The sequence below is a fragment of the Mesobacillus jeotgali genome, assembly GCF_014856545.2.
Classification (GTDB): domain Bacteria; phylum Bacillota; class Bacilli; order Bacillales; family Cytobacillaceae; genus Mesobacillus.
Genome location: NZ_CP109811.1, coordinates 4453634 through 4511304 on the forward strand (window position 1 = coordinate 4453634; position 57671 = coordinate 4511304).

45 protein-coding genes, 4 pseudogenes and 2 riboswitches (2 of these 51 running past the window's edge) are annotated in these 57671 nt (G+C 38.5%); of the genes and pseudogenes, 6 read left to right on the forward strand and 43 right to left on the reverse strand.

What is annotated here, in order from left to right; genetic code table 11:
• From FOF60_RS22640 to FOF60_RS22680, 9 genes are all read right to left on the reverse strand, one after another.
• On the reverse strand, positions 1-816 hold the 5' portion of the coding sequence (locus FOF60_RS22640) for a hypothetical protein (RefSeq protein WP_192470950.1). The gene continues 48 nt to the left of window position 1, outside the view; 816 of the gene's 864 nt are visible here — the first part of the coding sequence; the start codon lies at positions 814-816; its stop codon lies beyond the left edge, outside the window.
• A 34-nt stretch (positions 817-850) separates the two neighbouring features.
• The gene (locus FOF60_RS22645) at positions 851-1705 is read right to left on the reverse strand and encodes an HNH endonuclease (RefSeq protein ID WP_192470949.1); all 855 of its coding nucleotides are present in this window, start codon (positions 1703-1705) and stop codon (positions 851-853) included.
• A gap of 66 nt (positions 1706-1771) precedes the next feature.
• Positions 1772-1862: riboswitch (cyclic di-GMP riboswitch) on the reverse strand.
• 556 nt (positions 1863-2418) lie between these two features.
• Entirely contained in the window at positions 2419-3162 is a 744-nt protein-coding gene (locus FOF60_RS22650) for a hypothetical protein (protein ID WP_192470948.1), read from the reverse strand.
• A 229-nt stretch (positions 3163-3391) separates the two neighbouring features.
• Positions 3392-4267 (reverse strand): hypothetical protein, encoded by an 876-nt coding sequence (locus FOF60_RS22655; RefSeq protein WP_192470947.1) that lies wholly within the window; start codon positions 4265-4267, stop codon positions 3392-3394.
• Between the two features lie 618 nt (positions 4268-4885).
• Complete coding sequence (locus FOF60_RS22660; RefSeq protein ID WP_192471065.1) at positions 4886-5275, reverse strand: hypothetical protein; 390 nt, start codon at positions 5273-5275, stop codon at positions 4886-4888.
• On the reverse strand, positions 5272-7056 hold the full coding sequence (locus FOF60_RS22665) for a dynamin family protein (RefSeq protein ID WP_192470946.1): 1785 nt from the start codon (positions 7054-7056) through the stop codon (positions 5272-5274). The genes FOF60_RS22660 and FOF60_RS22665 overlap by 4 nt, the downstream gene beginning before the upstream one ends.
• On the reverse strand, positions 7053-8999 hold the full coding sequence (locus FOF60_RS22670; protein ID WP_192470945.1) for a dynamin family protein: 1947 nt from the start codon (positions 8997-8999) through the stop codon (positions 7053-7055). The genes FOF60_RS22665 and FOF60_RS22670 overlap by 4 nt, the downstream gene beginning before the upstream one ends.
• Positions 9000-9011: 12 nt before the next feature.
• The gene (locus FOF60_RS22675) at positions 9012-12257 is read right to left on the reverse strand and encodes a TcaA NTF2-like domain-containing protein (protein ID WP_192470944.1); all 3246 of its coding nucleotides are present in this window, start codon (positions 12255-12257) and stop codon (positions 9012-9014) included.
• 107 nt (positions 12258-12364) lie between these two features.
• Positions 12365-12688 carry a hypothetical protein gene (locus FOF60_RS22680; RefSeq protein ID WP_192470943.1) on the reverse strand — a complete coding sequence of 108 codons (324 nt, stop codon included), beginning with the start codon at positions 12686-12688 and terminating at the stop codon, positions 12365-12367.
• A 900-nt stretch (positions 12689-13588) separates the two neighbouring features.
• On the opposite strand from FOF60_RS22680, the gene FOF60_RS22685 reads away from it, so the two are divergent.
• A complete protein-coding gene (locus FOF60_RS22685; protein ID WP_192470941.1) occupies positions 13589-14524 on the forward strand; it encodes a polyisoprenyl-teichoic acid--peptidoglycan teichoic acid transferase TagU in 936 nt (311 codons plus the stop codon).
• A gap of 92 nt (positions 14525-14616) precedes the next feature.
• A riboswitch (cyclic di-GMP riboswitch) is annotated at positions 14617-14700 on the forward strand.
• A gap of 22 nt (positions 14701-14722) precedes the next feature.
• Positions 14723-14863, forward strand: a complete 141-nt coding sequence (locus FOF60_RS22690; protein ID WP_192470940.1) for a hypothetical protein — start codon at positions 14723-14725, stop codon at positions 14861-14863.
• Positions 14864-15237: 374 nt separating this feature from the next.
• Here the strand turns inward: FOF60_RS22690 and FOF60_RS22695 are convergent, their stop codons facing one another.
• The 3 genes and pseudogenes from FOF60_RS22695 to FOF60_RS22705 form a co-directional block, all read right to left on the reverse strand.
• Positions 15238-15915, reverse strand: a complete 678-nt coding sequence (locus tag FOF60_RS22695; RefSeq protein ID WP_192471055.1) for an N-acetylmannosamine-6-phosphate 2-epimerase — start codon at positions 15913-15915, stop codon at positions 15238-15240.
• A 71-nt stretch (positions 15916-15986) separates the two neighbouring features.
• Positions 15987-17870, reverse strand: a pseudogene (locus tag FOF60_RS22700) (fructose-specific PTS transporter subunit EIIC).
• Between the two features lie 127 nt (positions 17871-17997).
• On the reverse strand, positions 17998-19941 hold the full coding sequence (locus tag FOF60_RS22705; protein WP_192470937.1) for a BglG family transcription antiterminator: 1944 nt from the start codon (positions 19939-19941) through the stop codon (positions 17998-18000).
• A 131-nt stretch (positions 19942-20072) separates the two neighbouring features.
• On the opposite strand from FOF60_RS22705, the gene FOF60_RS22710 reads away from it, so the two are divergent.
• Entirely contained in the window at positions 20073-20609 is a 537-nt protein-coding gene (locus tag FOF60_RS22710; RefSeq protein WP_192470936.1) for a GNAT family N-acetyltransferase, read from the forward strand.
• Positions 20610-20697: 88 nt separating this feature from the next.
• Here FOF60_RS22710 and FOF60_RS22715 read toward each other — a convergent pair whose 3' ends face one another.
• From FOF60_RS22715 to FOF60_RS22760, 10 genes are all read right to left on the reverse strand, one after another.
• The gene (locus FOF60_RS22715) at positions 20698-21231 is read right to left on the reverse strand and encodes an NUDIX hydrolase (RefSeq protein WP_192470935.1); all 534 of its coding nucleotides are present in this window, start codon (positions 21229-21231) and stop codon (positions 20698-20700) included.
• A 108-nt stretch (positions 21232-21339) separates the two neighbouring features.
• Positions 21340-22284: a mannose-6-phosphate isomerase, class I gene (manA, locus tag FOF60_RS22720; protein WP_192470934.1), complete on the reverse strand. Its 945-nt coding sequence runs from the start codon at positions 22282-22284 to the stop codon at positions 21340-21342.
• Between the two features lie 77 nt (positions 22285-22361).
• Positions 22362-23228, reverse strand: coding sequence for an ROK family protein (locus FOF60_RS22725; RefSeq protein ID WP_192470933.1), 867 nt, complete (start codon positions 23226-23228; stop codon positions 22362-22364).
• Between the two features lie 110 nt (positions 23229-23338).
• Entirely contained in the window at positions 23339-24964 is a 1626-nt protein-coding gene (locus FOF60_RS22730) for a glycoside hydrolase family 13 protein (protein ID WP_192470932.1), read from the reverse strand.
• Positions 24965-25059: 95 nt separating this feature from the next.
• Positions 25060-27135, reverse strand: coding sequence for an amylo-alpha-1,6-glucosidase (locus FOF60_RS22735; protein ID WP_192470931.1), 2076 nt, complete (start codon positions 27133-27135; stop codon positions 25060-25062).
• A 45-nt stretch (positions 27136-27180) separates the two neighbouring features.
• Complete coding sequence (locus FOF60_RS22740; protein WP_192470930.1) at positions 27181-28005, reverse strand: carbohydrate ABC transporter permease; 825 nt, start codon at positions 28003-28005, stop codon at positions 27181-27183.
• Between the two features lie 5 nt (positions 28006-28010).
• Positions 28011-28964 (reverse strand): carbohydrate ABC transporter permease, encoded by a 954-nt coding sequence (locus FOF60_RS22745; protein ID WP_192470929.1) that lies wholly within the window; start codon positions 28962-28964, stop codon positions 28011-28013.
• A gap of 147 nt (positions 28965-29111) precedes the next feature.
• Positions 29112-30338 carry an ABC transporter substrate-binding protein gene (locus tag FOF60_RS22750; protein ID WP_192470928.1) on the reverse strand — a complete coding sequence of 409 codons (1227 nt, stop codon included), beginning with the start codon at positions 30336-30338 and terminating at the stop codon, positions 29112-29114.
• 191 nt (positions 30339-30529) lie between these two features.
• Complete coding sequence (locus tag FOF60_RS22755) at positions 30530-32047, reverse strand: response regulator (RefSeq protein WP_192470927.1); 1518 nt, start codon at positions 32045-32047, stop codon at positions 30530-30532.
• A gap of 15 nt (positions 32048-32062) precedes the next feature.
• A complete protein-coding gene (locus FOF60_RS22760) occupies positions 32063-32812 on the reverse strand; it encodes a sensor histidine kinase (protein WP_192470926.1) in 750 nt (249 codons plus the stop codon).
• Between the two features lie 134 nt (positions 32813-32946).
• Here FOF60_RS22760 and FOF60_RS22765 point away from each other — a divergent pair.
• A pseudogene (locus FOF60_RS22765) lies at positions 32947-33435 on the forward strand (helix-turn-helix domain-containing protein); the annotation flags it as partial.
• Between the two features lie 112 nt (positions 33436-33547).
• Here the strand turns inward: FOF60_RS22765 and FOF60_RS22770 are convergent.
• The 4 genes from FOF60_RS22770 to FOF60_RS22785 are packed head-to-tail and all read right to left on the reverse strand — an operon-like array spanning position 33548 to position 36504.
• Complete coding sequence (locus tag FOF60_RS22770) at positions 33548-33784, reverse strand: DUF5348 domain-containing protein (RefSeq protein WP_192473829.1); 237 nt, start codon at positions 33782-33784, stop codon at positions 33548-33550.
• A complete protein-coding gene (locus FOF60_RS22775; RefSeq protein WP_192473828.1) occupies positions 33781-34581 on the reverse strand; it encodes an ExeA family protein in 801 nt (266 codons plus the stop codon). The genes FOF60_RS22770 and FOF60_RS22775 overlap by 4 nt, the downstream gene beginning before the upstream one ends.
• Complete coding sequence (locus FOF60_RS22780) at positions 34574-35929, reverse strand: DDE-type integrase/transposase/recombinase (protein WP_192473827.1); 1356 nt, start codon at positions 35927-35929, stop codon at positions 34574-34576. Before FOF60_RS22780 ends, FOF60_RS22775 begins: the two co-directional genes overlap by 8 nt.
• A gap of 44 nt (positions 35930-35973) precedes the next feature.
• A complete protein-coding gene (locus tag FOF60_RS22785) occupies positions 35974-36504 on the reverse strand; it encodes a DUF6431 domain-containing protein (protein ID WP_225650527.1) in 531 nt (176 codons plus the stop codon).
• Positions 36505-36714: 210 nt separating this feature from the next.
• On the opposite strand from FOF60_RS22785, the pseudogene FOF60_RS22790 reads away from it, so the two are divergent.
• Positions 36715-37774: pseudogene (locus FOF60_RS22790) on the forward strand (Mu transposase domain-containing protein); the annotation flags it as partial.
• On the forward strand, positions 37774-38538 hold the full coding sequence (istB, locus tag FOF60_RS22795) for an IS21-like element IS643 family helper ATPase IstB (RefSeq protein WP_192473832.1): 765 nt from the start codon (positions 37774-37776) through the stop codon (positions 38536-38538). The pseudogene FOF60_RS22790 and the gene istB, both read left to right, overlap by 1 nt.
• Before the next feature lie 39 nt (positions 38539-38577).
• Here the strand turns inward: istB and FOF60_RS22800 are convergent, their stop codons facing one another.
• From FOF60_RS22800 to fcl, 17 genes and pseudogenes are all read right to left on the reverse strand, one after another.
• Positions 38578-39609: a cache domain-containing protein gene (locus tag FOF60_RS22800; RefSeq protein WP_192471066.1), complete on the reverse strand. Its 1032-nt coding sequence runs from the start codon at positions 39607-39609 to the stop codon at positions 38578-38580.
• Positions 39610-40207: 598 nt separating this feature from the next.
• Positions 40208-41947, reverse strand: coding sequence for a phospho-sugar mutase (locus tag FOF60_RS22805; RefSeq protein ID WP_192471067.1), 1740 nt, complete (start codon positions 41945-41947; stop codon positions 40208-40210).
• Between the two features lie 67 nt (positions 41948-42014).
• Positions 42015-43334 carry a UDP-glucose dehydrogenase family protein gene (locus tag FOF60_RS22810; RefSeq protein ID WP_192471068.1) on the reverse strand — a complete coding sequence of 440 codons (1320 nt, stop codon included), beginning with the start codon at positions 43332-43334 and terminating at the stop codon, positions 42015-42017.
• A gap of 97 nt (positions 43335-43431) precedes the next feature.
• The gene (locus FOF60_RS22815; protein WP_192471069.1) at positions 43432-44526 is read right to left on the reverse strand and encodes a glycosyltransferase; all 1095 of its coding nucleotides are present in this window, start codon (positions 44524-44526) and stop codon (positions 43432-43434) included.
• A 53-nt stretch (positions 44527-44579) separates the two neighbouring features.
• Positions 44580-45967 (reverse strand): annotated as a pseudogene (locus FOF60_RS22820) (sugar phosphate nucleotidyltransferase).
• Between the two features lie 70 nt (positions 45968-46037).
• A complete protein-coding gene (locus tag FOF60_RS22825) occupies positions 46038-46595 on the reverse strand; it encodes an acyltransferase (RefSeq protein WP_192471070.1) in 558 nt (185 codons plus the stop codon).
• A gap of 90 nt (positions 46596-46685) precedes the next feature.
• Entirely contained in the window at positions 46686-48620 is a 1935-nt protein-coding gene (locus FOF60_RS22830) for a DUF2264 domain-containing protein (protein WP_192471071.1), read from the reverse strand.
• An 11-nt stretch (positions 48621-48631) separates the two neighbouring features.
• The gene (locus tag FOF60_RS22835; protein WP_192471072.1) at positions 48632-50017 is read right to left on the reverse strand and encodes a lipopolysaccharide biosynthesis protein; all 1386 of its coding nucleotides are present in this window, start codon (positions 50015-50017) and stop codon (positions 48632-48634) included.
• A 57-nt stretch (positions 50018-50074) separates the two neighbouring features.
• A complete protein-coding gene (locus FOF60_RS22840) occupies positions 50075-50986 on the reverse strand; it encodes a glycosyltransferase family 2 protein (RefSeq protein ID WP_192471073.1) in 912 nt (303 codons plus the stop codon).
• A gap of 1 nt (position 50987) precedes the next feature.
• Positions 50988-51653, reverse strand: a complete 666-nt coding sequence (locus FOF60_RS22845; protein WP_225650007.1) for an O-antigen ligase family protein — start codon at positions 51651-51653, stop codon at positions 50988-50990.
• Positions 51623-52231: a hypothetical protein gene (locus FOF60_RS22850; RefSeq protein WP_192471075.1), complete on the reverse strand. Its 609-nt coding sequence runs from the start codon at positions 52229-52231 to the stop codon at positions 51623-51625. Before FOF60_RS22850 ends, FOF60_RS22845 begins: the two co-directional genes overlap by 31 nt.
• Positions 52232-52390: 159 nt before the next feature.
• A complete protein-coding gene (locus FOF60_RS22855) occupies positions 52391-52936 on the reverse strand; it encodes a glycosyltransferase family 4 protein (protein WP_264647617.1) in 546 nt (181 codons plus the stop codon).
• A 35-nt stretch (positions 52937-52971) separates the two neighbouring features.
• Positions 52972-53688 carry a hypothetical protein gene (locus FOF60_RS22860; protein WP_192471077.1) on the reverse strand — a complete coding sequence of 239 codons (717 nt, stop codon included), beginning with the start codon at positions 53686-53688 and terminating at the stop codon, positions 52972-52974.
• Between the two features lie 4 nt (positions 53689-53692).
• The gene (locus FOF60_RS22865) at positions 53693-54919 is read right to left on the reverse strand and encodes a glycosyltransferase (RefSeq protein ID WP_192471078.1); all 1227 of its coding nucleotides are present in this window, start codon (positions 54917-54919) and stop codon (positions 53693-53695) included.
• A gap of 11 nt (positions 54920-54930) precedes the next feature.
• Positions 54931-56217 (reverse strand): glycosyltransferase family 4 protein, encoded by a 1287-nt coding sequence (locus FOF60_RS22870; RefSeq protein WP_192471079.1) that lies wholly within the window; start codon positions 56215-56217, stop codon positions 54931-54933.
• Between the two features lie 177 nt (positions 56218-56394).
• Positions 56395-57474 (reverse strand): GDP-mannose 4,6-dehydratase, encoded by a 1080-nt coding sequence (gene gmd, locus FOF60_RS22875; RefSeq protein WP_192471080.1) that lies wholly within the window; start codon positions 57472-57474, stop codon positions 56395-56397.
• A gap of 19 nt (positions 57475-57493) precedes the next feature.
• Positions 57494-57671, reverse strand: partial view of a GDP-L-fucose synthase gene (fcl, locus tag FOF60_RS22880; protein ID WP_192471227.1) — the 3' portion only. Its footprint extends 764 nt past the window's final position; 178 of the gene's 942 nt are visible here — the last part of the coding sequence; the start codon falls outside the window, past its right edge — the gene reads right to left on this strand; its stop codon occupies positions 57494-57496.

Sequence of the window (57671 nt, forward strand, 5' to 3'; positions counted from 1 at the left end):
CTGAGTCGTGATGACAGCTTCGTCCTGAAGAAAATGTGTTGTAAGCGTTCTTTCCAGCATCCTGATGATTTCTATCACTTGTTCTGCACCCTGGACGTCACATTCATCGTTAAAATCTAAAGCCAATAATTCTTCCGTTTGCTTCATTTTTTCTTTAAGAGGACGATACAAACGCTCAATGAGCGAACGTTCTTCGTAGATACTTTTTTCGACAAAGGCCAAATTTGTTTTCAATACTCTTAGTCTTCCACACTCTAAATCAAGCTTCGCCTTTATTTTTTTTGCTTCCTGCAAATAAGCATCTGCCTGCTTCACACGCGTTCTTTGCTGGATTAGATCCATGCCAACAACCCCACTGACAAGTCCTGCACCCAATGTACCGATGACTGCCGCCGCTGCAGGCATGAAAGGATTGCTATCCTCAGAATGAGAGGAATAAAAAGCCTTCCTTTGCAAATAATAGTCAGATATATATTTCTCCACCGTTGCTCCGTATTGACTTTTTATCTCTTCATACAGTTTCTTTTTATAGTCATAATGATCGTCAATTAATGTCTCTACACAAAGGATTTCCTCGTGGACATCATCGAATAACTCATCATACTTCCTTCGAGCCTTATACAGAATTTCTCCTGCCTCACTATTTTTTTCATAAGATGTCTTATAATCGTCGTTGCCTTTAATCACCATTTCTTTAAAGCCGTCCGTCATCAATTCGGTAAACTCTTTTCTTCCATCGCTTAAAATCTGTCCTAATTCTTTTCCTGAATCCGCAAATATTTTCCCTACTTCTGCTATATTCCTAAAGAAACTCATCTCACTGCCCCTTTGGCTTCATTCACTTTCTTACTTATCTATACTCGCTTCCGCCACCCCAAAGCTCACGGCCTCCGGTATGCCCTACGCTTGCGTGTGTTTCCCGGTCAACTAATTGCAGGACTCCCGGCTCTTCATTGTGATGCCACGTGTATCCCTCTGGATTATCTCCATTGGACAAAGCTTCGATGTCTGCTTCGGTTAATCCTAGTTCTTCAGCTAATTCTGGATCTTCTTGAATATCTTCATATAACTCATAGTTTGCATATGTAAAATGGATATAATCGCTTCTCAAATACATATCTTCATCAATTTCCATTTCGTAACTACAGTCAAATACAGGGAAGGAATCCGTTACGGTCTCACCGTTTGGAAGCTCGATCGTTTTGGTTTCAAATGGTACTTCTGCATCTGGTAAATTAGATCCATTCTCCTCTGCATCAGCGACATCGACTCCATCCACAACATCGACAACCCCTACAGCCAAGGCTCCAATAGCAACCGTTTTAGCGATGGAAATCGCACCTTTTTTTACACGGTTATGATCTCCATCGACAAAACCGCCAATGACTTCACCGCCATTGTGAACTGTATGTTTAGCAGTTTGATAGACTCCCTTCGCGGTCCTGCCGACAGCACTTCCGATTTCATTCAAACCCTGATCACGCTGGGTTGGATTGTCATTAATGATTCCCGCCACAGTCCCCACAGCTCCATCCGCAGCTTGTCCAACCGTAGTACCAGCGAACTCAGATGCCTTCCTAACCCCTTTTCCAATGTCCTCGATCACATCAGATCCAGCTAACTCCCCAATCACTTGAATTGGTCCTCCGACTACAATCCCAGCTGTTTTTCCTGCATATTTACCAAACGTCTTAAGAAAGCTCATGCCATCTACCCCTCCCGGAAAATAAAAAAACTATGACAAAAAGCCATAGCAAGAGGAACTCTACTCTATGGAAACCTGACGATCCTAGCACACCTCAGCATGCCTTAGACTCACGGCTTTGCGTCCTCCCCTTTCGAGAAGTTTGCCCTTTTCATAGGATTATATTTGGAATTATTTACACATTTATTATATAGTTCTTTAGAACTATAGTAAAGTAAAAATTCCACCTTTTTATGCAATTGCAGAACATGGGGACGATTCTCAAGCCGCAATTAAGAATCCCTCATTTACAAAAACGATACACGAAAACGGAAAACGTCAGTCCGTTCAGAAATCTGGACATATAAAAGAAACACAAGGTACGTCCCCATTCTTTGATAAAACAGTATGTACTTAAGGACCAATTCATTCACTCTCGTTTTCCCTTACAGTCAATGGAAATTGGTGAAAGTGTAAACGGTCTAAAATCGAAGACCCCTTTTGCCCATCATTCATCATTCATCATTCAACCCATGTTAAACGGACAGTTGTCAGTCAGCTTCCGGATAATCATTACCATCAAGTTTTTTCGGACACTATATTCAGCAACAATTTAAAAATGCACAAGAGCATACTTACTAACACTATTTCGGCTCCTGAATGAGACATGAGAGCCGTTCCTTTGTATCCGAACAATCTCATGTCTTACTCAGCGATACACCAATTATTTTCACTTATGTATGGGACATGTGATCCTCCCTAGCCTCTAAAACTTGTGTTAGCGACTCTATAATCTCTTTTAGAATCTTTCTTATAAATTGGACTTTTACTAACTTTTCCTCGATTATTTTCAGCCTAGTTTCTACTCTAATTTTTTCTTTATATTTAGGATAATCCTTTGCAAGTGCCAGAGGAGCGAAAGCCAAGAATAGTACTGCTGTAGATGTCGCACCCTTTGTAATTTTTTCTTTCAACACATTAAGTTTTTGCTTCAGCTTTTGTTGTTCTCTATTAATAGACCCTATTTCTTGTTCAATTAATAAAGTAGCTGCATTGCATTCTTTAAGTGAAGAGATAATCCAATCAGTTGAATCGTCTGTTTTATGAAGTAAGTCCCAACACATGGAAATATATAAATGATTAATACACAGAAAATAGTGATCTTCATAGTTTTTATGCGACTTGGCCTGTAATATTCCCAAAGCATCAATAAATTTATCTTTGGCAGACCAAACTAGTTCTTGTTGCTCATTCACTGTTCTATATGATTTGGAAGCGTCTAAAAGATACGTTTTCGCGCTAAAAATAGGTCCTTTTTTCATCGTTTCTAAATCCATTTTAATTGTTTCTAATACTTTTTCTTGCTCTTCATAAAATATAATCATTTGAGACAATACTTCATTAATATTTCGGTTAGAATTTACCATTCCAAAAAATCTCGTCGTTATTGCAAAAGCTGTTAAACCTATTGGTTCCATCTCCTCATCCTTCCAGATTAATTGTATCAAGCTAGAGTCATAAAATAGAAAATTTATATGAATCTAGCTATCGGACTTCTGTAATTATACTTATTCTCTTTATTTCTGTTTTTCCTAATGTTTTTCAATTATTTTATGTTGCCATTCCTTCATAGGAATCGTAACCACTCATCCAACATTTCGCATTCTGGATGCTACGTGAGAACAATCTAAGGTTAGGTCAACATGTTTAGTCTTCGTTTATAAATTCGCTAACAATACTTGATATATCTCCAGTGGAGATAATAGGTAGGACTATGTCGGAAATATTCTCGATTTTTTCTAAAAATTCTTCTAAACCGCTTGTTGTATATAATGTATATCTTTTAGATTCATATTGTTTAATATAATAATTAATTGTAAATTTTGTTATTAACGAATAATCTAATGATTGGATTGTCAGTTCAATATATCCTTTTGTGTATTGCTTTCCGTAAGTGAAATTTCTATAAATGTAATTTTCATTACCTAAAATACTGTATGATTTAATATTATTAGGGATGTTATTTAGAATAAAACTCATTTTATTTCTGGCTATATCGTTCAAACGCTTAAAAAGTTTGATTTGTGCTTGATCTAAAGGTTTTTTATTTAATTTTATATACCGCTTATTTTCACTTATATCAACTAGTTGGTAAGTTGGACCGCGTAATGTTTCTGTAGAAATTATATAAAAGTCTTTATAGGTATCAATTACATCATCAATAGTTGTTAAAGTATTTTTTTCAATAACCTTTATTTCTTTTAGCCAGTCATTCATTTCCTCAAGCGATTTTTTAATTTCAGATCGAGGATTATTAGTAATTATTGCGCACTCAAAATGTATTTTTGCCCATTTAAGAAATTCTACAGCATTCGAACGAAGTATAATTGTTTTCTCGTTATTCTCAAACAGCGCCTCATCAGCATATATATATAAGGTGAGAAGTTTTCTTCGAGTAATGTTGTTACTAGCTGATAAGTTTTTATTTATAGTTCTTTTTTCAATTTCTTCAATCTTATATCTTAGCTGATCTATCTCGTGTTTTATCTTTTGAATTTCTAGTAAATTATCTAGTTTCTGCATTCTTTTCCCTCCGACAATGACTATGATTCCAAAAACTTATATAGTTATTATCGTCTTACACTACTTGAGTGTTTAGTTTAAGGGTATTGATTGATTTTCATTATAGAAACTGCTTTGCTGGAACAGATTTTCCTAGAAAACTTCAAAAAAGGGAATATTGATAAAAAAAATAATAGCAAATGCCAATGGGCATTTGCTATTATTTTTCGAAACATTATTATGTTAGTTCATTCAACCAGAGTACATACCTAATAGTTTATTTAAATCTGAATGGCGAGATTACCCATATGCTCAATGGGTTAATTCGTTCTTTAGACATGATAAGTAAACCACTTTTCCATCGAAATCGAAAATAGTAAGATGAGGCTCAGCCTAAACCTAATATATGTGGACCTACCGATTAGACATGAGAACCCTCCCTGTGTTGCTCCCACCAACAATATTCGGACAAATAACTTAGCAATAATATAAGAAAACAAACTACTCCATTAAAATTAAACCATCCGAAACTTCCTGGTTAATACTTCTGTCAAATAAATTTCTATAACATTTGCGGCCCGAGAACCGTCCCCATGTCTCCTTTCGGCCCCCGAAGAGACGCGAGAACTGTCCATGTCTCTAAAGATTATTAAATGGATTTCCATCTGGATTGCTCCGTACATACCCGCCACCTGCCTCTAAAGGCCGGTTTAAGTTGGTGTTGCCGTCGCCGTCCCGGTAGTAGCCTTCAACATAGGTTCCGTCTTGTCGGAAATAGCCGTCAACATGGTGGGGCTGGACGAAATGAATATTGCCTAAATCAAGGTGGAAAGGCTGAAACTTACATTTATAGGCATGTTTAAGCGGGTCTTGATAATCCAGAAATTCATTAGAGTAATCGTATCTGTCGTAATTCACTTGAATCAACTCTTGATGGTTGTCGAAGTTCATTATTTCATTGCGATTCCCGAAGTCCTGGTCAAATGTATCGGCAACGGGCACTAGTTCATTATTCATCCAATCGTTCATCCAACTGCAACTCCTTCTAAAATTTCATCTTTAATAAAATCATTAAATCCATTTAATTTTTCTTGGTAGGTCCGGATGCTTGCTGCCTCGTTTTGTTTGGCCTTGATTTCGCCTTTCAGGATGACTTCATAGGAACGAAGCAGTCTGGTGAATTCGTCAAAGGACTCTTCTTCTATATCCTTCATTGCCTGATTGATATACTGTTCCAGATGATCCTCCAAGTTATCGACCAGCTGGCCAATTTGCTTATTGGAGTTGGAGATCAATTCAGGTTTGATATTTTCCAGCTGTTTTTCTGCAAGTTTCTGTGACAAGAATGGAAGACCCGCCATCCCGACAAGCGGCAGAAAGAAGGGACCGCCTAAAAGCATTACCAGAGTACTTGCTCCGCCTAATAAAACACCCGCCTTAACATTGGCATTACCAGTGTTTGCCCTCAACATAGGTACGGCATCCGTAAAGGCGAGGTCTTCTCCCTTTACCGCCTGGATGGCAACGGATTGCTTAAATGCCGAAGAAAGTCCTTTTGAAACTTCTGCTTGAGTTTTGCGCAAGAGCTCATGTATATAGTCACTGTATTGATTGGTCCATTGATTGAAATGAGATTTCACTGCAATTGGAATCTGTGCTTCCACTAGATTTTTAACGTCCGCTCCGTAAAATAGACGAATCCTGTTTTCAATGTCCTCTTTTACAATGCCGCCAAAATGCTGTACCGATTTCCGCACCATATACTTAATCTCATTCTTGCGTTCCAGTAGATAGTTCTGGAGTTGACCCTTCCAAATGTCCTGTTTCTCAAACCATTGGGTTACAGCATCCACCTGCGCAGCAAGACTCTCCACTGACTGCGATGACAGTTGCCCAGCTGTTTCAATCTCGCTGAGAACCCCCTCTGCTATAGCATGGAGCCGCCAATTGAACCGTTCCAGCTTTTCCATGCTGCGTGTTCCACTCTCGATTCTGCGGGCAATCTCCGCCTCGATTTCAGGAATTCCCGAGTACTGTAACAGTTCAGCATCTCCAGTAACTTTTCCTTCCAGAGCTTCCTTGGCGGACATGGGGAATAATGCTGGTTTTTCTCCACTGAGTGTGTTTTGGATCCTTCGTTCAACAAAATCAATGGTTTCATCTAACTCTTCTTCATCGATACGATCCATGAAGTTAGCTGCGAAGAGGATTTTGTCCAGCCCATTTTTCAGAAGAAACTCCTGGATGAACGTCACTTCTGTCTGCTTCATTGCAGCGGTGATCGAAGTCATAAAAATGACAACATCCGCCCTCGGCAGAAATTGGAACGTTACATCGGAGCGCTGCTGGTTCAGGTCATTCACCCCCGGCGTGTCAATCAGGACCACTCGATCCTTTAGCAGCGGAGCAGTCATAAAGAGCTTCAAGTATTTGATGTCATCGACGTTAAAATCCGCTGAGGCCGTATATTGGTCAAGCTGCTCCTTGGAAAGAGTCCTCATTTCCACTTGTCCATCATTCTTCAGGATTTGAAGCGCTGGCTTCTCAGAATGGAAGACAGCGTTAATGGTGGCAGTGGTTGGTGTCACATCTCTAGGCATGATATCCTGACCAAGCAAAGCATTAACAAATGTCGACTTGCCATGTTTAAATTCTCCAACAACCATGACTGTATAATAATCTTGGGCCAAGTCTTCTTCCAGCTCAAGCAGCATCTTCATCTGTGAACTTTCTGGTATGTTTTCGACAAGCGACTCTCTTAGAGCAGCAGCTTTCTTTTGGATTATCTCTTTCTTCTCTGTATAACTCATCTCTTCACACCCACCTTTTGCTTCATGGGATTCATTAAGTCCTTATTCAGGATTGACAGGTCGTGCTGAATTTTTTTCAGTGCATTCGAACGGCGGTTAAGCTGTTCAATCTTGATTTCAATTTCTTTTTCCTCAAGCATTGTATTCTCCAGTAGCTGGTTTAGCTGTTTCTCTACCTGCAGGACGTTATCATTGACGATCTCTTCGTATTGCTTGGTGATGGCCTTGACCATTCCATCCCATTCATTTTTCAAACTTAGCTTTCGCTGTGCTTCCGTAGTTTCGAACTGAGAGACGAGCTTCCGGCGAAATTTCGTCTTTTCGTCTTCACCAGTCAACCAGGACCATCCTGCCCTGACAAGGAAGGAAGCCACTCCTATCACAGCAGTAGCTACATAGCCGGCCCCTATCGCTACTTTTCCGATAAAGCTGTTGCTTCTGCCCCACGCGCTGTCCAATTCTTCAAAAATGTCATCAAAAATAGAATGCTCATATTCTTTTTCATATGGGACAACTGAATGTGTTAAATGATGGTCTGTATGGTAAGAACCTATATTTTGCAATTCTCCCTCTAGTTTAAACCACTCATTATTCAACTGGCGGCTCATATCATCAATGACACGCTTTGCTGTATCTGTCATTTTTTCTTTCTTTTTCTCATGTAAGTCACGTTCTAACGGAGCAATAGCTCCCTCTACCGCACTGCTGATGTCATTGACACTGAGATGGCGGTTTCGATCAAAGGTATCCAAACCCTTATTGGAGATTTTACCAAGCTGACCATCATACCATCTGGCCATCTTCGATTCTTCTTTGTCTAGCTCGATGACGATTTTCTTTAGCGACTCTTTCCCTGCCCGGCGAACAAGATCCAGGCGCGGCCGAAAAGCAGCCACCTTTTCCTGAAGTCCCTCTTTTTGCTGATGCAGGGTATTGAATTCAAAATCAATTTGTTTTGCCATAACTTCCGTAATCAGCTTATCCATCTTTTGCAGTGGTTTCCGAAGCTTCACTGCACCTCTGTCAAATTGAAGGAAATCAGCAAGTGCAGATTCCAGATCAGGATATCCTGACTCCTCCAGAGGCTTGACCTTGACTGCCTTTCCGCGTCTGCCTTTTAGCTCTTCACCTGCTGCGTGACGGCGCGTATTCAAAGCGTCGATCGCGGACACCATGAAAATTTTAGGATCATGCAAGATTGTCTTGAGATTTTTATAGGCGTACTGGTAAACCTTTTCGATTTCCTGCTTATTTTCCAACAGGTCCTTTTGATTTACCACAATGAAAATCTTCTGTATATCGCTTGCCAGGATTCTGTCCTTAAGGAAACTAATCTCTGATTCTGATAAAATCTTGATTGCCGAAAGGAGCAATATTGCTGCATCAGACCGTGGGATAATGCTGTTGGTCAGCTGTTCACGAGCAGGGTCTAGATCATTTGTCCCTGGTGTATCGATGATTCTCACTCCGTCCTTACAAAAGGTCAATGGATGTCCAAGTTCTGCGAACTCGATGGTTTGAAATAGCTCAACCTGCCGCTCATATTCCTGTTCTGACAGAAGATCTCCCGGGATCGGCTCTTTCGGTGCCACCAGCTTCTTAAAAAATTCCTCTGAAACTTCTTTAACACCCTTCTTCCTAAAGTGAAGCTTGATGAATGGCTCCTTGCTATAAGAAATTACATTCAGCAGCGTTGTCGTCGGGCGGGCCGATGACGGGAGGATTTTTTTTCCTAGAAGAGCATTGATGAAAGTCGATTTGCCCCGGGAAAACTCCCCCACCACCACGATTTGGAATTGTTCTTCCATGACCTGCCTTTTCGCTTCTGACAGCTTTTTCAGGTCCGACTGGTTTCCCAGATCCTGCAGCACGACATAAAGTTTATTCAGTTGTTCGATTAACTGCTTCTTTTTGCCTGTATAAAAATCTAGTGAAAAACTCACGAAGCGCCACTCCTAGTTCTCAATTTCTTCAATAATCGTAATCTCTGGTTCCCCTGATACATACATGTCACTTTCAAGAGTCACCCTAACTTTATACTGTGCCCGCAATTTCTTAATGTCCCCTGTTCCGTCCTGATAAGCGTACTGATCTTCTATATACGCTGACACAAGATAATGATTTTCATCCTGCTGGTTGATGGAATCCACTGTAAATTCAATATTGGTCATCATCATGTTTTTACTGTTGGCTCTTTCAATATAGGCCTTGGCACTCTCATACCCCGCATCACCCACATTATAATAGGCTTCGACATAGCTAAAACCTGCTCCATTGAAGGCCTCCCGGAAATCAGAATAGTAGTTTCTGATAAATTGGTCTACTGCATAAGTGTCTACTAAATGAGCTGTTGGCACCGTCACTTTTGTCTTGTTTGTTTTGCCAATTATGATTTCCTGGATGGCAGGACCGGCCTCTTGATGCAGCTTGAGGATGTAATCTTTCGTGCGGTCATAACTCCATTTGTTGCCTTTTTCATCAGTAAAAATGAAAATCTCTTGCGTAGTCGCTTTATACTGGTTTGTTCCCAATTGCTCAATTCCGTTAACTTCTACACTCTTTTCTTCAAAAGAATAGCCCTTCCCTGCTACCTTCGCGACATATTCCGTCAGCTCATCATAAGCCATGCTTCCTGGCTCTAGGTATGAAAGAATGTAGCTTGAATCACCTGTATTCAACGCTTCCATATAGGCATAGCGGAAATCAGCCACAAACTGCTCGAGCTCACCCTCTGCCACCGGGATGTCCACTTCTGTTTCAGCGCTAAGCGTGTAAGAAAACCCTGAGGTTATCAGTTCGTCATCATAACCATTTGGGTAAGTCTGTATGAGGTATTCTGTTTCATATTGTTTTTCGAAACCGCCTATAAGGTATTTTTCAATAACAGCAGCCTTCATTTGATTACCTGATAGATAATCAATGCCGGCAACCTCCAGGCTGACTACCTCCCCACCCTGAATTTCCTCTGAATAGGGGGAGAAATCATACCAGCCACTATCACTGAACCACTGGCTTTGATAATTGGAGGTAACTACCATCTGCTCAATCATCGAATTTAGAAATGAAGATATCTCTATTTGTCCAAACTTCTCTTCCAGAAGCCGCTTATCTTCCTCGCTATCAATCACTTCAGTATCTTCGTAACCCTCTTCATAGCTGTCGGCATAGTTATCTTCCGCATCCATCTCCTCATCGTACGAGTCATTTTCCCCATAGACAGGAGACCCTTTATCATAATCCAAGGAAATCATCCCTATAAGCGGCAAAGCAATGATGGCAGCTACCGCAGACCGCTTTAGCCACTTATTCCTGCTAGCGATAATTTGATGGATTTCCTCCTGTACCTCATGTTTCAATTCTGCTGGCACCTGCAGCAATTCTGAGGAGCTCATTTCTGGAGGCAGGAGGATTGGAAGTGACAATTTGAAATTTCGCTCTTGATCCTTTGTGTACGTTTTGTACTGATCCCATTGCAGGAAAAACTCTTCAGTTGGGAGTTCTTCACTCATAGTTTCAAAATGATTAAGGATGAATGCTGCTTCTTCGTATGGAAGGTTATTTTCAGACATTTGCCCCGCAATGTGTAACGGATTAGCTACCCCCTCGACAAAAGCTTTCAGCCATTTCAATAATTGCCGAACTTTCCCAATATCCTCTTTATAGAGTTTGGCATACGATTTATTGGCACTTTCAAGCTGGGTATTCCAATCCTTAAGTAGACGATTCTGTTTATTCACACAAGGGCTAATATCTTCCGTTGCCAACTTGCTGATTTTTTGCTCATACCACTTCAATTTCGCTACTATGCTGTTGTACTGATCAGTGAGTTGTTTACGTCTTCCTGCCATTTTTGCACGATCCAAATTAAATTTCTCCATTATTCTCTCGTGCTTCTCTAACTTCTTCTTCTTAAAGAGGGGGCCATCAACCTTCAAATGATTCCACTGATTGACCAGCAAGTCCCGATCATGATTTAATTCAATCAAATCGTCATGAAATTTTTGACGCGCGTCATTAAATAACTGATATTGCGGCTGAAGCTCAATTTCCCATATCGGCTGAGGGTTCTTTTTCACATTATTTTTTCTTTCAACACGTTCCTTATAGAATTGCAGAAATCCTTGAAGAAAATCGTCCACATTTTCAACCGAATACATTTTCCGATCGAGGAAAGTATTCCACTGGTCCACAACCCTTTCTGTCTCTTTCGTGCTGCTGTCCAGTTTCTCTTTTATTGAATGTAAGGCCGGAAAGTCTTTTGACATAAAATCAGGTACTTCCTGGCTCATCAAAGAAAGAGGAAGTCCAAGTTTTTCTATAAGCAGCAGCTTATCCAGTTGTTCAAGAAGCGGTTTGACCCTTTGAAATGTGCGCTCAAGTTTCTTCTCTTTCTGTTCCGCAAAACTGCTGAATAAATGATCGACTTCACCCCAGTTGCTCCATTCCATTAATTCAGAATTCTTTTCAAGCTTCCCTTTCAACGCTTCTTTCGCCGAAACGGCTATGAGCTTGTTGATTACAGGGGAAAGTCTACGAACTTGAAAATCAAGAAAATCCTCTAGTTCATCGTCATCAGAGTAATCCATTTCATCAATTCGATTGACAATTCCAATTGGATTGATTCCCAACTCGATGAACTTTTTAATCCATTCTACATCCGTACTGGTGCCAACATTAAGATAGTGGAACAGCCAGATGGCTATGTCAGTACGTTTTAAGAATCTTTCTGTCGCCTGTGTATGATTTTTGTTGTTCGCATTCAACCCTGGTGTATCGATGATGGTGAATGATTGGAGAAATTTGATAGGGAGCTGAAGCTCTACATGAGAAAGCTTATGACGAATTTTTTTCAGCTTTCCGTCACGCTCCGCCGTTAGCTGCTCCAGCCAGGCATCATCATAGACCTTTTCCTCACCATTAAGGAAATGAGCAATCACCTTCCTTTTTTGACCATATGTAAGCTTGGTTACCATTGCTGTTTCCGGAGTTACATCAGAGGAAAGTACCTTTTGCCCCAAAAGCGCATTGATGAAAGTCGATTTCCCTGCGTTAAACTCACCTGCCACCATAACAGTCATTTCATCATTGATATCCTTACGGAGCTCCTTAAGCTGCTCCATAATAGACTCATACCGACTTCCTCCCTCACTGAGTCCAATCCAGCGATCAAGCCCCTTCTTTAAATGCTCGTTCCATTCCAAACTGTTTTCCCCCTCTGGAATATAGGAATGTTCTAGTGTTCCAGTTGGCACGCAAGAATCATTCTCCATTCAGGCTATAGCCCATACAATTAACAATTTATGTAAAATTATATTTCAAATGTATGTTGATGTTTTAGACGTTTTTCTTGAATACTGTCTAACATGTTCAAAAAAGAAACATAAGGTAGAAATCCCCATGCTTCCACTTCCTGTCCTATATCAGGCTGTTTCAGATTGTCTATGTTGATGACTCTTTTACAAATCTCATAGCCTTCGTCAATATGGGAGTTACCGAGTGATATCCTGGCTCCGAAGCTTATATCGGCAGAAGCATACTGTTCTACATTGGCATAAACTTCGCCACTAATTTGATCACAATTCTCGTACGAGCCTTTTATCAAAAGGACGGCAATAGCCTCTTTGGTGATCAACTTTCCAACAGCATACTATGAAGTTGGGATAATCCTCAGATTTAGAATTAGGCTGAAAGTCTTATCTAGCTATACCTATTATCGGCTATTTCCCTATTTATTAAATAGTTTTTCACATTAATAGAGTAGAATCTCCAGGGGAATTATCAGCATCTACTTAATGGGGGCACGTCACTGTCCCTCTGTCACCGATACTGAAATGGTCGAAGAAGCCTCGGGGTTATGAAATACCTCGCTCAAGAAGGCATGACGATGGTCGGTTGTGATTTATAAAATGGGAATCTACCGTGAAGCCAGCAACCTTGTCATCTTCATGGGCGGTGGATAGATCGTTGAAGAGTATGATATCTCCATCCATCAAAAGGTATAGTTCGATTCAAGATATTTATCAGAATGAATTTGCTAGAGGCTATGGAGATGGAACATTCAGATCGAACTTACCATTGACTCGGGACAATTTTTGCCCTGACTTTTCACAATGCCACTCCCGCCGAGCGCCTCCCGATTTCTTCCCATTCATCTGTCAGTCTCCGTTTACGGTAAATATCTTCAGGCATTCATCATGTTTCAATCACTCGTAAAAACCCTTAAAATGCTTTACAATAGACGACCTTCTTCAAAACATATTCATAATCGTATGTCGAAGCAGGCACCTGGATAATACTTCTAATCCTTATATCAGGTACAGCTAATCCATTTCAGTCTTCCACCCATGACAAATCCCGGCTTTTGCGGAGGTGATCTAATTGGGGGGAAGTTCCCTCCAATTTCCCCTTCTCTCAGAATCCACTCCCAAAAAAGCACCTAGTTCCTCTCATAAAAAATAAATTCTCACTTACCCAATAATTTGCTAATATAGGAATTAGTGCAAAATCTGCTAACCTAGGAAGGAATATAGATATGCGATCGAATAATAGTAAGAGTAAGAAAAAGCCTACTTGGCTTAAAGTATTGGGAATAACTATTCTTCTCCTTTTTGTTGTTGTGGGTGGATATGCTTTTTATGTGTATAATTCTTTGACAAATGCGGTTGATACGATGCATCAGCCGATTGATCGTGAGAAGTCGGAGAAGCGTCCGGCACCGGTCACTTTGGAAAAGAAGCAGCCATTTTCTGTTTTGATGATGGGAGTAGATGAGCGTGAAGGCGACCGTGGTCGTTCTGATACGTTAATTGTACTCACTGTGAACCCAAATACAAAGACTACGAAGATGCTAAGTATCCCTCGTGATACTAGGACAGAGATCATCGGCAAAGGCTTTGACGATAAGATTAACCATGCTTATGCTTTCGGCGGAATAGAAATGTCGATGGATACAGTTGAAAACTTCCTGAATATACCGATAGATTACTATATGCAAATCAATATGGAAGGCTTCCAGGATATTGTAGATGCAGTAGGTGGTGTAACGGTCAATAATAATCTCGATTTCACCTATGAAGGCTTCCATTTCCCGAAAGGCGAAATACTTTTAAATGGTGAAAAAGCATTGAAGTACTCCCGGATGCGATACGAAGATCCTCGAGGTGATTTCGGCCGCCAGTCACGTCAGCGTCAAATTATTCAGGCTGTAATCAGTAAGGGAGCAAGCTTCTCATCCCTGACAAAATTTAATGAGATCTTTGAAGCTTTAGGAAAGAATATCAAAACAAACATGAAGTTCGATGAGATGGTAGATATACAGGCAAATTATAAGGAAGCTGCTAAAAGTATTCAACAAATGGAAGTCAGCGGCAGTGGAACAAAAATTGACGGGATCTATTACTACATTGTACCCAATGAAAAAAAGCAAGGTTTACAGCAAGCGTTAAAAGAGCACTTGGAAATCAAATAATATTAGCCATTCATTCAGAGCATGCATAATATTCTATTTTTTTATAAAATTAACTATTATTTGTGGTTTTTATATCCAGAAGTACTATATAATTATAACAATGGCAAAATTACTGAAAAGTAATGACGCAAAGCTATAGGGGCCTCTGTCTCAGACAAAGCCTGCCAGCTACCATCAAAATAGATAGGAGATTATTTGATGTCAATGGAATATCAATGGCTAACGCCTGAAGCGAAGCAAAAAAAGAAACGAAGAAAACAGACGATCACGTATGGTATTTTAATTCTTCTTTCTGTATTGTTGAGTGCTATCGTAACGCTAGCAGCTAACCAAATGTAATTAGACTTAGAGTACCTGATATATATAATATCAGGTGCTTTTTCGTTACTCTTACTTCATCGTTATTTAATCTATACAAACTTCCTTGTTTGAATTTAAATCACTTTTTATCTAATATAAATTACCATTAGTCAAAAAGCTGTCTTTATGTCCTTCCTTTTTTAAAAAGTCCATCGCAGTCTTGTATAGTAGCCATAATCCTATCAAGATCTTAAACTAACTAGAAGTGATTAGCGGTTTTAAGAAGGATTGGCCCCCTCATTATAAGATCCCATTATACTGATTGGGGGCCAAAATGAAACATAGCTCCTTATTACAACTGCATATTAAGTATGCTACGTAATACTTAAGATGCGTAGTCCTATAGATATATCTTACTCCATCGCATCCAAAAATCTCTTCGTTATAGTTTGCGGCCTCGTTATGGCTCCCCCAACGACTACAGCGTGGGCTCCTACTTCCAGACATCTCTTTGCCATATCCGGCGTAAGTATATTCCCTTCAGCAATAACAGGAACTTTTACTTTCGCAATCATTTCTTTAAGGATCTCAAAATCATTTTCATATAATTTCTGTCCAGCTGTTTCTTTTGTATAGCCGACCAAAGTAGTGGATACACAGTCGAACCCTAATTGCTGTGCAAACTCAGCTTCTTCAACTGTAGATACATCTGCCATCAGCAACTGTAGAGGATATTTCTGTTTTACCTCACGAAAGAATGTTTTCAGATCCATTCCATCAGGATGAATCCGATTTGTCCCATCCACTGCAATCATCTCTGCCCCGGCCAGGACGAGTTCATCGACTTCTTTTATTGTAGGAGTTATGTACACTTCAGAATCTTGATAGTCTTGTTTGACAATCCCAATAACCGGAAGACTGACGTTTTTCTTTATCTCCTTAATATCCACTCCTGTATTTGCCCGGATTCCGACACCACCTCCCTGTTCTGCGGCAAGGGCCATCCTACCCATGATATACGGGCTGTGCAATGGTTCATTTTCAAGTGCCTGGCATGATACAACCAGGCCTTTATGGATTTTTTTAAGCATCACAAAGTATCCTCCCACACTTGTCTTATAAAAAAGAGAAGAGCTTATTTCATCTCTCCTCTTAAATGTCTCTATTCAATTTCTTCAAGAAGCTTATAAGCTTCTTCTGTTGTCTGGGCATTGATCAAGGACGCTCTAAAGTCTTCGTTCATTAATTTGCGGGAAAGCATTTGCAGGATTTTCAAGTGCTCGTTCCCTGCACTTTCTTCAGGTACAGCGATCATGAAGACCAGCTTCGCCAGTGAACCATCGGCACTTTTCCAATCCACTCCATCCCTCTTGATTCCAAAAGCAACCTGTGGAGTTGTTACAGCTTTTGATTTGCCATGAGGAATAGCTATGCCGAAACCGATTCCTGTACTGCCTTCCTCTTCACGCTTCTCAATTGCTTTCCTGAATTTACGCTTTGATTTGAGCACACCTGCTCCATCAAGCTTTTCGATTAATTCATCGATAATCTCTTTTTGAGTTGAGCCATTTAGATCCGTGCTAATAAGCTCAAGGTTAGTCAAATCTGTTAATTTCATTTATAACACTCCTATCAGTTGCTAATCAAAGTTGATTTATACGTTCTTTTTCAATACGTTAACCATCAAGGCGGCTACGATAACACCAGCAATGATGCCAACGAAGTACATAACCGGGTTAGAAATTGCTCCAAGGACAGCTACTACTGGTCCACCGTGTGGCACGTTGTTGCCAACATTAGAAAGCATTGCAATGACCGAAGCTACCATGGAACCTACCATGATACTTGGAATAACGCGAAGCGGATCTTTTGCCGCGAATGGAATGGCACCTTCAGTGATACCGACAAGACCCATTGCCAGTGCAGCTTTACCTGCTTCTTGTTCAGCCTTTTCGTATTTCTTTTTATTCAGTAATGTTGCAACACCCATTGCAAGAGGCGGTACACAGATTGCTGCGGCAATTGCACCCATGATCTCAGTGTTACCTGCTCCAATCATACTTGCTCCAAATAGGAAGGCAACCTTATTAACTGGACCACCCATATCAAATGCAATCATCGCTCCAAGAAGTAAAGCCAGAACAACGCTGCTCGCGCCTTGCATTCCATTCAGGAATGAAGTCAATCCATCCATCAAGCTTGCAATCGGAGCACCGACTACGAAAATAAACAACGAAGCGATCGCTAGAGAAGCTAAAAGCGGAATAACAAGGATTGGCATGATCGGCTGAATCATCTTTGGAACCGGCCAAGTCTTAATCCATTTCGCAATATAACCAGCTACAAAACCTGCAAGGATCCCGCCAAGGAAACCTGCACCTGCTTCACTGTCATAAAAACTTCCGTTTGCCGCGATATATCCGCCGATCATCCCAGGTGCAAGACCAGGACGGTCAGCAATACTCATCGCAATAAAACCTGCAAGGATTGGAACCATGAATGTAAAGCCTGCTGCTCCTACACTCAGGACCTTATTCCACATAGAACCCTCTGGAATCGCCAGACCAGTTTCTGTCGGTTCACCGCCAAGTGCCAAAGCAAGAGCGATCAATAGTCCTCCTACTACAACAAATGGGATCATATACGATACACCGTTCATCAAGTGACGGTATACTGGATTTTGTTTGCTCTTTCTTTCTTCTTTCACTTCATTGATTGACTTAAGATCATCTTTATATTCTGGTACATTACCAGTTTCAAAGCGTTTGATTAAGTCTTCTGCTTTATGAATACCATCTTGAACACCGGTTTCAATCAGCTTCTTGCCAACAAAACGGCTTTTATCAACTGTTTTATCTGCAGCGATGATAATGCCATCTGCTTCTGCAATTTCCGCTGCAGTGAATTCATTTTCTACTCCGATAGAACCCTGTGTCTCTACCTTCATGGCAATACCTAGCTTTTCAGCTGTCTTTTGAAGATTTTCGGCAGCCATATAAGTATGAGCTATTCCGTTTGGACAGGATGTAATCGCCAATAACTTCATTTATTTATCCCCCTGTAAAAATAAATTAATAATAATTACATCCTTATAGTAACGCTTACTATCCCATCCAAAAGAATTACTTTTACCGTAAGTTACGGCAAAAATAAATTAAGTAAAAGCGCTTTCACTACTTGAAGATATTCAATACTTCTTCAGGGGATGAAGTTTCACTCAATTTCTGAAGAACTAATGAATCGTCCATCAATCGTGAGATTTCTTTGAACAGCTCTTTTAACATACCCTTATTTGCATGATCTATTGCTAGCAGGAACACCACTGATACCTTGTCAATCCCCCATTGTATCGGCTCCTGGAACAGAGCCACGGCCAGTTTAGCTTCATTAACAAAATCAGAATTTCCGTGCGGAATCGCAATGCCGCTGCCTATAACGGTAGAGGACTGCTCTTCCCGCATATACACTGATTGCTTATATTCAGGCTGTATATATCCTTTTTCTATCAGGGTATCTGAGAGTCTGCCAATGATCCCCGGCCTTGTATCCCGTTCTGAATTAATTACTATAAGTTCTTTCTCCATCAGATAGTGGATCGTAGGATATTTGTTTTCCATCTGTTCATGAACAGGATTCTCCAAAAAGTCCTTTATCTTCCGTTCCTCCTCTAACATTAAAAAAGGAGAAACGGTAATAAGCGGGACTGAACCACTTTCAAATGGAACTGTACTGATGATAAGATCTGGATTTTTATCGTTGATTTCCTTTTTAATATCTTTTATGGAAGAAGTCCCAACGATCTCAAGGTTATGGAACTTTCTTTCAAGCTTCGTCTGCATCAGCTGTGACATTCCTACTCCCATTGAGCAGACAAGCAAAACCTTCCTGTTGTTAAAGGTTTGCTTCCCGATTCTCTCCAATGAGGCCTGGAAGTGAAGAGTAATATAGGCGATCTCATCTTCAGGAATACTTATTTGAAAGTCTTCTAATACAGTTGGAATGACATAATAAATGGTCTCAAATAACGTAAAATACATCTTTTTTATTTCATTCAGCATTGGGTTCTCTACTGGAAAAGAGTATTTTAGGCGATAAAAAGAAGTTTGCATATGCAAGGCCAATCCTATCAAAAGATGATGATCATTGTAAAACGGATCCCCAGATACATCAGATACAGCCGAAATCAGCTTTTTTGTAAATGAAACTGCATCATGATCCAGCCTTGCCAGTTCCTCTCCTACTTTCTCCAGATCAATAGTTGAGGGATAGTAAATTTTGGCTCCAAGGATACGGAGCGTGATATAGGCAATCTCCTCCCTCGGAATTTTGATAGCCATGGTTCGTTCTATTTCCTTTACAAAGGTCTGAATCGTACTATATTCGGTTTTCTTTTCAATTTGTTCGATATCCTTTGCAGGAAGTTCAATCCTGCTTCCTTGCTTCACTCTTTTAATAGAAATTAAAATATGAGTGACCAAGTTTTCAAGCGCCTCATCGGTAAAAGAAAATCCAAGCTCGACTTCCAATTTCCTTAACCTGCTCTTGGTAAAATCGATTTCTCCTGATTCGAATATACTCTCAACCGATTTCCGCTCCTCAGCAGCTGCTTTGATGATCATGTGGGTGACCTGCGAAAGTGCGGTGCGCCAGTCCTTTTCAACGCCAACAATTTCGATGCCATGCCCCTGTTTCTTTAATAATCGCAAATCAAACCTTGCAAGCCATTCTTCAATTTCTTCAAGCTCACTCCTGATCATAGTCTTGCTGACATAAAAATGCTCGGCAAATTCCTGTAGAGTCGAGGGGCCATCTTTCAAAAGCAGCATTTTGATGATGATTAGTTTTCTTAAAGTGTCGGAAGCCTCTCCACCGTTCATTTTCATCATTCTTTGAAGAATAGTTGCTCTTTCTTCCTGGTTACCTTCAATAAAAATCCCCAGTCCCGGTTTCCTTACCATGATTAAGTTCGTTTCCCTATTGAGCCAATCATCTATGACTTTAAAATCATTCCTGACCGTTTTTTCTGAGCAACCCGCAATGTCAGCCAACTCTTTAACCGAAAAAGTCTGCTCACTTTCCAGTAAAGCTTTCAATACCTCATAGTTTCTGCTATTCATATAATCCCTCTTACAAATCGTTTTCCCATAATTCTAGCTATATTTCATGATTTTGTCTGTGAAAAGAATTGCTTTGCGTTGTTCCTTTTGCAATACTTATAAAAAAAAGTTTATATACCGGAGGAATTCATATGCAAAGACTGCCGCTCATAATGGCGCATTCCTTATCCAACATTCCCTCATATCCTCTCCCCGAACCTTATAAAATAAGAAGTTTTAAACAAGATGAAGAAAAATGGGCTACCATTTTAACAAAAGCTGGTGAGTTTGATTCTATAGATACAGGGTTGGAGCGTTTCAGGCAAGAATTTGTTCCCTATCCAGACGCCGTCAGACAAAGGGTGTTTTTTATAGAAGACGAAACCGGACAAGCCATAGGCACAGCAAGCGCATGGTTTGGTGAGCTGAATGGTGAGGAAATGGGACGGATCCACTGGGTTGGAATCGTACCTGAACACCAGGGGAAGAAACTTGCAAAACCATTATTGACCTTCCTGCTCCAACAATTGGCCAGCATGTATGGAAAAGCGTATCTTAAAACCCAGACAACAAATCTGAAAGCTATTAATGCTTACTTGAATTTAGGATTTGAACCTTACATAAAGGATGAAAGGGAAGAAACGATTTGGGAACAAGTTTATAAAGAATTAGATATTATGAGGAAATAAGGAGGTCATGGAGACAGTATATCTTCTAAGTCGATAAACTTGAGCAGAGGATATTCCCCGGATTGGGGTATATCCTCCTGTTTGGTTCCTATTGATCGTCTGTCATGAATTTATATCGCAGAATAGCCGCAAGTCCTGCGCCGTGCTTAAATGTCCCTTCGGCAACCAGGTTCTTCAGCTCTTCCATCGTAAGAGTATGTAATTCAATTTGCTCGCTGTTTTCAAGCTTTTGTTCAGCCTTCGTCAAACCAGCGGCGGCAAAAAGAGAGATTTCCTCTGTCGTCGACCCTGGAGAAGGATAGAAGCTTCCCAGATCGAGCCAATGCTCAGCAACATAGCCTGTTTCTTCCTCAAGCTCTTTTTTTGCTATCTCAAGAGGAGAACTTCCTTCAGGTTCAATCGTCCCTGCTGGCAATTCCCATTGCCAGTCTTTAATTGCATGGCGGTATTGCTTTAGACAGACCACCTCATGATCTTTCGTAATTGGAAGGATACAGACTCCTTTAGCGAAATCCAAATACGAAAAGGTCTTCTCTTCCTTATTCGGCAGAATAACTTTATCTACAGTGACCTTGAACCTGTCCACTTTATTCGTGCTTGATTCCTTAATATCCCATGTCATTTTCTTCACCTCTCCTTATCAGCGATAAGTACGCTACTTTCACTCTTTGCTAAAAGAAAAGCAGCTGACATTTATCGCAACTCCAATGAATGTCGGCTGCTTTTGACATTACAAATGCGAAACAATCAATTCAGCACTTCCATCCAGTTCATATTCGCCAAATTCAGATGGCAGCATGAAATGGTCACCCTTATTGAACTCAAACCGATCATTATCCTTAACCAGTGATCCTGTTCCATCAATAACACTCACTAATTGGAAGGTAAGGTCTTGATTCAATTTTGTGTTGCCTGCCAATTCCCATTTGTGGACAGTGAAATAATCACTTTCTACAAAGGTAGTGATTTTCATATCACCTGATGTTTTGACAACAGGCCTGATTTCCGGCTTTACGGCAGGAACAGTCGTTACCGCAATCGACTGCTCGATATGCAGCTCGCGCAGATTGCCTTCGTTATCCCTGCGGTCATAGTCATAAACTCTGTATGTTGTATCCGAGTTTTGTTGGGTTTCCAGAATGACGATTCCGGCTCCGATTGCATGAACAGTCCCGCTTGGAACAAAGTAGAAGTCGCCTGGCTTAACTGGTACTTTCGTAAGAAGCTCGTCCCATTTTCCTTCCTGGATCATCGCTTCGAGCTCTTCTCTTGTTTTAGCAGTATGACCGTAGATGATTTCTGCATCTTTTTCGCAATCAATGATATACCAGCACTCTGTCTTGCCCAGATCGCCTTCATGTTTAAGGCCATATTCGTCATCAGGATGAACCTGCACTGATAAATCCTGGGCAGCATCCAGGATTTTCGTCAACAATGGAAAACGGTCACCCTCAATGTTCCCGAAAAGTTCACGTTTCTCTTCCCAAAGCTCACCTAAGGTTAATCCCTTATGTTCTCCGTTCTTCACAACGCTCTGGCCATTGCTGTGAGCAGCAAATGCCCAACATTCGCCCGTTTGGCCGGAAGGAATCTCATAGCCAAAAGACTTCAGCTGCTCTCCGCCCCAAATTCGTTCTTTGAAAACCGGTTCAAAAAATAATGGTTGTATCGACATGTTCATAAACCTCCATAGTTACGATTCACATAACTACCATATTAAAAGACATTTTCAGGAAGGGCAATGTTTACTTCCTATTCTTGTTCCTCTAATGCATTTTTGGCTAACAAAAGAGAACCTATAATTCCTGCGTTATCACCAAGGCCTGGACTTACGATATAATCAGACAGCTCTGGCAAGGCAACATAGTCATTCAGAAACTCTTGTAAGTATTTTTGGATATACGAGAATACCTGTTTTTGATTCATGACACCGCCACCGAGGATTATTTTTTTTGGTGATAGAATCAGGATATACTGCATCAATGCCTGGGCGATATAATAGCCTTCCATTTCCCAGACTTCATCGCGTCCGACCAGTTTAATACCTTTCGCTCCCCAGCGCTCCTCGATAGAAGGACCTGCGGCAAGACCTTCAAGGCAATCCGAATGATAAGGACATTTTCCTTTATAGTGATCCTCCGGATGCCGTCTTACAAGGATATGCCCCATTTCCGGATGCGAAAGCCCTTGAAGCAGCCTCCCCTGGACGACTGCTCCAGCTCCAATGCCTGTTCCGACCGTGATGTATAAGCAGCTATCCAGTCCTTTCGCTGCACCAAAGGTGGCTTCTCCCAGCGCAGCAGCGTTAACATCGGTATTAAATCCAACTGGAACGGACAAAGCATTCTTAATTTCCTGGACAAAAGGATAGTCCTTCCACCCAGGCTTCGGGGTGGATGTTATGTAACCATATGTATCGCTATCCGTATTTACGTCAATAGGGCCAAACGAACCGATGCCGATTGCATCGATCTTATACTTTTTAAAAAAGGCAATTACTTTGGTCATTGTCTCGGCCGGTAAAGTGGTTGGAATCTGAATGCGCTCAATGACTCTTCCGGTTTCATCTCCTACCGCACAAACAAATTTAGTACCACCTGCTTCAATCGCTCCAAGCATTATATTTCACACTCCTTTTCATTATCCATTTATTAGTCCTTTCTTTCATACTAAATCCTTTCAAAACAAAAGAGAAGTGCTTCCCACACTTCTCTACGCTAACTTTTCAACTATTGCTTCTCAACGCGGTAAATTCTGGCCTCATATGGCTGCAGCTCGACTGAATCGATGTTTTCTTTATCTGCAACCTCGTAATTAGCCAATAGAAGCTCTTTCACTACAAAATCCGTGTCCGAAGACAGCTCAAGGATTGATTTCTGTTCAGAGATATTCAGAACGATAAGCCAGCGTTCATTATCAAGCTCACGTGTATAGGCATAGATTTCCAGATGATCGTCCAGGTATGTTTCGAAATCTCCATACACCATCACTTCATTTTCCTTGCGAAGCTGGATCAGCTTCTTATAGAAAAAGAACACTGAGTCCGGATCAGCAAGCGCCTGTTCAACATTGATTTCTTTATAGTTCGGATTCACCTTGATCCATGGGTCGCCTGATGTGAAACCGCCATTTGCAGAGGCATCCCACTGTACAGGCGTCCGTGAATTATCACGGGAAAGCAGCTGCAGGCTCTCAAGAACCTCCTGTGGTTCACGACCTTTTGCAACTTCTTCTTTATATTTGTTCTTCATGGCAATATCATTGTATTCATCAATTGAATCGAAGCGGACACCCGTCATTCCAATCTCTTCACCCTGAAAAACATAAGGCATTCCTGGCAGCGTATGAAGCAGGGTCGCAAAACACTTAGCAGATTCTTCCCGGTAGTCAGTATCATTCCCAAACCTGGTAACAATCCGTGTATGATCATGATTATTCAGGAACTGAGAATTCCAGCCTTTGCCCCACATGCCTTCATACCATCTCTTTTGAATCTCTTTAAACCTCTGCATGTCCCATGAAGCCATATAATCACATACTTCAAAATGAAAAAGTGTGTGAAGCTCTTTTCTGTGTTCACCAACATACAGTACACCATCTTCAGGTGTAACAAACGGGATTTCCCCGACTGTGAAAACATCATAATGGCGGAGAACCTTTTCATGCATTTCCTGCAGATACTCGTGAATTCCAGGGTTATTCCCTAAATAGGAAATATCCAGCGGATTTTCCGCATTGGGGAAGCCGGCAATTTTAGCAAGCAGGTTGATGACGTCCATGCGGAATCCATCAATCCCCTTTTTCAGCCAAAAGTGCATCATCTCATAAATTTCTTCCCTGACCTTAGGGTTCTCCCAGTTCAAATCCGGCTGCTCGACAGCAAATGAATGGAAATAGTATTCGCCTGTCTGCTCATCGTACTCCCATGTTGACGGGGCAAAATAGGAACGCCAGTTATTGGGTTCTTTTCTCCAAATATAGTAATCCCGCTTAGGATTATCTTTTGAAGAGCGTGACTCAAGGAACCACGGGTGCTGATCTGATGTATGGTTAACAACAAGGTCCATGATCAGCTTCATGCCTCGTTTGTGAACTTCATCAAGCAGCCTGTCGAAAGTTTCCATCGTTCCCGCCTTCTTCATCACTCCCTGGTAGTCTGAGATATCATAGCCATTATCCACATCAGGAGATTCATAGAAAGGATTTAGCCAGATGACATCGATCCCCAACTCTTTTATATAATCAAGTTTTTCGATGACGCCCTGCAGGTCGCCGTATCCATCTCCATCTGTATCGTAAAAGCTTCTCCAGTAGACCTGATAGACTACAGCTTCCTTCCACCACGTTTTTTCCATCTGTCCTCTCCCTTTCTAGTAAACTCTGCTGAAAATAATGTTTGTCCTATTAGCCGTTTGATTTCCCTCCAGCACCAAGGCTTTTTACGGAAAAACTATTTATTAACTACCAGTTCAAAACCGGTCGTATTTTCAATAACCTCAACAGCAATTTCTCCTGTCTCTATGCTTCTCTCCACTTTAAGTGACAACACCCCTGCACCAACTGAGAGATGATCCACTGACAGTGAGTTCATTCCCTCAATGAAGAAAGGATTCAGGTGAATTTCTTTCGTCATCGAATTCGGATGAATTCCCAGGATGGATTGCAGGAATGCGAATGCGGTCGCTGCTGACCATGCCTGCGGTGAGCATGTCGTTGGATATGGAACTGGGTAGCCCAATTCCGCATCATGTCCGCTGAATAGCTCAGGTAATCGCTGGTACTCAAATTGTTTCGAGGCCTCGATCAGCCCTGAAATGACTTTTCCGGCCTGCTGCTTGTATCCTAGCTTGCTGAGACCAAGCAGGATCATGCCATTGTCATGCGGCCAAACACTTCCATTATGGTAGCTCATCGGATAATAACCGGCAGCATCCACGCTCATTGTCCGGATTCCATAACCGTTGAATAAATCTTCCTGGATCAGCCTGTCAGCGACCTTTTCAGCTCGCTCTGCATCAGGCAGCATGGAAAACAGCAGATGTCCAGGGTTTGATGTGACGGATTTGACCTGATCGTTGTCTTGGTCAAGCGCAATCGCATAAAACTGCTCATCTTTCATCCAGAAGAAGTTTTCGAAGCTCGCTTTTAATTTTGCTGCGTCATCTTCCAACTTCCCTGCCAGTTCGTCTTCCCCAAGCATATGAAGGATAGGTGCCAATGATTTCTTTGCCTGGTATGCATAGCCTTGTACTTCTGAAAGAGCAATCGGGGACTTGGCGTATTCACCATTTTCATGGACCATGGAATTGCTTGAGTCCTTCCATCCCTGATTAGGAAATCCCTTTTCAGCTTCCTGGTGATAGGAAAGGAACCCAGTTTCCTTTTGGCCATACTCTTCTATCCATTCAAGCGCGCGTTCGATGTTCGGCAGCAGTTCTTTTACAAGCTCCAGGTCCCCTGTCCAGTTGTAATACTCACCGATCAGCACAAGGAACAAAGGTGTCGCGTCAATCGTTCCGTAGTAGGGACTGAATGGCGACTGTCCAGTTGTCACCAGCTCGCCGAAGCGAATTTCGTGCATGATTTTTCCTGGCTGTTCATCTCGCCATTTATCTACTTTAGTGCCCTGGAAGTTCGCAAGTGTACGGAGCGTTCCTTTGACCTTATATGGATTCAGCGGCAGCATGAAAAGAGAAGTAATCAAGCTGTCCCTGCCAAACGGCACAGCAAACCAGGGGAGCCCTGCAACAGGCACGTCGCCGAAGCCCACATCGGTCATCAGCATCCGCAAATCCTGGACACCCCGGTTATAAAGGCTGTTGAACAAAGGAAGGTCTGATTTCACTGTAGTTGTTTCGCTTTTCCACTGTTTATAGGAACCCTCAAGACGCTCCAAAGCCTCCGAAAATGGCAGCGTCTGCCCGCCTTTTCCGTCCAAAAGAGGTGTAACAGTTAAACCAATCTGCTTACTTTCCTTCGGCTCAAGCTCGATCGAAAAAGACACTTTTCCATTTTCATCAATCTCCGCGCCAGCCAAATCCCAGCTGATAAGCGTTTCCCTTAAAAGGTCATCTGCACCCTGGTAACGAACTCTATATTCCTTTTCTCCAATAACAGAATCTAGTTTATTTCCAACATTTCCTTCACGGTACTGTCGGACAATGAACATGTCCTGAAAATCGGCATCAAATGACAAGGAAATTTCCGCATTTCTTTTATCCAGAAAATAGTTTGTGAAAATGATATTTTCATATAAAACACCATCGTAGATGAATCTCTTTCTTTCTACTTCAAGCGCTCCAGTATCCTTCACATTTTTCATCAGATGAATGCTTGCCAGATAACTTTTGTTTGACTCCGAAGATAAAAGTTCTGGTCTTTCTCCATCCACTAGGACTTCCAGTTTGCTTAAAAACCGGGTGTCCTTCGTATATAATCCGTACCCCTTGTCCAAGTTTGAAGTGATATCCCCGTTTTTCTCCGTCAGGAAAAATAAATCTCCTTCTTTAATGACACTGTAATCCATAATCCGCACATCCTTTAGAAGTAAAATAAATCTTAACTTGCCAGATTAACCTTTAAGCCCTGAATTCGAAACACCCTCCATATACTGTTTCTGGAAGACAAAGAAGAATACAAGGATCGGCAAGGTAGTCAGTACAACACCAGCCATAATCAATGGCGTGTTTTCAAAGAACATGTCTTTGACACTGTTCAGACCGACAACAAGTACATATTTTTCAGGTGTATTGGCGAGCGTGCTTGGAATCAGGTAACTGTTCCAGGTTCCCGCAAAGGTTAGAATTGCAACTGTAATCAGGACAGGCTTTGACAGTGGATAAACTATTCTCCAGAAGGCCCCCATCTTAGTCAGGCCATCCATTCGCGCTGCTTCTATTAATTCATTCGGAACCCCGATGAAAAACTGTCGGAGCATGAAAATATAGATTGCTTGAAAAAGAAACGGAATCGTCAAGGCTGCAAAAGAGTTGAGCCAGCCTAGCTTCGCCATGTTCACATATACAGGAATCAAAATCATATGGTACGGAATCATCATTGTCACAACGACAATCCAGAAAATCAATTTTTTGCCGAAAAAGTCCAGTTTCGCCAGGGCATATGCTGCCATTGGATTGATGATCAGGTTTCCAATCAGAATGATTCCAGTCATGATAACCGTATTTAAAAGCCATTTCGATACGTTGTATGCATCACCTGTGAAAAAGGTCTTATAGTTATCAAAGGTCCAGTTTTCGAATCCTGTAAATGTATTAACATACTTAATTGGAATGAAAGAAGTATACAGAGTATATAAAAATGGAGCAGCAAAAACTAAAGCAAGAATTACAATCGCAATATAGACGCCTATCTTCGATACTTTATTTCTAAAAGTCATTTTTATCACTCCTTGTCATCCAATAATTTTTTCTGCAGTACAGTTATAAACATAATAATAAAGAAGAAAATGACAACAGCCGCACTACCATATCCCAGATTCATATAGCGGATACCGTGTTGATAGAAATACGTAATGACCGTGCTTGTCGCTCCTGCCGGCGAGCCGAGAGCGCCATATCTTGAAATTGCCGCTATCTGATCGAAGATCTGGAAGCCGAGGATTGTCCCTACTGATACGACAAAGAATGTCACAGGTCTTAACATTGGTACGGTGATGTAGCGGAATTTCTGCCAGGCATTTGCTCCATCGATGACACTTGCTTCATATAATTCTTTGGAAATTTCCTGCAAAGCAGAAAGATAGACGATCATCGTAAATCCAACCTGCTGGAAGATAAACAACATAGTGACAAATAATAACGCATATTCCGTACTTGCAAACCATGTCACATTTTCCATGCCGAATGCTGCGAAAAACTTCGTGACAAATGTATTTTCTTTAAAAAGCATCATCGCAACAGTTGTCAGTGCAATTTGTGAAGTGATATAAGGGATGAAAAAGACCGTCCGGAAAAGTCCTTTTCCTTTGATCTTTTGATTGACCAGTACCGCCATCACAAGTCCCAAAACAGTCTGGACTGGTACAGCAATCAAAACAATTTTAAGGGAATTGCCAAGTGCCTGGTAAAATTGTGGATCATGCAGGATGTTAACGTAGTTTTGTAGCCCAATGAATTTCGCCTGGCTCAAATCCATGAAATTGACTTCCTGGAAGCTTCTTACGAACGATTCCATGAAGGGGTAAAAGAACCACCAGCCCCATAAAATCAAAAATGGAAGTGAGAATACCCATCCGACAAATTGGTCCGAATCTGCCAGTGACCTTAAAGAGAAACGAGATCTAGCTGTCTGTTTTTCGACTTTATTTCTGCCGGTGTATGTTTCTGCCTTCAACATGTATCTTCCTCCTCTATAACTTGTCTTCAGCGGCATTGCCTAAAAAATGAAGTGCCGGACCCCCTTCCACCTTCTTGTGTAACGGAATGGGGTCAGACACTTTAAGGCCTGGCCAGTTTATTTTTTCAGCCTAAGAATATTTGTTTTCTATTTAACTGACTGCTGGATACTTTCCAGAATGTCTTTAGCTGACTTATCATTGCCGCCTAGAACTTTAGCTTCAAGTTCTTCAGCTAACTTGTCAGTGAACATTTTTGTGTTATCGGGATACTCCCAATCCGTGCTGTATTCAAGTGCCTTTTCGATTTCCTTGAACTCTGGATTCTCTTTGAAATACTGCTCTGATAAAGCTGTCCTTGATGGATTATGTCCAATAGCCATGAATTGCTGCTGTACTTCTTCACTAGTCAGTTTGTAAGCAGCCTGTACCGCAGCTTCTTTGTTCTTGGAATCCTTCAAAAGGACATAAGCATCAGAGATCATGCTGCTTCCTTTTTCAGTTCCTTCAGGAATAGGAAGTACTGCATATTTCAAATCTGGATTCGCATCCTTGAGGAAAGCCTTGTACCAGTAACCACCTGTTGTCATTGCCGCTTTTTCATTCGCGAATACTTCGCCGTCCCAGCCTAAGCCAAGCTCTTTAGGGGTCACTGCCAAATCTTCTTCATACATTTTCAATACAAAATCCAATGCTTTTACGTTTTCTTCAGAATCAATATTCTCACCGTAATTCCAACCGCCGCCATAGCTCTTCAGATAGTTTGTGATATGGTATGGATGCAGATTGATGCCGATCCCACTTACTTCATCTTTGGTTAGCTTTTCAGCTGCTTCGTATACTTCATCCCATGTCGTTGGATATTCGCCCAATCCAGCTTCCTTCCACATATCTTCATTGATGAAGAACATCGCTGCATTCATTGTGTTTGGAATACCATACTGCTTGTCGTCTACCTTCCATACGTCTACAACATTCTCATTAAAAACACTCATATCTAATTCTTCAGAACCAATGAACTCATCCAGTGGAGTGAATAACCCTTTGGAAATATACTCATAAGCTCCTTCGTTGGATACTTTGATAAAATCAGGTGCTACACCTGCAGCTATTTCTGCAGGAAGAGTGTCCCAGAACTGCTCACTGCTTGGATATTGTTTAATTTCCAGCTGAAAATCTTTATTTACTTCATTAATCTTAGCAGCCGCATCTTTATACAGCTTCAAATCCTCTGCTGCTCCCCAAAATCCCATTGTTACAGTCTGCTTTTCGCCAGCAGAACCGGAACCGCTTTCATTTTCCTTATTAGAATTTCCGCAGCCCGTTACAAGCAGCATCATTAAGGCAATCGCTAAAATAGCTGTCTTTTTAAACATATTTGAACCCCTCTCAAATGGTTATGTTATTTCCTTGTCCTTATAATAGCGCTTTCATTGGCTTGAAAAAATTAATGAGTCAATCATTTCTTTAATATAATCAACTTTCTTCTAAATCTTCCTTTTCCTTTTTTAATATTGTTATCTTTTCTTTAATAAAATCATCCTAAATAAAAAACAGCCTGATCTGGTCACAGGCTGCTTTTACGGTATTCTTTCGGGGACATCCCGACGTATTTATGAAAAACAATATTAAAATGAACCTGGCTGTTAAAGCCGACCATCTCTGCTACTTCATAAATTTTATATGGATATTCATTCAGGAGCTTTTTAGCCTTTTCGACCCTGATTTCATTCAAGTAATCAAGCAAGCCCCTTTCCATTTCCTTATTGAATAGCTTGCTGACGTAGTTCGGACTGACATTAAACTCATCTGCCAGCTTTTTCAATGATATATCCTGCTGATAATTCACTTTAATATAATTGAGGATGTTTTTGGTGATTGGACTGAGATTTCCGGCAGATTCATTTTCATCATCCGCTTTTTTTGTAAAATAAGCCGAAAGCTCCTCAAAGCTGGCCATTTCATCAATCTCTCTTTCCGTCCGAAAATACTCTTCTTCCCCATCCAGCATGATAAATAAGAAGCCTTTATAAATTTTTTTTAGGTCCTGATCACAGATACATCTTGTATCCTTAAGAAAATCATGCCATTTTGAAAGCACTTCGAGGAATTCATTCCTTGACCCTTGACTCAGAAGCCCTTTTAGCCTGGATATAAATGCATTCGCATCTTCCAGGCATTGCTCTTCCCCATTCCCATTTTCTCTTTGATAGAAAAACACCATTTTGGCAGAATCATAAAAAGCAGCCTGTAACGCTGTTCTCGCCTGTGAATACGCTTGTCTAACATCGCGAAAAGCATGAACCTGATCGCTTACTCCAACAACGATATCAATATTCATCAAACGTTTGATTGAATTCACCATAAATGCTGTTAATTTACTGATTCTTTCCTGACATTCCTGAGCACTGCGGCTCTGGCTCTGGCTTATCACCAACACATATTCTTCCTCATTCATGTCAAGAAGCTCTGTTTCCTTTTCCTTGGAGATGATTTCTTTCATTAAATTCATGAATGATTTTTTTAAAAACCCTCTATCGTCATTTTGATACCTTTTGATGACTTGTGAGTAATTTTTCACTTTTATCAAGAGAACCGAAAGATTTCGTTCTTTCACAGCCAGCATGCCCTTTTCTATATCCAGGCTGCCATTCAAAAGCTCATTTAGTGCTCCGTTTGCCATTGTGGCACTGTTGTCAGAGTCCCCTGCTTTTACTTGATCAACCTTAAACTGCTTTAGAGCCTCAGCAATTAAAGTACCGTTCATTGTTGGTTTGTGGAAATAATCCTTAGCACCCAGCTTCATCGCCTTTTTCACATGGTCGAGATCGTCAAAGCTGCTCAGGACAATCACATAGGTTTCGATCTTCCTTTGCTGGATTTCCTCCAGCACCTGCAAACCATCCAGCCTAGGCATTTTTATATCGAGGATGACAATATCGGGCTTGACTTCCTCGATCATTCTTAACGCCTTCTCCCCATCTTCAGCTTCGCCGGCAATTTCATATCCATTTCCTTCCCAATCATAGCTGGACTTGATACCGACCCTTACTAGAGGTTCATCATCCACAATCAAAATTTTCACCGAACCACCTCGATTTTATTTCATAATCGGCAGCACTATTTTCGCCACTGTTCCCTGATTCTTTTCACTTGATAAAAACAATCCATATTCCTTTCCAAAATTTAATTCAATCCGTTTTTGAATATTGCTGATTCCAATCGAATTCAACTTTTGGATAGAATGGCTGTCGTCGAGCAGTTCATCAGGTATTCCGATTCCATTATCTTTTATAACAAAAATGAGCCGACCATCCTCCTGGCCAACTTTAATTTCCAGCATGCCTTTATCTTCAATTTTATCAAACCCATGGAAGACAGCATTCTCGACCAATGGCTGAAGGAGGAACTTTAATGTCTTGTATTCAAGGACATTTTCATCAATATCATAGTGAACATCAAACTTATTAAAATATCGTAAATCAAGGATTTGAATATAATCTTTAATAAAATCAGTCTCTTCCCTCACCGTTACAAAGTCACCTTCTGTCTTTGCGGTAAACTTAATGACGGAGGAGAATGAATTCAACGCTTCTTCTATTCCGCTTGCTCCCTGCATTTTAGCCATCCACTTGATCGCATTGATTGTATTGTACATGAAGTGAGGGCGAATTTGGGATTGCATGGCCAGCATCTCCAGCTTCCTTTTTTCCGACTCCTCCAGGTAAATCCTCGAAATCAAGCTTCTGATTTGCTCCAGCATAGCATCAATGGTTTTACTGATTCTCCCTATATCCCCTCCGGTCAATCCAACTCTTACATCCAGGTCACCTACAGATACCTGCTGCATTTGTTAACGCTAGAATAAAGTTGACAGTTTTTGCTTGATTAGATTTTACACTTTTGCTCAATCAACCTACTACTTTAGTAAAATAGATAGTGATGTTATTTTACTGGAGGTTAGGGTTTTTGGAGGAGAAGTTAGTGTTATATGTAAAGATTCATGAACTACGTAAAAGAAAATTTAAAGTAGCACAAATTGCTAAGGAGCTTAAGATCTCAAGACCAACTGTCTATAAGTATTTAGAAATGTCATTTGATGAAGCAAAAGCGTATACGGAACAACCTTTGGGGAAGAAGAAAAAATTGGATCATTATAAAGACTGGATACTTGCCTGGCTAGAAGAGTATCCTCACCTGAGTAGTGCTCAAATTCATGATTGGCTTTTGGAGAGATATCCCGACCTATTGGTCGGTGGAAGTACTGTGAGAACTTATGTGAAAAATATTCGTGAAGTCTATCAGATTGAGAAAAAGGTCATCGTTCGTCAATACGAAGCAGTTCCTGAACAACCAATGGGCAAACAGCTTCAGGTAGACTGGGGTGAAACAAAACAGAAGACGATAAACAACAAAGAAATCAAACTGTACTTTATTGCCTTTGTACTCGCTCACTCCAGACATAAATATATGGTGTTAATGACGTTCTACAATGTCCGGAAATTGATGGTACTAATTGTCCGAAAACTGACGGATTTCCTGTCCAAAATGAAAAGGGAGGCAGTTTTCCTGCTTCCCAACGATTTTACAAGTCAACTTGGTACGTCTCGTTTTTCTTAAGATAGAACTTTACGTCGTTACGACCAGTGAAAATATACCAATCCCTACCCAGTTCCAGACGGCAGGAAAGAGTCTTGCCATTACCTAGATGAAGATCAAACCATTCTCCACATCGCATCTTATAACCAGCATTGTCCCCCCAAAATACAACCCAACAATCCAACTCTTCATTGTAATTCATTTCTTTCCAACGGCTTTTCATGAAAGTTCACCCTGGATGACTTGCTTGATCATATGGTCGTCAATGATCCTTCGGCCATTTTGTGAGCCATAGAGTAGACTATGCGTGCAGAGTTTATCTATGAGCCTTGCGGCACCACCAGAAAACCGATGGATTTCATCGAGAGCCCCGTCAGAGAATATTGGTTGGTCAACTCCGGCATAACGAAGGTGCCTAGAAACATATTCTTCAACTTGGGCACGATCGAGATGTCCTAGCTGAAATTGGATATCGATTCTTTGGCGTATGGCTGCGTATGATTGGAGCCGAAGTCGATCCCATAATTCACTTTGACCGACAAGGATAAGCGCCATCGGGCTTTGCGAATCCATTTTGAAGTTCAGTAGGAAACGAACCTCTTCAAGCATTTCACGGTCCAGAAGATGGGCTTCATCCACTACCACCACAGGTTGTAGCCCTCGTATGCCTTTCATTAATTCAATCTCACGATGAAGCTGCCGTTTTGCATCTCCCCGGTAAAACTTCGCTTCGGAGCCTAACTGTTCCAGAAGACCTTTGTAAAAATGCCGAGGTGTTAACTTAGAGTCAGACAGGTAAAGGATATGGAATTTCCTTTTATCCAATTTGTCCACAAACTTACGGATGGTCGTAGTCTTTCCAGTACCACTATCCCCACTCAGAACGGCGAAAAGCTGTCTTTCAGCTGTGTACTTCAGCCTTCCAAGGATTTCTTGCATCATCGAGGAATCATACAATTGATCAGTCGGAAGATCTCTGGCGAAAGGTGTGTAATCCATTTCATAGAAGGCTTCAAACACGAGAATCATCCTCCTTCCAAACGGCACGGAAGGTCACGGCAGGTTTCTGTTCAGTTTGACGTTCCTGGTTCTTTCGTTCAGCTGCCTTTAATAGTCTTGAAGATTCTACATCCTGCACCTGCAGGTGCTCAGGTAATGCAGGACGCTTCCCAGCTCTTTCCCCAATGACCAGCTTCTTGGCTTTCCATGGAATATGACCCTCGAACTCAATGGTTAGCTCCTCGATATTCGCAGGGTCATAAACAACTTCAACCTGTCGTCCAATGAATGTCAGGCCCACCTCATATTTTTGATCCATGAAACTGATGCATCCTGATTTATCAACTTTCCTCGTTTCACAATGGAGAAATGCATTACTCAACGTATCCGGATCGATGAACCGAATCGCTTTCTTATCTGAACGAAATGCCGTTTCCGGGCTGATTTTCTCCCCAAGTGCAGAATGAGGCTTATTCTGATAACACTCTGTCAGCCACACTTGGAAAAGCTCATTCAGACGATCAAGTGTATTGGGTTTTTCGATGACAGCCTCACTTATGAATGAATCTATTACTCTGTTAAAGCGTTCAATTTTCCCTTTTGATTCAGCTGAGTATGGCCTTGTGTATGTAAGGCGGGTGCCTATTTTTGAGCAGGTACGCGACATCCATTTGGTTCGATATTGCTTTCCATTATCAAAATAAACAGCTTCTGGAACACCATACTTTTGTATGGCCTGCCGAAAGGCATCTTCAATGATCCTTGAATCCAAAGTAGGGTAGAAAGCTGCGTGAAGCACAAATCTGGTGGCGTCGTCGATAAAGGCGACAAGATATACTTGTTTCTTCATTCCATTCGGACCAATTGGCAGGTAAGGGCCATACTTGATATCTGATTGCCAGAGTTGGTTGCGATGTCGCTTCTGAAATCTCCTGGCAGCTACTCCTGTCTGGGAGTAGAGTCGCATATGCCGTGTGCTGTAACCTTTTTCAGTGAGCTTTTCCTGGAGCGTTGACCTTTTGATCTGCCCTGGTTCAGCCAACCCTTCCCACTCGAGTATCTGTATGATTTGAGCCACGCTCCGGCTCGGCACTTCCTTACGCAGAAGGATTGCCTGTTCCAATAAATGAGGAGGGATAGCCTCAGACTTTTGAGCACCTTTTCTTCCTTGCGGCTTTAGTCCTCCAAACCCATCTACCTGAAATTGAGCCAAATATCGCCTGATGGTTCTTTCAGAAAGACCGCTAGCCTTCGCTATCTGGTCTCTTAACTCCTTTACTTTCCCAGCGTCAAGCCCCTCTGCCAATAAAGGGGATATCAGCTGAAAACGCTGCACTGCCAATTCTTCTGATTTCTTATGATCACTCATGATACATTCTCCTCTCTGTGTCTATCACGAGTGTAAATCAGGTTCTATTGGACAATGAATGCGGAACGGGTGTGTAACCATAAATTTATATTTGCGATGGGCCGGACAATTCTTGTCAGCCATCCATTGGCATCTCCTACCAAGCGTCCTATCCTTTGAAGTGCGGTCCCTGAACATTTGGACGTAACATCCTGGGGGATCTTTCCCTGGTTGGTCCTGATCATGATGGAGTTCAAACAGCCGATCCAATAATCCATTAATTGATGAAACCAACCGTGCCATCTTGAAAGAGTGGAATCTTCGGCAGCAACAATGTGGGTGGATGGGTTCGTAAGAACGTCTTCGATACATTCAGCCTCATAGCGTTTATAAGGAATCAATAAATCTGGAAGTTCATGATGGATGGTCTGACAATTGGTGCACTGCATTCTTCGGATGTTATATGTTTTACTCTGACCTGTATGATCCTTGGCTTTTCGATTCTTTGTACCTCTAACCAACATGTCTTTACCACAGCAAGGGGAAGGGATCCTCCCCGCACCCCTAACTAAAAACTCCAGTAAGAGTGTTTTCAATCAGCTGATAATCTGATACAATAACCATATACTTTTTTGTGGGACGTCTCCTGTATAACTGTTGGCGCAGTTATACATTATGGGGGACGTCTTTTCCTTTCTCCAGAATAAATGTCGAAATGTTTCGAATTATATACGGACATTATAATCGACTAATTCTGGACAGGCAATACCGTCAACTTTCGGAAATTTAAGGATGTCAAAAACAATATGGAATGGCAGGTACGTCCATTTACTACAAGAGATGCGATCAGGTGTCATGAAAATGCATTCCAATTTTACGGAGGACGAACAGAAGAAATCGTTTATGATCAGGACCACTTAATCACAGTGAGTGAAAATGCAGGCCATCTGCTTTTAACATCAGAATTTCAAAGCTATGTGAATGAGCGTAAGTTTAAAGTTCACTTGTGTAGAAGAGCTGATCCTGAATCTAAGGGCATGATTGAAAATGTAGTTAAATACATAAAAGGCAATTTCGCAGACAGTCGAGTGTTTAGCGACATAGAAGATTGGAATAATCGAGCACTACAGTGGCTTCAACGTACGGGGAACCATCAGGTTCACCAGACAACAAAAAAAAAGACCAGCAGAAGTGTTTCTCCTCGAAAAGCAACACTTACAGCCAGTCTCTTCGTTACTTTCATATGAAAGTACCAATAACCAAAGTATAACAAGAAGTGTAAGCAAGGACAACACTATCCGTTATAAGTCAAACCGTTATTCCGTCCCACTCGGGACTTATCAAACAAGGACTGAAAATCTTGTATGGATTGAAGTGACAGGCGACGAACATCGTATGCTTGTAATCCGAAAAGAAGTAAATGGTGAAATCATTGCCGAACACATTATTAGCTCAGAAAAAGGAAAACTCATTCAAAACCGCCATCATACCCGTGATCGTTCAAAAGGGATTGAAGAGCTTAAGCAACGTCTAATCTCTAACTTTGAAGATCAGACACAGGCAGCTGTTTATTTTGATGAAATCAGCCAAAGATACCCAAGGTATCGTCGAGACCAGTTTGCGATCATCCACAAGGTGATTCAACAGTACCCAGCATTAATTGATATTGTGATGACTAAGTGCATGACAGAGAAATTATACAATGCGAATGATTTTCGCGATATCGCTCATCACCTTGATACATTGAGTGATGAACCGATTAAAGAGGTACAATCCTTTTATCCTAATTCAGCAAAACACTCTCATATCAAGGCCTCTATCCGTTCTTTAAATGCGTATACAAGCATTTTAGGAGGTCGAGCATAATGAACAAGACGGTGCATGAATTACAAGATCAATTTCGTCAGTTACGCTTATCTGAGACTGCGGAGGAGCTGCCACAGCTTCTTCGCGAAGCTGAGAAAGCATCTTGGACTTACTTAGAATTCTTAGAATCTCTTACGCGTTATGAATTAGCAAAACGTGAAGCAAAAAGCCTTGATAAAAGAATGAAATGGGCACGCTTCCCTTTCGTGAAGTCATTAGATGAGTTTGAACTGGAAGGTCAAAACGTTCTGACAGCACGACAGCTAAAACAACTCAGAGAGTTAAGCTGGCTGGAACAACAATACAACTTAATTCTACTAGGGCCACCTGGCATTGGAAAAACGTACATCGCAATCGGACTAGGACTCGAAGCCGTTTACAGAGGATTCAATGTTTACTTCGCTACAATGGGTGAGCTTGTACAGCTATTAAAGACAGAAGAATACTTGAATAAATCTAAAGTCCAACTCAAACGGATTAGAAATGCCGATCTTATGATTATCGATGATTTGATGTACATGGCGATGGATCAGAGAGAAGCAAACTTATTCTTTCATTTAATTAATCATTTATACGAACGAAGTTCGATCATCCTTACCTCAAATAAAAGTCCAGATGAATGGGGTAATTTAATTGGAGATCAAGGCATTACGACAGCTATTTTGGACCGTTTGCTTCATCGTGTTGAAGTCGTACATGGTGGCGAGGATGAGGAAAGTCATCGGATGAAAAACCGAAAAAGCATTTTTTCAGCAGAAGTGTAAAAAGGAAACGAGCATAAAGTGTAAAATTAAACTTGACGTCTACAGCATTTTATCCTCGAGTACCTTCAGCGGCTTTGTAATACTCGTCGCAATGTAAATCGCTGCCACAATGGAGAGAATAAGACCGACGACAATAATTGTGACCATCAGTTTCAATATAGTATTGAGCAGCTGAAACAATTCACTCTTTGGGATAACAGTCACAGTTCTCCAGCCTGAGATATCCGAGGCAGAAGATAGGAGAAATGATTTTTTCCCATTGACTGATACCTCCTCCAGCGGATCTTCATACTCGATATCCTCCTTAAAAATTGTATTGGCATGATGGCCGATTTCGGTCTTTTCATTGCTGTATATCACCCTATTGTTTTGATCAAGCAAATAAAGCTCAGTATTTTCTGTGAACTGAATGCTGCTCCATAACTGCTTAAGCTTGCCGATATCAATATTCACAAGAATAATTCCTATACTTTCATTTGTATAGGGGTCAATGATTGAGCGTCCAACCGATACGACATGCTCTTTCTTATTTGTCATCCTTTCCTGATGAACACCTATCGTAACATGTTCCCCGTTCTTACTTAGAATCTCCCTTATATAAGGTTCTTTCAGATATCCATTTTTCAGGTAATCATAATTCACATATTGGACATTGCTCCTGCCAATGATGCTTTTATCCTTCATATGATAAATAGTAACGGAATCGATGACATCAGAATACAAGAGAATATTATTTTGGATCATAGCATTTACCCTATCAAAATCTTTGGACCGCTCATATCCTGGCTCCTCAAGCTTAGAATAATCTTTTCGAAGAATCTCAAATATCTCCTGGTCATGAAACGGATACATTGTTAATCGAAAAATCGAATTCAGCGTCGTATCGATGTTCTTAATGATCTGATCATTATTCTGGCTCGCAGCAGAAAGTGTCGTATTCCTGTTGGAATCTAAATAAAGCCATGATAGAGTTCCACCCACTGCCAGAAAAGGGATGATGATAAAGCTTGAAAAAGCGATGGTCAGTTTATATTTTAAGGTTAAGTTTTGAAAGCCTTTTATTCGTTTCATAAATCCTCACTGTTTTTACTTTGTAATTAGCTTGTTTCTTAATTTACAATTTAACATAGTTTTGGGATTACGATATAGTAAAGAAAAATTAACCAGGGTTGATGTACAAAAGCGAAACTACTGTTGAGTAAGTATATAAAGAAAAGAAGTTAAGACGTCTTATAGTGCCTTTTTTATGTAAAACTACTGATTGGTTGCTTTAAAATCTGTGCTCTAGCTTTCTACCAAATATAATTAACGACAGAAAATATAAAATACCGAGGGGATTCAGGAGATTTGGTTGGTAGCACTTTGTCATTTTGTTTATGGGTGTCATAACTCATCGATATTTGTGGATTTTATTCCCATTTCAAATAAAGGTTATACTCCCAGACAAGGGGAATAATATTATATAAGTTTCTCAAAATTACTGGGATGTGATGAAATGAACCGAGAAGGTAATTTTGCAGTTGGCTTTTCATGGGGTATATCACTTAGTATACCACTTTGGATTTCTTTGTTTGGATGGATAAAATTAATGATAAATATATTTAGTCCTTAATTGTTTTAATAGCCTATCGAAGATTTAAATAAATCTTCGATAGGCTATATTTATTTTCTAGGATAATACCTCTTGAACCTTATTCATAACTGCTTCTTTTATGCTTAGCAATTTCTCACGACTTGTCTCCAGTGTTTCCGCTTTAACACCAAAGTAGAACTTCGCTTTTGGTTCCGTGCCGGATGGACGCAAACAGAACCATGACCCGTCAGCTAGGTGATACTTAAGAACATTTGATTTTGGCAATGCAATGGCACACTCTTTATTGCCCCTTAAATCAAATTGTGTACTCTCCAGGTAATCTTCAATCACAGTTACTTCGATTGCAGCTACTTCCTTTATTGGTTCTTCACGGAAACGACTCATAAGCATTGCAATTTGCTCTGCTCCATCTTTACCTTTTAAAGTAATTGTTTCGAGATCCTCTTGATAATATCCATACTTCTCATAGATCTCTAGCAAGCCTTCATACAATGTCATTCCTTTTGCTTTATAAAAAGCTGCCACTTCTGTAGCAAAAACCGCAGATTGGACCGCATCTTTATCTCGGACAAAATCACCGATTAAGTATCCATAGCTCTCTTCATAGCCAAATAGGAAAGTATGCTCTCCCGTGTTCTCAAAATCATTGATTTTCTCGCCAATAAACTTAAATCCAGTCAGGGTATCAATGGTAGGAATACCGTACTCCGCCGCAATAGCCCGACCGATTTCAGAAGTTACAATGGTCTTGATTACGACCCCATTATCAGGCAATAACCCTTTTTCTTTCTTCTGGGATAGTAAGTATTCCAGCATTAATGCACCCATCTGGTTACCAGTCAAGACTACATATTCCCCCTGCAGGTCTCTCACCGCGACACCGAGGCGATCAGCATCGGGATCAGTAGCCATCAAAATATCAGCATCCACTTTTTTTCCATAGCGGATAGCTATCTCAAAAGCAGCATGCTCTTCAGGATTAGGAGATTTCAACGTTGAAAAGTTCGGATCAGGCACTTCCTGTTCATTTACCACTGTTACATTCGTAAAACCAAATGCCTTCAATCCTTCTTGAACCGGCTTATTCCCTGTTCCGTGCAAAGGAGAAAAAACAATCTTCAAATTATCTGAAACACTTTTAACTATGTCAGCATTCAATTGCAAAGTTTTTAGGCTTGAAACATACTCTTGATCGATTTCTTCACCAATGTAAGTTAACAAACCGTTTTCTAAAAGTTCCTCTTCAGTCGCTACCTCTACCGTTAATTCATTCTCTACAGCATTCACATATTGAATGATCTCATCTGCAGCCTCTGGAGGAATTTGCCCTCCATCTTCACCATATACTTTAAAACCATTATACTCAGGTGGATTATGGCTTGCTGTTATAACCACACCAGCAAAGGCATTTAAATATCTTAAAGCAAATGAAAGTTCCGGTGTTGGTCGCAATTCTTCAAATAGGTATGTTTTAATACCATGCTTTCCGACCGTTTTTGCAACTTCCAACGCAAATTCAGGTGATTTATGGCGCGAATCATAAGCAATAGCAACCCCACGCTTCTTGGCTTCTTCACCCTTTTCGGCAATATACAGTGCAAGCCCCTCAGCGGCACGACGAATCGTATAAATGTTCATACGGTTTGTACCAGGACCTATTTCACCACGCATGCCGCCTGTGCCGAATTCTAAATGTTTATAGAAGCTATCTTCCAGCTCCGTTGCTGTCTTGGATAATTTATCTAATTTATCCGATAATTCGTTTTGTAATTCACTAAATGAAGTCCATTTCTCTAATGTTTCTTTCCAATCCATGTTAATCCTCCACTTCCCCCATATGTAAAAAAGCCCCTTCTAAAAAAGAAAGGGCAACTATTTATTGCTAAACTAATGACGGTTCAAGACTATTTACTGTCTCTCTACCAATTGAATCATAGATCATACTTGCTTTTTTTGTACTCTTGAGGTCGTAGCAATTTCTACCATCCAAGACAATTGGAGATTTCATCAGCTCTGAGTACTTGGATAAATCAAAGTCTTTAACCTCATCCCATTCTGTAAAAATGAAGCAAATATCTGCATCCTTTATAGTACTCTCTATTGAATCACAGTACGCAACCTCATTAGGGTACAACTTTTTAAAGTTGTTAACTCCAACTGGATCCCATGCTCTCACATTTGCCCCATCTTCCAGCATTAGAGGAATATTAACCAGGGTAGGAGCTTCTCTTAAATCATCTGTACCGGGTTTAAAGGTCAAACCTAGCACGGCAACATTCAAACCTTGCAAACTTTCATAATATTTACGAGACTTTTTAATTAACTTGAGCTTCTGATTTTCATTAACATCGATTGCAGCTTTAACCGTCTTCAGTTCATGATCATGGAAGTTGGCTAACCAGTGAAGTGCTTTCGTATCTTTAGGGAAGCAAGAACCTCCATAGCCGATCCCGGCATTTAAGAATCTGTTTCCGATACGGCTATCAAAGCCCATACCAAGTGCCACGTCTTCAATATCAGCCCCGATAATTTCACACAAGTTAGCAATCTCGTTGATGAATGATATTTTTAAAGCAAGAAAGTCGTTAGAAGCGTACTTAATCATCTCTGCACTTTTTCTGTTAGTCACAATGATTGGAGCATCGAAATTCTTGTAAACCTCTTTTAGTACTTTACCAGGATATGAATCTTCTACTCCTACGACAATTCTCGACGCATGCAAAGTATCTCTCACTGCCGTACCTTGAGCCAAGAATTCTGGATTTGAAGCAACGTATACATTAACATTATTCTTTAATTTACTTTTGATTACTTCTTCAATTTTATCATTAGTACCAATTGGTACGGTAGACTTAACAACCACTACGCAATCCTTTTCGATACTTTCAGCTATTTGTTCCGCCACTCCATACACGTATGTTAAATTAGCAGAACCATCTTGTTTTTCTGGAGTTCCCACCCCAATAAAAACAACATCCGCATCTTTATAGGCTTCCTGATAGTCTGTAGTAAAATGAAGGCTCTGCATATTCTTCTGCATTAATTCTTCAAGCCCTGGCTCATAAATGGGTGAAACCCCAGCTCTCATTATCGCTACTTTTTTCTCATCTATATCAACACAAGTAACTTTATGCCCGTTTTCAGCAAGACAAACGCCGGTTACTAATCCAACATATCCTGTTCCGGCAACAGCTATTTTCATTTAACATCTCACCTTTAAATTATTTGAAATAAATTTGGATATATAATTAATTACCCCTCTATTATAAAGAAACTAGCGCCCAGGTGGATATCCCAAATTATAGAAATTGTTCTTGTTTATATAAAATTTTAAGGATATCTTCTGCAATTTCATTAACAGAGTTATTACTAGTATGTTTATCTCTAAACAAGTTCTTATTTAAACGATCAATAAATGAATAATTAACTTGGAGATTTTTAAATTCATTCCAATCGATTACTTCGCATGCGCTATATTTTTTCAAATAGTTAATAGTAGATTGATCTTCAGTCATTGAACGTCTTTCTAATATTAATAGTGGGACATTATTGTTTAATGCTTCACCCACCATACCCCATCCAGCTTTTGTTATGACTAAATCAGAAGATGCTATATAGTTCTGAGTTTCAACATAATCTAGTGGAATTTGTTGCACATTCTCTCTTTTAACTGGGACATTTGAAGAAATAACAAATTCTATATCAGGACTATCCCATATAGGGAGTAAATCAAATGTTGCCTGATCAATTTTCATCCCAAGCCCTAAAAAAACAATCTTCTTTTCATGACTTTTATCAACCTGATTTCTAATACTATTGATTTCTGATAAATCAACTTTTCTAGAAAAAAATCCATACTCTTTGGAGTCGGATCCCCATGTTTCATTGCTTCCTGCTAATGAAAAGAAATAGGTTATTTTACTATAGACCTCTTTAAGTGGAGTCAATATAGCTTCCTCAATCAATCCTTGGTAAGCTGTGAACCAGGTGAAATTTGAAAGACCTATAGAAGGAATACCCAAGTTTCTAGCCGGCTCAAAAGGCAAAGGGCTAATATCAGATATCACTAGATCCACATGATTAATCTTCAAAAATTTTTCTTCCTCTAAAAGTCGACTATCCCAATCATTAATAAACTTGAGATATTCTTCGAATAACAACCTTTTATCAGGATAAATGGAGCCTTTTTTTAAAAAATATCCTATGTCAGTATTTAATTCCCGGAAAGAAACTCGCCTAGAAAGAATTGAAGCTTTCATAAAAGAAACGGCAAATGAATGGCAAACAATAACTCGTATATTAGAATCTCGAAGAAGAAGTTCTCTTATAATAGCTATACTCCGAGAAGCATGCCCATAGCCATAATCAGAAATGTAATAAGCAATTACTTTCATATCACTTCGACTCCATTAAAAAAGGGAAAGAGCCATCGCCTTTCCCACAAAAATTAAACAATTACTTTTGCCTTAGCCTTACTAAAATGCTCCATAACATCTTCCCATTTAAATAATAGGCGTGTGAAATCTTCATCACTTATACCAAAGCCTGTTTGCACTTCAATAAATTCTAACTCAGATAATGCTTTAATTCCATGCTTCTTCCCCGCTGGAAGATGAATGATATCGCCCGCCTTAACCCGAGTAATGTGGTCATCCAATGCTAATTCACCTTCGCCACGTACGATCGTCCATACTTCATCTCGTAAATTATGATAATGATAACTTGAATTCTTTCCATCATGAATACATATACGTTTAGTTACCATCTCATCTCCATTATCATACTTTGCATAATCCAGTACTCTGGACCAACCCCATATCCGTTCCTCATACATAGGCGGCTGTTCAAATCCACTAATTAAATCCTTAATTTTTGGACTAGATGCTTTATCGGCAACCAATATTCCATCAGGGCTAGCTGCAACAACGATATCTTTTACGCCCAGTACAGTAACTGGAATATCAAGTTCATTAATCAAATGGGTGTTAATAGAATCATCACTTAATACACCTTTACCTAACTGAGATGTTGCCATTTCTTCTGTAAGGGTATTCCAAGTACCGAGATCCTTCCAATAACCATCATAAGGGATAGCGACAATATGCTCAGCCTTTTCCACTACTTCATAATCAAAACTTATCTTAGGAAGCATATTATACATCATATCAAGCTCGTCATACTCAATTGGCAAGCCTTTTTGATTCATAATATCAATCAAAAGCTTAATTTAAAAGCAAATACCCCACAATTCCAAAGAGCATTTAAATCAATTAGTGTTTGAGCTTTTTCTTCGCTTGGTTTTTCAGTAAAATGATTTACAGTAATATATTCATTACTATTTGCTTCACTATTAGGAACAATATATCCATATTTAGATGAAGGATATGTCGGCTTAACTCCTATTAATGCCAAATCTGCACTGGTCTCTATTAATACCTTCTCTAGTTCTTTTACTTTTTCAAAAAAACCATCCTCCACGTACGGATCAACTGGAAGGACAACAATAATTTCATCTGAATGTGCTTTTTCAATAGATGCTAAATAAGCAGAAGCTAAAGCAATAGCCGGAAAGGTATCTCGACGTTCTGGCTCTATTATTAGAGGAACATCCATTCCTACCTGACTATGAATCATGTCTCTTTGCATTTTGGACGTAGCAATAATTGAAGAGTCCGAAAGGCCAACTGCTCCTAATTGGCTCCAAACACGCTGAACCATTGATTGTTTTTGATCTTGGCTACTTTGTAGTACTTTTAAGAATTGTTTTGATCTTGTGTCGTTGGATAAAGGCCATAAACGCTTGCCTGATCCTCCGGAAAGTAATACTAGCTTCATATTTTCCCTCCGTTTTTAGAATTTTTATCATTCAAAAGATGTAATTAATTTCATCATAAATTATATCGCCTTATTGCTGTATTATTTTCATGGTTTTCCCTGGATTGCCAACAATCACACTATTTGGAGGGAATTTTCCACTTACTACCGCACCAGCACCTACCACACAACCATCACCCAATTCAGTACCTTTTAGAATAAGAGTGTTACAACCAATAAAACAATTTTCACCAATATAAATTGGACGTGTTTTAATCTTTTCCTTAATATCTGCGTTTCTTGCATTAATTTCAATGGGATGAAAGTCGTTGTCTAATATTTTTGCATTTCCACCAATCATAGTATTATTACCAATTGTAATGGAAGACCTAGCGTAAATTGTTGCTCCAGAGATACCAACATTATCTCCAATTTCAATCTTTGCTTCTGGTGTTCTAGTTACAATTATAGAACGTGAATAAAGACCTACGAGATTAGATAAAAATGAAGATTTTATTGTAACATTGTTACCTATTTTTATAGAAGAACCTCTTTTATTATAAATAACTGGACAACCTTGTAAGTTTAAATTTTCACCATACTTAATCTTTGAAATTTTTAACAATACCTTATAGTAATTTGCATTCATATGCTCCTCCGCATTCTCCCAATTACAAAATAATTATCTATAACTTTACTTATTTTAACGTTTAGTGTAATTGTCCAATTAAAGGCATCTTCATAGTTTCCTAATAGATTTCACCAATGATTTTGTTTTCTTTTTAAGGTTATTAACTTTTTTATACATTGAAGGTGGTGACTTGTAATTTTTTTCTAAATTAATTACTTCCGCTATATCGTGATGGGATACAGAAATTGTATTTCCTTCAACATTAACTTTAGGAATATCGTTCCAGTAATTTTCATTTTTTCTATTGAAACTCATATCTCCTAAAACAGCGTTAACTATAAAGTAATCACCTTTTCTCAGTTTCCATGATAATACTGGTAGCTCTGTTCTAGGAAAATTAAGATTAGTATTTGCCACTGGGTAGATTACTTCTGGAAGACCATTTCCAATTAAAGATAGTATTCCGCTATGAATATTACCATAAGTAATTCCTACTCCATTATCTCTCTCGTTAATTGTTCGTGAAATTGAAGGATTAAGATGCGACTTTCGTTCAATAGAATATCCACTTTCGCAAAGTATAATATTCCTTTTAGTCTTTATTTTATGAATCCTTATATGCCATGGAACGTTAGGCAATATATAAGTTTCTACTTCTACATCGTTCCAAGGTTTCCAAATTGAATATAGAAATTTATCCTCATTTAAATAATATTTGAGGCCTGATCTCGGTTTAAATACTTCTCCATCATCACTTATTGATAAAGTTGAGTCATAAGCACCTTGCCTGATACTATTGTTAGACCTTGGAACACTAAACCCAAATATATTAGAATAAACCATCTTTTCATATTTAGCAGCAGAATGAACCAATCCTTCACAGTTTTGTCCATTTACAAATGCAGCAACATGACTATTATTCCTACAAATCGTCATTCGAGAATGTTGTTGTATTACTCTAGAGTGTAGAGGTGGAAGTTCCTCTTCATTAACTTTCCAGTATTCGTGTTGGTTATCTAGAGCTAATATTAAGAAAACTTTTAGCGCCCAGTAGGCAGATCCACTACCGTTATACTCCTCAGACATATTTATATTAGGGTAAGCATAGCCTACAGTTAATAAGCCTGAGTTGTCAAAAATCTGTTGCTTAAACCACCATCTTAAATTACGATTTATTACTCCCTTTACAATTCCCAGAGAAAAGACATCAACTTCTGCATATATTATAGCACTCCAAAATGCCACCTGGGCAAATCGGTATGTTAAACTTCTTCCAAAAGGTATTGCCGAACCATCTGTAGAAAACCAATAAATAAAATCTTTTGCAAATAATTCGGCTCTATTTTTATACTCCTTACTACGATTTATATCATCATTTTTCATAATTTTAGAATATATCAGTGAATAGAAGTGAATCGCAAAAGAAATATAATAGTCTCTTTGATTTGTTTCCCCATCAGAATACCATCCAGCACCGAGATAAAACTCATCAATTCTAGCCAAATTATTATCTATTGTTTTATTACAATATTCTCCTCCAATTTTTTTTAATGAAATATTTACTAATACCGCGAAGAATAACCAATTATTATCAACTAACTTTTTATGATTAATTTGTAGTAACCATGATTGTATATTATCTTTTTGAATATCATTTAAGTTATCCCAAAAATCACCTTTAGAAAAATAAAGGAAAAGGGCTATGCTAGGCATTTCAACTGCACGTTGATCAAAATCTTCTATTTTTCCCCAATAGTTTGGATGATTAGGATTCGTTCCATTTAAAATGCCTTCTTTGAAATTGTTTACGATAGGATTATCATTCTTTTCTCTTGAAAAAGGACCTAAACCCCATAATATTCTTGCAAATGCTTCTATATTTAAAATAAGATCACTATAATTTGTGGCATTATAGGAAGACAACGATAATAATGCTTTATCTTCGCTAAAATAGGGTACAACAGGAGTACAGAGGTCCAATAAAGCTTTTTCATAATCAGCTTTTGTATATAGTGGATTTTCCTTTAGTTGATTTAAGGCCATTTAACTTCCCCCTATCGTAAAGATTTCTTTAGTAAACTGAAAACAAGTCTTTTATTCACAAATATTCCGAATAGCCCTACTATAATTAATATAATTAATTGAACAACAAGAAATTCCTTATATAAATGACTTATGACCATTAGAGCAACACATGTTAATGATAAACCAAACAAAATACTATAATTTATATTTAAGATCATACGTTTTTTTAACATTGGAACTCTAAAAGCAAACATAGATATAGTTCCAATTAGAGAAGCAGCTACCACCCCTATAACTCCAAATATATTTGCGCCAATATAAGCCAAAATTATAGAGATAACTCCTCCTATTAATGTTGTTTGGAATATAACTTTACTTTCTTTATTAGCTAAAAAACCGCTGCCTAGATGTGTGACTATTGCGGATAAAGCAGCATTTAGATAAATAATAGGTGTTAAAACTACACCGCTTTTATAATCTCCAAAAACAAAAAACTGATAAAATATATAGGTAGCAGGAATTAATATTGCAACTCCTATAAGAATGAACCTAATCAATATATCTAGAATTTTATTAAAATAGTCATCACTATCTTTTTCTCCATGTATTCTAAAAGATTCCTCTAACCATGCCATATTTAAAACAGTAGTGAATAGTGTCATTAAAGCACCAAATCGATTAGCTAATGAAAATATACCGTTCTGTTCAATTCCTAGCTTATAAGAAATAATCAATGTATTGCTTGAACTTATTAACCACCATGAAACGGCATTCACACTTAAAGGGAGTGAGTACTTAATAATTGACTTCAGTAAAGTTATATCAAAGTCAGACTTCTTTAATCCTGCCAACAATTTAACATCTGATTCAATAATTAAGATCAAAACAATTTTCCCCGCAATATTTGCAATAAACAATGCTAATATATCAACATTAAAAAACACAATAAGTATGATATTAAGCATAATCATAACTACTGATTCTGCAATAATTGATAAAGTATAAATTTTATTTTTATTTAAAGCACGAGCAGTAAATTGCCAAAAGGATGAAGCTATTTGAAAAATCCCCATTAGCAATATACCTATTCCATAATGCAAATTTAATACAAAATGGAAAATTAAAAAAAGTAGTGAGTATATGACTGTTAGTCCAATAGAATAATAAGTTGCTGTAGTAATAACCTTTCGTTCATTTCCCTGTTTTTCTATTGTAAATCTAAGCACACCTTCCCAAATAGATTGATACAATAGCGGAATAGATAGTGCAATAATAGAAATAATAAGATTAAAATATCCAAATTCCGAAGGATTAATATATAATGAATACACAGGTATCAATAAGATTTGTAACAATTTCGAAAGTGTACCAAGAAAATAAAATAAGACATTTTTTAGTAAACGTGTTGACTCCAAATTTAAGTCCCCTACTAACATTTTTTAAATTTATCATTTGAATTAAGTAAAATTCATTTAAAAAACTTTGACTTTACTTAGATTTCTCTTTATTACCAATAGGGAGTAACCTCCCAACTTTTTAATAAACAATAGGTTATTTATGCTTGTCACTTTCATGAAAATAGCCTTCTTCCAATATTTCATCCCTTCCTTCCTTGACCCATGTACAAAAAGGGCAACAGCTATCATATTTAATTTTTTTATATACAGTTGTTTATCAGAATCATATATATCTCTATACTTTTCTAATTGATATAAATAGCCATCTTTGATTTTAGTAATATCAGTTGATATAGCTTCTTCACTGACATGATACTTGACCAAAGGTTCTTTACAATATTTTATTTTGTACTTTTCAATTATTCTAATCCACATATCAGTATCCTGGGAGGATTTGCAATTTATGTCAAACATCCCCGCTTCTATAATGGCTTTTTTTCTCATAAGGGGAAATGAAGTTCCCCCGATAAAATTATAGATAAAAATTTTGTTACGAGCGTCCTTACAATAGTCATGTGGAACTATCCTTATCGTACGGTTTTTCTCTACTCGGTAATGTTCACAGTAAACTAGACCAACTTGATCATCGTCAAATAATTTTAGCTGTTTATCAATTTTATCAGGTAACCATTCATCATCATCATCGAGAAATGCTACATATTCTCCTTTCGAATGGTTAATTCCTGTATTTCTTGCTTTAGGAGCCCCTGAGTTCTTTTCATGCACAATATATGAGATCCTTTTATCTTTAAAAGAATTTATCATTTTTGAAATAGAAATTTGTAAATCGTAATCTTCCGGATAATCGTTAACTATTATTATTTCAAGGTTATTGTAAGTTTGGTTTATAACACTTAAAATTGACCTTTTTAATATTTCCACGGGTCTTTTGTGAGTTGTGATTATGCATGATACAAGTGGTCTCAAATCAATTATCTCCTTTATTAATGATAAAACGTGAATTTTTTGTCAAATCTCCAATAAATAAAACTAAAACTAATACAACAAATGTATCTAGTGATAAATATGCACCTGTTGAAGCATAGATTCCTAGTAGCGCTACCATCAATATTAGAAAGTCAATATCCATTTTAATTTTTCTTACAAAATAATAAATAAAGTAAATAATATAAACTAGTGCACTTAATCCAAAGCTCACAAAAATTCCAAACAAAGAATTGTGAACACCTTCATACAAACCGATTACTCCTATTGGATCTACATTGCCCTCTTGTCCTAATCCTCGACCCAAGAAAGGAAAATAATTAAAAGTTGATACTACGTATTGCCAAGGAGAATTAATTCTTTCATATCCAGAAGTACCACTAGCATTAATCTCGTTTCCAATACGTTCTAATGAACTAAAAAACGTAGTAAATTTCATAAGGAAAAAGAATACAACAATACTAATGAAAAATAGTAAAATAAATTTAACAGGATTTTTAATCTCCATTATTACTGATAACCCATAGATTACCAGCAAAATCAATAATGAAGACGCACTTACAGAGACCGCAATTGCAACTACATTAAAACATTGAAATAAACTAATAAATTTAATATCTAGATTTTTTTCCGACTTAGATATATACATATTGCAAAAGATGTTGTGGAAACCCAACCAAATAAAGAAGGTTCATGAAAAATAGAATAGGCTCTGTAAAGACCAAATTGCATCCCATATATACTTGAGTGGAACTGAAATTTACCCCATATTCCTTCTAAGAAAAAGTAACCAAAATAATTCATGGTTATAAACTGTACTATACCTAATGTTTGTACAACTAATACAATCCATAAAAATAGATAGATATACTTTTTATAATTCATCTTAAACTTGCTCAGATAATCTGAATAAGAAAACACCATAAAAAAAACCATTATTAAGTAAATAAGGAAAGTTTTTAAAAACTCTATCGTATTACTTACTCTAAATAATGGTAGCAAGGGAATAATAAGTAAAAAAATTAATGTGATAAGTTGTTTTATACTAAATCCTACTTTTTCTATTCTTAAAATTAATGAGTTAATGATAGCAAAAATGAATACTATGTGCGTAAGTTTAATAGGGGCACCTAGAAAATTAAAAAGTTTCAAATTTTCTAAAGCAATAGCTACAATCATTAATATTAACAGAATACTACTACCTTTTTTCTTATAAAATATCTCCATACTATTTTTTACCTTTTCGAAGTTATTTTTATCTTTTCCACCTTTTAAGTTAGTGTCTATAAATATCAAAGATTATGAGTATAATGTTACTAAAATCAACAAATACCCATATAATAAAGCTAACAATGACCTTACTTCAAATAAATTATTTATTAAATATTACTTAGAATCTTCATAATCAAGGATATTTTCATAAATTTTCATTAATGTTTTAAGGTTAATATCTCTATGGTGAGTTACTTGTGCATGTTTCCTGGCCTTGATTCCAAATTCTTTTGCAATTTCTGGATTTTTAAATATTTTTTTTACATAGTATCCGAGCATATAAGGAGCATCACCTTGATAAATAAATCCCTCCTCGTTATGATTTAGCATATTTTTAACCCCACCTACATCAGAGGAAATGCAGGGAACTCCTAAAAGCATCGCTTCTCCCAATGAATTAGGTGAATTTTCTATCGTGGAAGGAGATACAAACACATGACTTTTAAGGAATCTATCTTTCATTTGCTTTTCAGTCAAAGGACCTGTAAATGTAACTTTCTTTTCTAAGCCATATTTTTTAATCAATGATTTTATATATAATGCAAAAGAAGATATTTTAAGTTTTGTATACAAAGACTCTGTTTTAGTTAAATCATTCCCAGCAATATAAAGATGGGTTTCTGGATATTCACGTATAATTTCTGGCAGGGCTCTAATCATAAATTGTAATCCTTTAATAGGAGTTGCTGCCTGACTCATAAAAATAGAATATCTATCACAAGTGTCAATATTCCAACTATCGTTATAAAAAGAATCCCGGAGAGATTCATTGCAAAATGGTAATTAATTTCAGGATTTATTTGAGTGGTACAAGCTTCATCCCAATCTGTTCTTCCGATCACATGTCCAACATTCTTAATTGTTTCGATCTCAAATAGTCCACGTTTTTTTAACTTCTTTTCCTGTTGAAGTAAATTACCTCTTGCTATATTGCTTATAGAAAACTTTTTAAGAATTTTATAAGGAATACCTGAATTATAATGCATCCAATAATATGAAGTTAAACCTTGTATGTTTACTACAGTTTTATCAGCTCTATTGAAGGCTTTAGCTGCAACTAAAGAATGGGGATATTCTGTTCCAAATATATGCATTATGTCAGGGTTAACCATCCCAACAATTTCTCTAATTTGATTTTCCATTAACAATGAAGTATTTATTTGATCTTCCGCAGGAAGAATTCCAAAAACTTTTGGTTGGGAAAAAGCATAGTAATGAATATTTCCAACCTTACCTGTTCTTAGTTTTTTCAAACCTAGAAGCGGGAAACATATATGCAAGTCAATTTCCGCTGCATTTTCCAAAGAGTTTGCAAAGCCTGTTAACCATCCAGCAATATTAGGCTCCTTCACTTTCATATCATTTGCAATTTTCGGGATAGGAACATTACATACCCACAATATCCTTTTCATTTTTTTACCTCAATCTTTCTTTACAGAAATCCCATATTCGTCCACATTGGATGTCTTTGTTCTTATTAGTTAATATAAAGTCTCTTGCACTTAGACCTAGCTCAAGTCTAAATTCGTTATCCATACTTAGAACCTTATTAATTGAATCAATTAAGCTCTCTATCGTTTCGTCCTCTATAATTACAAGGTGGTTATAATATTCTTGGGGAATACCCTCAAGCTTGAATGATAGTACCGGAATACTAGTAGCCATATACTCAAATAACTTTGATGGAAAACAAAATGCTGAAGCAGCCTCAGATGGCAGTCTCATGTTTACTAATAAAGAGGCTTCCATTTGTTTATTAATTACATCTTGTCTGGATGGTAGAAATCCATAAAACTTTATCCTTGGGTCTTTTAATGAAGACTCTTTGATAAAATCTTCTGCATTTCCTCCTCCTGTAAACCAAAGCTCATATTCAGCATTATCTATTTTCATAAAGGCATTTATTAGCAAATCTAGGCCATATTGTAGATCAAGTTTACCAGAATACATAATAGCTTTAGGTGCTTTGGAGTGCGAGTTTGTTCTCTGTAATAAACATGGATATTCACTTGGATCGTATAAACCTTCCATTAATATCCATTTATCATCTGGAAGTTGGAGAAATTGTGCCATTTTGGAAGAATAAAGAATAAAACCATCAAACTGTTTTTGCATTTGTCGAATCTGCAACCAGTCAAGTCTTTTAAGAAAGGCTTTTGTTTTACTTTGCTTTAAGTCCATAAACTGTGGCAGATCTGTTATGATAAGGAAAATCTTCGCACTTGGAATCATTTTTTTGATCTCGCAAGCTGTTGCCATCACAGGAGTTCTCATGGAATAGGCAAATACAATTAGTTCTTCATTATTATATTTTTCTTTCACCCATTTTCTTGCAGCCTGGATCATAGAATGTTTACAAGTTAACCTATTAATGAATTTTTCATTTCTATACCCCACACTAACATTACTAGCATTTTCTTTATGAGCCCATCTGACCTCTTCAACAATTCTGTCTTCGTACAAAGGGAATGGAGGGAGTACGCTGCCATTAATTGAGTCGAAAGTTAGGCCAGTTATATCTTCTAAACCTAATAAGATATTTTCTTGTGAGACTTGAGCTGAAGCCAAGTTAAAACCTTTATTTGCTTTCCATTTAAATTCTTCTTCACTCTCAAGGCTACCTATCCATAACAACCTTTTCATAGTAATCTCCCTTAATAGGTCTTTATTTCTTTAATATACTTGGAAACTGAAACATCCTTTGTCAGGTTTTCAGTTAAATATTTTCTTCCTAATCTACCCATATTCCCAAGCTCGTTACTATCGGTCAAATTAAGAATTTGTTCGATAACTTTTTTTATCATTTTATAGTCGCCTGGATCACAGACTAGACCACATCCAGTTTCTTCTATTATTAATCTCGCTTCAGATCCTTTTTCGAGCACTCCTAGTACAGGCCTTCCACTAGCCATGATCCCATAAAGTTTACTTGGTACCGATACACCTCGTATTCCTTTTGCACTTACACACAAATGCACATTTCCTGCATTAAGACTATAAACTAAGTCTTTCTTTTTCTGATATGGTATAAAAACTACGTTGTCCATTTTATTTCGTTGTTTATAATCAATTAGGCTATTCTTTAGACTTCCATCACCAACAAATGCAAATACCAATTCTCTTCCATCCGCAACTTTGGTTCCATCGGGAAACTCTTTAATAATATTTAATAAATTTTCTAAATCGTAATATAATCCTAAATTTCCTGAATACATAATTATAAACTTATCAACCAATCCATATTGCTCCCTAAATTCAATTACTTCTTTGGCATCATCAGCAACTGGATAGATTTCTTTCTCATTAATCCAATTATTAATGAAAACATGGTTTGGAAGCTTTTTACCTTTAAATCTTTTCTTAAGAGTTTCAATCATGTCTCTGCCTACAACTATAACTTTATCAGCACTCTTACAACTTAATTTATCAAGCCATAGCATCAATTTTAAAATCACTTTATTTTTACTATAACCAACTGCCATTATCTGCTCCGGATTGAAATCCTGTATATTATAGATATATCGTGCATTTTTACTCCATTTCCCAAATATACCTAATAACCCCCCAAGTATAGGCGGTTGAGAAATTGAATAAACATAATTTATCTTTCCGACCTTTAAAGTAGCAAAAATTGCCCCAAGAAAGTATGCTAAAATATTTAAAACCCTGCTACTTTTACTACTTTTAGAAAATTCAGGTACTCTAATACGGATTATTTTTACACCATTTAATTCTTCTCTATAAAAAAACTTTGTTTTATACTCAGGAGATATTCTCCCTGAATAAGATGGCACAACACAAATAACTGTAACATCCAACTCTTGAATCATTCCCTCTGCCAACTCTTTTAATAACTGACCTGTAGATGCGACATCAGGAGTATAATAATGTGCATAAATTAAAAGCTTTTCCTTTTTTATTCCCCTATTTTTATTTATCATATATCTCTTCCCTATTAACGAAATAACTTCTTTAATATATTACAACCTATTAGTAGAGCCAAATTCGAAAAATCCATCTTCTACAATCAATAAAATATAGACTTTTCATTTTATTTCATCCCCAAAAAGAGAGGAAACACAAGTGAAGTAATAAATTACTTCACTTGTGTTTCTATTTTAATCAAACATCTTTTGCATTTTATGTTCTTTTGATACTTTATCTATATCGTTATTCATCATTTTCCTTACCAATTCTTCAAAAGAAGTTTTAGTAGGGTTCCACCCAAGTAACGTCCTTGCTTTATTTGGATCTCCTAATAGCTGGTCAACTTCAGCAGGCCTGAAGAATTTAGGATCTACATCAACAATCACTTCGCCCGTTGCTTTGTTAACACCTTTTTCTTCAACACCTGAGCCTGTCCATTCAACTTCAATTCCAACATGCTTAAATGCAAGTTCGACAAATTCACGTACAGTATGCATTTCTCCAGTTGCAATAACAAAATCTTCTGGTTTATCGTGCTGAAGAATTAACCACATACATTCTACATAGTCTTTTGCATAGCCCCAGTCGCGGAGTGATTCTAAGTTCCCTAAAGATAATTTCTTTTGTTTTCCTTGAGCAATACGTGCAGCACCAAGAGTAATTTTCCGTGTAACAAATGTTTCACCACGTCGTTCTGATTCATGGTTGAATAGGATTCCGTTAACAGCAAACATATTATATGATTCACGATAGTTCTTAGTGATCCAGAACCCGTATATTTTAGCTACTCCATATGGAGAACGCGGGTAAAAAGGCGTTGTTTCCTTTTGTGGTACTTCTTGTACTTTCCCAAAAAGTTCTGATGTTGAAGCTTGGTAAACTCTTGTCTTCTCTATCAAACCTAAAATTCTAACCGCTTCAAGAATATTTAATGTTCCCTTTGCATCTACATCTAATGTATATCCTGGCATATCAAAAGAAACACGAACATGAGATTGAGCTGCAAGATTATAGATTTCATCAGGTCGAACTTCACCGATTATTTTCGTTATATTCAATGCATCTGTTACATCACCATAGTGAAGGTGGAAGTTGGAGTTATTTAATAAAGCATTAGCCTCTTCTTCTGTAAGAAGGTCTTCTAATCGTTCTTGGTTATATGACGAGCTACGACGAATGATTCCATGAACCTCGTAACCTTTTTCTAATAAGAATTCGGCCAAATAAGACCCATCTTGTCCTGTAACTCCAGTAATCAATGCTTTTTTCATTATAAGCCTCCGAATTATATTATTTCACTTTTGTTAATTGATTGTCCAAAAACCATTGATAGGCTTTCTTTAATCCTTCATCTAAAGAAGTGTTAGCCTTCCATCCTAAAGAATTAAGTCTAGTGACATCCACCAATTTCCTTGGTGTGCCGTCTGGCTTCGTTGTATCAAATTGGATATCTCCAGTATATCCAACA

What these genes read in the sequence shown, in the direction of transcription:
- FOF60_RS22645 (WP_192470949.1), bottom strand. Translation starts at nt 1,705, where the DNA reads ATGAGCTTTCTTAAGACGTTTGGTAAATATGCAGGAAAAACAGCTGGG.
- FOF60_RS22650 (WP_192470948.1), bottom strand. Translation starts at nt 3,162, where the DNA reads ATGGAACCAATAGGTTTAACAGCTTTTGCAATAACGACGAGATTTTTT.
- FOF60_RS22655 (WP_192470947.1), bottom strand. Translation starts at nt 4,267, where the DNA reads ATGCAGAAACTAGATAATTTACTAGAAATTCAAAAGATAAAACACGAG.
- FOF60_RS22660 (WP_192471065.1), bottom strand. Translation starts at nt 5,275, where the DNA reads ATGAACGATTGGATGAATAATGAACTAGTGCCCGTTGCCGATACATTT.
- FOF60_RS22665 (WP_192470946.1), bottom strand. Translation starts at nt 7,056, where the DNA reads ATGAGTTATACAGAGAAGAAAGAGATAATCCAAAAGAAAGCTGCTGCT.
- FOF60_RS22685 (WP_192470941.1), top strand. Translation starts at nt 13,589, where the DNA reads ATGCGATCGAATAATAGTAAGAGTAAGAAAAAGCCTACTTGGCTTAAA.
- FOF60_RS22690 (WP_192470940.1), top strand. Translation starts at nt 14,723, where the DNA reads ATGTCAATGGAATATCAATGGCTAACGCCTGAAGCGAAGCAAAAAAAG.
- FOF60_RS22695 (WP_192471055.1), bottom strand. Translation starts at nt 15,915, where the DNA reads ATGCTTAAAAAAATCCATAAAGGCCTGGTTGTATCATGCCAGGCACTT.
- FOF60_RS22705 (WP_192470937.1), bottom strand. Translation starts at nt 19,941, where the DNA reads ATGAATAGCAGAAACTATGAGGTATTGAAAGCTTTACTGGAAAGTGAG.
- FOF60_RS22710 (WP_192470936.1), top strand. Translation starts at nt 20,073, where the DNA reads ATGCAAAGACTGCCGCTCATAATGGCGCATTCCTTATCCAACATTCCC.
- FOF60_RS22715 (WP_192470935.1), bottom strand. Translation starts at nt 21,231, where the DNA reads ATGACATGGGATATTAAGGAATCAAGCACGAATAAAGTGGACAGGTTC.
- manA (WP_192470934.1), bottom strand. Translation starts at nt 22,284, where the DNA reads ATGTCGATACAACCATTATTTTTTGAACCGGTTTTCAAAGAACGAATT.
- FOF60_RS22725 (WP_192470933.1), bottom strand. Translation starts at nt 23,228, where the DNA reads ATGCTTGGAGCGATTGAAGCAGGTGGTACTAAATTTGTTTGTGCGGTA.
- FOF60_RS22730 (WP_192470932.1), bottom strand. Translation starts at nt 24,964, where the DNA reads ATGGAAAAAACGTGGTGGAAGGAAGCTGTAGTCTATCAGGTCTACTGG.
- FOF60_RS22735 (WP_192470931.1), bottom strand. Translation starts at nt 27,135, where the DNA reads ATGGATTACAGTGTCATTAAAGAAGGAGATTTATTTTTCCTGACGGAG.
- FOF60_RS22740 (WP_192470930.1), bottom strand. Translation starts at nt 28,005, where the DNA reads ATGACTTTTAGAAATAAAGTATCGAAGATAGGCGTCTATATTGCGATT.
- FOF60_RS22745 (WP_192470929.1), bottom strand. Translation starts at nt 28,964, where the DNA reads ATGTTGAAGGCAGAAACATACACCGGCAGAAATAAAGTCGAAAAACAG.
- FOF60_RS22750 (WP_192470928.1), bottom strand. Translation starts at nt 30,338, where the DNA reads ATGTTTAAAAAGACAGCTATTTTAGCGATTGCCTTAATGATGCTGCTT.
- FOF60_RS22760 (WP_192470926.1), bottom strand. Translation starts at nt 32,812, where the DNA reads ATGCAGCAGGTATCTGTAGGTGACCTGGATGTAAGAGTTGGATTGACC.
- FOF60_RS22770 (WP_192473829.1), bottom strand. Translation starts at nt 33,784, where the DNA reads ATGAAAAGCCGTTGGAAAGAAATGAATTACAATGAAGAGTTGGATTGT.
- FOF60_RS22780 (WP_192473827.1), bottom strand. Translation starts at nt 35,929, where the DNA reads ATGAGTGATCATAAGAAATCAGAAGAATTGGCAGTGCAGCGTTTTCAG.
- istB (WP_192473832.1), top strand. Translation starts at nt 37,774, where the DNA reads ATGAACAAGACGGTGCATGAATTACAAGATCAATTTCGTCAGTTACGC.
- FOF60_RS22800 (WP_192471066.1), bottom strand. Translation starts at nt 39,609, where the DNA reads ATGAAACGAATAAAAGGCTTTCAAAACTTAACCTTAAAATATAAACTG.
- FOF60_RS22805 (WP_192471067.1), bottom strand. Translation starts at nt 41,947, where the DNA reads ATGGATTGGAAAGAAACATTAGAGAAATGGACTTCATTTAGTGAATTA.
- FOF60_RS22810 (WP_192471068.1), bottom strand. Translation starts at nt 43,334, where the DNA reads ATGAAAATAGCTGTTGCCGGAACAGGATATGTTGGATTAGTAACCGGC.
- FOF60_RS22815 (WP_192471069.1), bottom strand. Translation starts at nt 44,526, where the DNA reads ATGAAAGTAATTGCTTATTACATTTCTGATTATGGCTATGGGCATGCT.
- FOF60_RS22825 (WP_192471070.1), bottom strand. Translation starts at nt 46,595, where the DNA reads ATGAATGCAAATTACTATAAGGTATTGTTAAAAATTTCAAAGATTAAG.
- FOF60_RS22830 (WP_192471071.1), bottom strand. Translation starts at nt 48,620, where the DNA reads ATGGCCTTAAATCAACTAAAGGAAAATCCACTATATACAAAAGCTGAT.
- FOF60_RS22845 (WP_225650007.1), bottom strand. Translation starts at nt 51,653, where the DNA reads ATGTATATATCTAAGTCGGAAAAAAATCTAGATATTAAATTTATTAGT.
- FOF60_RS22850 (WP_192471075.1), bottom strand. Translation starts at nt 52,231, where the DNA reads ATGGAGATATTTTATAAGAAAAAAGGTAGTAGTATTCTGTTAATATTA.
- FOF60_RS22855 (WP_264647617.1), bottom strand. Translation starts at nt 52,936, where the DNA reads ATGATTAGAGCCCTGCCAGAAATTATACGTGAATATCCAGAAACCCAT.
- FOF60_RS22860 (WP_192471077.1), bottom strand. Translation starts at nt 53,688, where the DNA reads ATGAAAAGGATATTGTGGGTATGTAATGTTCCTATCCCGAAAATTGCA.
- FOF60_RS22865 (WP_192471078.1), bottom strand. Translation starts at nt 54,919, where the DNA reads ATGAAAAGGTTGTTATGGATAGGTAGCCTTGAGAGTGAAGAAGAATTT.
- FOF60_RS22870 (WP_192471079.1), bottom strand. Translation starts at nt 56,217, where the DNA reads ATGATAAATAAAAATAGGGGAATAAAAAAGGAAAAGCTTTTAATTTAT.
- gmd (WP_192471080.1), bottom strand. Translation starts at nt 57,474, where the DNA reads ATGAAAAAAGCATTGATTACTGGAGTTACAGGACAAGATGGGTCTTAT.